Annotated in this window: 53 protein-coding genes (2 of these 53 only partly in view); 14 read left to right on the forward strand and 39 right to left on the reverse strand. The window is 67.7% G+C overall.

The window, feature by feature from the left end:
* On the forward strand, window positions 1-1,050 hold the 3' portion of the coding sequence (locus CDV49_RS13785) for an acyltransferase family protein (RefSeq protein ID WP_179209214.1). It extends 66 nt beyond the left edge of the window; the window shows 1,050 of its 1,116 coding nt (coding positions 67-1,116); its start codon lies beyond the left edge, outside the window; the stop codon is at window positions 1,048-1,050.
* 15 nt (window positions 1,051-1,065) lie between these two features.
* Window positions 1,066-2,028, forward strand: a complete 963-nt coding sequence (locus CDV49_RS13790) for an NAD-dependent epimerase/dehydratase family protein (RefSeq protein ID WP_088216008.1) — start codon at window positions 1,066-1,068, stop codon at window positions 2,026-2,028.
* Here CDV49_RS13790 and CDV49_RS13795 read toward each other — a convergent pair.
* Complete coding sequence (locus CDV49_RS13795) at window positions 1,994-2,797, reverse strand: prephenate dehydrogenase/arogenate dehydrogenase family protein (RefSeq protein WP_088216009.1); 804 nt, start codon at window positions 2,795-2,797, stop codon at window positions 1,994-1,996. The two genes, CDV49_RS13790 and CDV49_RS13795, sit on opposite strands and share 35 nt — an antisense overlap.
* Before the next feature lie 313 nt (window positions 2,798-3,110).
* On the opposite strand from CDV49_RS13795, the gene CDV49_RS13800 reads away from it, so the two are divergent.
* Window positions 3,111-4,049, forward strand: coding sequence for a 3-keto-5-aminohexanoate cleavage protein (locus CDV49_RS13800; protein WP_035743929.1), 939 nt, complete (start codon window positions 3,111-3,113; stop codon window positions 4,047-4,049).
* A 40-nt stretch (window positions 4,050-4,089) separates the two neighbouring features.
* On the opposite strand, the gene CDV49_RS13805 is transcribed toward CDV49_RS13800, so the two are convergent.
* The 10 genes from CDV49_RS13805 to mbhE all read right to left on the reverse strand — a co-directional run bounded on the left by CDV49_RS13805 (window position 4,090) and on the right by mbhE (window position 11,861).
* Entirely contained in the window at window positions 4,090-4,554 is a 465-nt protein-coding gene (locus CDV49_RS13805; protein ID WP_088216010.1) for a DoxX family protein, read from the reverse strand.
* A gap of 160 nt (window positions 4,555-4,714) precedes the next feature.
* A complete protein-coding gene (locus CDV49_RS13810) occupies window positions 4,715-5,032 on the reverse strand; it encodes a hypothetical protein (protein WP_143413178.1) in 318 nt (105 codons plus the stop codon).
* 745 nt (window positions 5,033-5,777) lie between these two features.
* Window positions 5,778-6,221: a hypothetical protein gene (locus CDV49_RS13815; protein WP_088216012.1), complete on the reverse strand. Its 444-nt coding sequence runs from the start codon at window positions 6,219-6,221 to the stop codon at window positions 5,778-5,780.
* 79 nt (window positions 6,222-6,300) lie between these two features.
* The gene (gene mnhG / locus CDV49_RS13820; RefSeq protein WP_179209215.1) at window positions 6,301-6,594 is read right to left on the reverse strand and encodes a monovalent cation/H(+) antiporter subunit G; all 294 of its coding nucleotides are present in this window, start codon (window positions 6,592-6,594) and stop codon (window positions 6,301-6,303) included.
* A complete protein-coding gene (locus CDV49_RS13825; RefSeq protein ID WP_256947346.1) occupies window positions 6,587-6,895 on the reverse strand; it encodes a monovalent cation/H+ antiporter complex subunit F in 309 nt (102 codons plus the stop codon). Before CDV49_RS13825 ends, mnhG begins: the two co-directional genes overlap by 8 nt.
* Window positions 6,892-7,374, reverse strand: a complete 483-nt coding sequence (locus CDV49_RS13830) for a Na+/H+ antiporter subunit E (RefSeq protein WP_088216013.1) — start codon at window positions 7,372-7,374, stop codon at window positions 6,892-6,894. Before CDV49_RS13830 ends, CDV49_RS13825 begins: the two co-directional genes overlap by 4 nt.
* Entirely contained in the window at window positions 7,371-8,873 is a 1,503-nt protein-coding gene (locus CDV49_RS13835; RefSeq protein ID WP_088216014.1) for a Na+/H+ antiporter subunit D, read from the reverse strand. Before CDV49_RS13835 ends, CDV49_RS13830 begins: the two co-directional genes overlap by 4 nt.
* Complete coding sequence (locus tag CDV49_RS13840; RefSeq protein WP_088216015.1) at window positions 8,870-9,223, reverse strand: NADH-quinone oxidoreductase subunit K; 354 nt, start codon at window positions 9,221-9,223, stop codon at window positions 8,870-8,872. Before CDV49_RS13840 ends, CDV49_RS13835 begins: the two co-directional genes overlap by 4 nt.
* Entirely contained in the window at window positions 9,223-9,624 is a 402-nt protein-coding gene (locus tag CDV49_RS13845; RefSeq protein WP_088216016.1) for an MnhB domain-containing protein, read from the reverse strand. The genes CDV49_RS13840 and CDV49_RS13845 overlap by 1 nt, the downstream gene beginning before the upstream one ends.
* A complete protein-coding gene (gene mbhE / locus CDV49_RS13850) occupies window positions 9,621-11,861 on the reverse strand; it encodes a hydrogen gas-evolving membrane-bound hydrogenase subunit E (RefSeq protein WP_088216017.1) in 2,241 nt (746 codons plus the stop codon). Before mbhE ends, CDV49_RS13845 begins: the two co-directional genes overlap by 4 nt.
* Before the next feature lie 109 nt (window positions 11,862-11,970).
* Here mbhE and CDV49_RS13855 point away from each other — a divergent pair, with 109 nt between their 5' ends.
* Entirely contained in the window at window positions 11,971-12,885 is a 915-nt protein-coding gene (locus tag CDV49_RS13855) for a hydrogen peroxide-inducible genes activator (protein ID WP_088216018.1), read from the forward strand.
* A gap of 2 nt (window positions 12,886-12,887) precedes the next feature.
* Here CDV49_RS13855 and CDV49_RS13860 read toward each other — a convergent pair whose 3' ends face one another.
* The 6 genes from CDV49_RS13860 to efeU form a co-directional block, all read right to left on the reverse strand.
* Complete coding sequence (locus CDV49_RS13860) at window positions 12,888-13,859, reverse strand: bile acid:sodium symporter family protein (RefSeq protein WP_088216019.1); 972 nt, start codon at window positions 13,857-13,859, stop codon at window positions 12,888-12,890.
* A gap of 23 nt (window positions 13,860-13,882) precedes the next feature.
* Window positions 13,883-15,469, reverse strand: coding sequence for a gamma-glutamyltransferase family protein (locus tag CDV49_RS13865; RefSeq protein ID WP_088216020.1), 1,587 nt, complete (start codon window positions 15,467-15,469; stop codon window positions 13,883-13,885).
* A 1,151-nt stretch (window positions 15,470-16,620) separates the two neighbouring features.
* Window positions 16,621-17,424, reverse strand: a complete 804-nt coding sequence (gene efeO, locus CDV49_RS13870) for an iron uptake system protein EfeO (protein ID WP_088216021.1) — start codon at window positions 17,422-17,424, stop codon at window positions 16,621-16,623.
* Between the two features lie 65 nt (window positions 17,425-17,489).
* On the reverse strand, window positions 17,490-18,743 hold the full coding sequence (gene efeB, locus CDV49_RS13875) for an iron uptake transporter deferrochelatase/peroxidase subunit (RefSeq protein ID WP_088216022.1): 1,254 nt from the start codon (window positions 18,741-18,743) through the stop codon (window positions 17,490-17,492).
* Between the two features lie 4 nt (window positions 18,744-18,747).
* A complete protein-coding gene (gene efeO, locus CDV49_RS13880) occupies window positions 18,748-19,959 on the reverse strand; it encodes an iron uptake system protein EfeO (protein WP_088216023.1) in 1,212 nt (403 codons plus the stop codon).
* A 1-nt stretch (window position 19,960) separates the two neighbouring features.
* Complete coding sequence (gene efeU / locus CDV49_RS13885; protein WP_088216024.1) at window positions 19,961-20,797, reverse strand: iron uptake transporter permease EfeU; 837 nt, start codon at window positions 20,795-20,797, stop codon at window positions 19,961-19,963.
* Between the two features lie 316 nt (window positions 20,798-21,113).
* On the opposite strand from efeU, the gene phoA reads away from it, so the two are divergent.
* Window positions 21,114-22,559 (forward strand): alkaline phosphatase, encoded by a 1,446-nt coding sequence (phoA, locus tag CDV49_RS13890; RefSeq protein WP_088216025.1) that lies wholly within the window; start codon window positions 21,114-21,116, stop codon window positions 22,557-22,559.
* Window positions 22,560-22,900: 341 nt separating this feature from the next.
* Here the strand turns inward: phoA and CDV49_RS13895 are convergent, their stop codons facing one another.
* From CDV49_RS13895 to CDV49_RS13910, 4 genes are read right to left on the reverse strand one after another with little or no spacing between them, the layout of a single operon-like run.
* On the reverse strand, window positions 22,901-23,638 hold the full coding sequence (locus tag CDV49_RS13895) for an ATP-binding cassette domain-containing protein (protein WP_088216026.1): 738 nt from the start codon (window positions 23,636-23,638) through the stop codon (window positions 22,901-22,903).
* A 4-nt stretch (window positions 23,639-23,642) separates the two neighbouring features.
* Window positions 23,643-24,464 carry an ABC transporter permease subunit gene (locus CDV49_RS13900; protein ID WP_218821978.1) on the reverse strand — a complete coding sequence of 274 codons (822 nt, stop codon included), beginning with the start codon at window positions 24,462-24,464 and terminating at the stop codon, window positions 23,643-23,645.
* A complete protein-coding gene (gene ssuD / locus CDV49_RS13905; RefSeq protein WP_088216027.1) occupies window positions 24,461-25,639 on the reverse strand; it encodes an FMNH2-dependent alkanesulfonate monooxygenase in 1,179 nt (392 codons plus the stop codon). Before ssuD ends, CDV49_RS13900 begins: the two co-directional genes overlap by 4 nt.
* Window positions 25,640-25,660: 21 nt before the next feature.
* Entirely contained in the window at window positions 25,661-26,602 is a 942-nt protein-coding gene (locus CDV49_RS13910; protein WP_088216028.1) for a sulfonate ABC transporter substrate-binding protein, read from the reverse strand.
* Window positions 26,603-27,019: 417 nt separating this feature from the next.
* Here CDV49_RS13910 and CDV49_RS13915 point away from each other — a divergent pair, with 417 nt between their 5' ends.
* Window positions 27,020-28,255 carry a flavin-containing monooxygenase gene (locus CDV49_RS13915; RefSeq protein WP_088216029.1) on the forward strand — a complete coding sequence of 412 codons (1,236 nt, stop codon included), beginning with the start codon at window positions 27,020-27,022 and terminating at the stop codon, window positions 28,253-28,255.
* A 46-nt stretch (window positions 28,256-28,301) separates the two neighbouring features.
* Window positions 28,302-29,231 (forward strand): LysR family transcriptional regulator, encoded by a 930-nt coding sequence (locus CDV49_RS13920; RefSeq protein WP_179209216.1) that lies wholly within the window; start codon window positions 28,302-28,304, stop codon window positions 29,229-29,231.
* 84 nt (window positions 29,232-29,315) lie between these two features.
* Here the strand turns inward: CDV49_RS13920 and CDV49_RS13925 are convergent, their stop codons facing one another.
* Genes CDV49_RS13925 through CDV49_RS13940 form a run of 4 tightly spaced genes read right to left on the reverse strand, consistent with a single transcriptional unit; the run spans window position 29,316 to window position 33,113 of the window.
* On the reverse strand, window positions 29,316-30,596 hold the full coding sequence (locus CDV49_RS13925) for an aspartate aminotransferase family protein (protein WP_088216031.1): 1,281 nt from the start codon (window positions 30,594-30,596) through the stop codon (window positions 29,316-29,318).
* Entirely contained in the window at window positions 30,593-31,645 is a 1,053-nt protein-coding gene (locus CDV49_RS13930; protein ID WP_179209217.1) for a phosphotransferase, read from the reverse strand. Before CDV49_RS13930 ends, CDV49_RS13925 begins: the two co-directional genes overlap by 4 nt.
* Window positions 31,638-32,357 carry an SDR family NAD(P)-dependent oxidoreductase gene (locus CDV49_RS13935; protein ID WP_088216101.1) on the reverse strand — a complete coding sequence of 240 codons (720 nt, stop codon included), beginning with the start codon at window positions 32,355-32,357 and terminating at the stop codon, window positions 31,638-31,640. Before CDV49_RS13935 ends, CDV49_RS13930 begins: the two co-directional genes overlap by 8 nt.
* A gap of 30 nt (window positions 32,358-32,387) precedes the next feature.
* Window positions 32,388-33,113 (reverse strand): GntR family transcriptional regulator, encoded by a 726-nt coding sequence (locus CDV49_RS13940; RefSeq protein WP_256947347.1) that lies wholly within the window; start codon window positions 33,111-33,113, stop codon window positions 32,388-32,390.
* An 84-nt stretch (window positions 33,114-33,197) separates the two neighbouring features.
* Here CDV49_RS13940 and parS point away from each other — a divergent pair, with 84 nt between their 5' ends.
* Window positions 33,198-33,668 (forward strand): type II RES/Xre toxin-antitoxin system antitoxin, encoded by a 471-nt coding sequence (gene parS / locus CDV49_RS13945; protein ID WP_088216033.1) that lies wholly within the window; start codon window positions 33,198-33,200, stop codon window positions 33,666-33,668.
* Window positions 33,665-34,162, forward strand: coding sequence for an RES family NAD+ phosphorylase (locus tag CDV49_RS13950; protein WP_088216034.1), 498 nt, complete (start codon window positions 33,665-33,667; stop codon window positions 34,160-34,162). Before parS ends, CDV49_RS13950 begins: the two co-directional genes overlap by 4 nt.
* Here CDV49_RS13950 and CDV49_RS13955 read toward each other — a convergent pair.
* Window positions 34,153-35,436 carry a solute carrier family 23 protein gene (locus CDV49_RS13955; RefSeq protein WP_088216035.1) on the reverse strand — a complete coding sequence of 428 codons (1,284 nt, stop codon included), beginning with the start codon at window positions 35,434-35,436 and terminating at the stop codon, window positions 34,153-34,155. The genes CDV49_RS13950 and CDV49_RS13955 overlap by 10 nt on opposite strands.
* A 117-nt stretch (window positions 35,437-35,553) precedes the next feature.
* On the opposite strand from CDV49_RS13955, the gene CDV49_RS13960 reads away from it, so the two are divergent.
* The 3 genes from CDV49_RS13960 to CDV49_RS13965 all read left to right on the forward strand — a co-directional run bounded on the left by CDV49_RS13960 (window position 35,554) and on the right by CDV49_RS13965 (window position 37,430).
* Complete coding sequence (locus tag CDV49_RS13960; RefSeq protein WP_088216036.1) at window positions 35,554-36,411, forward strand: metal-dependent hydrolase; 858 nt, start codon at window positions 35,554-35,556, stop codon at window positions 36,409-36,411.
* Between the two features lie 136 nt (window positions 36,412-36,547).
* Entirely contained in the window at window positions 36,548-36,676 is a 129-nt protein-coding gene (locus CDV49_RS20935) for a hypothetical protein (protein WP_256947348.1), read from the forward strand.
* A gap of 58 nt (window positions 36,677-36,734) precedes the next feature.
* Window positions 36,735-37,430, forward strand: a complete 696-nt coding sequence (locus CDV49_RS13965) for a nitroreductase (RefSeq protein ID WP_088216037.1) — start codon at window positions 36,735-36,737, stop codon at window positions 37,428-37,430.
* Between the two features lie 125 nt (window positions 37,431-37,555).
* Here the strand turns inward: CDV49_RS13965 and CDV49_RS13970 are convergent, their stop codons facing one another.
* The 10 genes from CDV49_RS13970 to CDV49_RS14015 form a co-directional block, all read right to left on the reverse strand.
* Complete coding sequence (locus CDV49_RS13970) at window positions 37,556-39,004, reverse strand: hypothetical protein (RefSeq protein WP_088216038.1); 1,449 nt, start codon at window positions 39,002-39,004, stop codon at window positions 37,556-37,558.
* Between the two features lie 25 nt (window positions 39,005-39,029).
* On the reverse strand, window positions 39,030-40,100 hold the full coding sequence (locus tag CDV49_RS13975) for an acyl-CoA dehydrogenase family protein (RefSeq protein ID WP_088216039.1): 1,071 nt from the start codon (window positions 40,098-40,100) through the stop codon (window positions 39,030-39,032).
* A gap of 3 nt (window positions 40,101-40,103) precedes the next feature.
* Window positions 40,104-41,291 carry an acyl-CoA dehydrogenase family protein gene (locus CDV49_RS13980; protein WP_088216040.1) on the reverse strand — a complete coding sequence of 396 codons (1,188 nt, stop codon included), beginning with the start codon at window positions 41,289-41,291 and terminating at the stop codon, window positions 40,104-40,106.
* 12 nt (window positions 41,292-41,303) lie between these two features.
* Complete coding sequence (locus CDV49_RS13985; protein ID WP_088216041.1) at window positions 41,304-42,506, reverse strand: acetyl-CoA C-acyltransferase; 1,203 nt, start codon at window positions 42,504-42,506, stop codon at window positions 41,304-41,306.
* A 29-nt stretch (window positions 42,507-42,535) separates the two neighbouring features.
* Window positions 42,536-43,315: an SDR family oxidoreductase gene (locus tag CDV49_RS13990; RefSeq protein WP_088216042.1), complete on the reverse strand. Its 780-nt coding sequence runs from the start codon at window positions 43,313-43,315 to the stop codon at window positions 42,536-42,538.
* Window positions 43,316-43,317: 2 nt separating this feature from the next.
* The gene (locus CDV49_RS13995; protein ID WP_088216103.1) at window positions 43,318-44,094 is read right to left on the reverse strand and encodes an SDR family NAD(P)-dependent oxidoreductase; all 777 of its coding nucleotides are present in this window, start codon (window positions 44,092-44,094) and stop codon (window positions 43,318-43,320) included.
* A gap of 16 nt (window positions 44,095-44,110) precedes the next feature.
* A complete protein-coding gene (locus CDV49_RS14000) occupies window positions 44,111-45,379 on the reverse strand; it encodes an acyl-CoA dehydrogenase family protein (RefSeq protein WP_179209228.1) in 1,269 nt (422 codons plus the stop codon).
* A 65-nt stretch (window positions 45,380-45,444) separates the two neighbouring features.
* A complete protein-coding gene (locus CDV49_RS14005) occupies window positions 45,445-46,221 on the reverse strand; it encodes an enoyl-CoA hydratase-related protein (protein WP_088216043.1) in 777 nt (258 codons plus the stop codon).
* Complete coding sequence (locus CDV49_RS14010; RefSeq protein ID WP_088216044.1) at window positions 46,221-47,525, reverse strand: 3-hydroxyacyl-CoA dehydrogenase; 1,305 nt, start codon at window positions 47,523-47,525, stop codon at window positions 46,221-46,223. The genes CDV49_RS14005 and CDV49_RS14010 overlap by 1 nt, the downstream gene beginning before the upstream one ends.
* A 13-nt stretch (window positions 47,526-47,538) precedes the next feature.
* Window positions 47,539-49,224, reverse strand: coding sequence for a class I adenylate-forming enzyme family protein (locus CDV49_RS14015; RefSeq protein WP_218821979.1), 1,686 nt, complete (start codon window positions 49,222-49,224; stop codon window positions 47,539-47,541).
* Between the two features lie 458 nt (window positions 49,225-49,682).
* Between CDV49_RS14015 and CDV49_RS14020 the strand changes: the two genes are divergently transcribed.
* Window positions 49,683-50,834, forward strand: a complete 1,152-nt coding sequence (locus tag CDV49_RS14020; protein ID WP_256947349.1) for a phosphotransferase family protein — start codon at window positions 49,683-49,685, stop codon at window positions 50,832-50,834.
* A 38-nt stretch (window positions 50,835-50,872) separates the two neighbouring features.
* Here the strand turns inward: CDV49_RS14020 and CDV49_RS14025 are convergent, their stop codons facing one another.
* A complete protein-coding gene (locus CDV49_RS14025; protein ID WP_088216046.1) occupies window positions 50,873-51,589 on the reverse strand; it encodes a TetR/AcrR family transcriptional regulator in 717 nt (238 codons plus the stop codon).
* A gap of 170 nt (window positions 51,590-51,759) precedes the next feature.
* On the opposite strand from CDV49_RS14025, the gene CDV49_RS14030 reads away from it, so the two are divergent.
* Window positions 51,760-52,554, forward strand: a complete 795-nt coding sequence (locus CDV49_RS14030; protein ID WP_088216047.1) for an enoyl-CoA hydratase — start codon at window positions 51,760-51,762, stop codon at window positions 52,552-52,554.
* 349 nt (window positions 52,555-52,903) lie between these two features.
* Here CDV49_RS14030 and CDV49_RS14035 read toward each other — a convergent pair whose 3' ends face one another.
* On the reverse strand, window positions 52,904-54,571 hold the full coding sequence (locus CDV49_RS14035) for a long-chain-fatty-acid--CoA ligase (RefSeq protein ID WP_088216048.1): 1,668 nt from the start codon (window positions 54,569-54,571) through the stop codon (window positions 52,904-52,906).
* A protein-coding gene (locus CDV49_RS14040; protein WP_088216106.1) for a class I adenylate-forming enzyme family protein crosses the window boundary here: on the reverse strand, window positions 54,564-55,675 show its 3' portion. It continues 487 nt past the right edge of the window; 1,112 of the gene's 1,599 nt are visible here — the last part of the coding sequence; its start codon lies off the right edge, out of view; its stop codon occupies window positions 54,564-54,566. The genes CDV49_RS14035 and CDV49_RS14040 overlap by 8 nt, the downstream gene beginning before the upstream one ends.

The following is a 55,675-nucleotide window of genomic DNA, read 5'->3' on the forward strand; positions in this document are numbered from 1 at the left end:
TATCGCCACTGCCTGGAGGCGCTTGGCTACGGCGCGTCGTTGCATGAGAACCCCGGCTTCATCGGACGGGGGGAGTTCCTGCTGGACTGTTTCTTCATCCTCTCCGGCTTTCTCATCGCCATGCTGCACCGGGAGGAGTTCTTCAGCGCCAGCCACCGGGGCATGGATGCCCGCACCGTAAGGCATTTCCTCGTCCTGCGGATCGCGCGGTTCTATCCGCTGCATCTGGTGACGCTGCTCGTCCTCGGCGCGGCGGTGCTGTTGGTGACGCCGAACACGCCGGGCACCTCCTTCTCGGGGGAGGCGTTCTTCTGGAACATCCTGCTGATGCAGGCATGGGGCACCGTGCCGACGCTCAGCTTCAACTACCCGGCCTGGTCGATCAGCACCGAGTGGTTCACCTACCTGCTGTTTCCCCTGCTGGCGCTGCCGTTGAACCGGCTGAACAGCACCCGGTCGCAGGTGGTGGCCATCGGTGCGCTGTTCGCCTTCATGGCGGCCTTTGTCGTACTGCATCCGGGGCGGACATGGGCGATCCAGCTCGGCTGGGGGGCGCTGCTGCGCAACACGGTGGACTTCGCCATCGGCTGCCTGCTCGCCCGCCTTGCGCCCGCGGCGCTGCACTGGCGGCTGCCACGGGGCGTGAGCTGGGACATCATCGCCATACTCGCCATGGCCACTGCGTTCCTGGGGGTGCGCTTCTATCTGCCGGATGTCGGCGTGGTCGCGGCCTTTACGCTGATGATCTTCGCGCTGGTGCTCTGCCGGGGCTGGCTGAAGCGGTTTCTGGGGCAGAAGTGGATCGTTTACTGGGGCGATCTCAGCTTCTCCATCTACCTGATCCATGCGCTGGTCATCATGGCGGTCAACAGGCTGGTTCCGTCGCTGAACCCCGGAACGGCGGATGGCTTCCTTGTCTATACCGTGATCGTCCTCGCGGTGAGCACGGCGCTGGCCGCGGTGAGCTTCCAGTTCCTCGAACAGCCGTCACGCAGGTGGATCCGCAACACATTCGCCGGCAACCCGCGCCTTGTCGCGCGGGCGGCATAAGCGGAGAGCGACAGCATGACCACGCTTGTCATCGGCGGGAACGGCTTCATCGGCTCCCACATCGTGGACGTCCTGCGTGCAGGGGGGGAGGAGGTCGCCGTTCTGGACAGGATGCCGGAACGCTACCGCCCACCCCTGCCGGATGTCCGCTATCATCTGGGCGACCTTCGCGACATGTCCGTGGTGGAGGAGGCGCTGCACGGGGTGGATCGCGTCATCCACGCCGCCAGTTCCTCCGTCCCGCAGACGGCGGTGCGGGATCCGGCGGGCGATATCAGCGACAACCTTCTGCCGCTGGTGCACCTGCTGGCGGCCATGCGGCGGTCGGGGGCGCGGCGCCTCGTCTATCTTTCCTCCGGCGGGACGGTCTATGGCCCGCCGCTCTCCGACACGATCACGGAGGATCATCCCCTGCGGCCGGTCACCCCCTATGGGATCGTGAAGGCGGCGGCGGAACGCTACATCGTGGCCGAACATCTGGCGAGCGGTCTGGGCTATGCCATTCTCCGGCCCGCCAATCCCTTTGGCCCGCGTCAGGGGCGGCTCGGGGTGCAGGGGGTCATCGGAACATTCCTGTGGCAGATCGCGCAGGGAGAGATGCCGGAGGTCTGGGGCGACGGCAGCGTGGTGCGGGACTTCGTCCATGTCGGCGACCTCGCCCGCCTGTGCCTGCTGGCGCTCAGGAGCGGCCTTGACGGCTGCTACAACGTGGGCAGCGGGCGCGGGTGCAGCATAGCCGAGCTGATCGCCCTCCTCTCGGACGCAACGGGGCGGCCCATCGTGCCCCTGCGCCGACCGGGCCGGGAGTTCGACCTGCCCCGCGTGGTGCTGGACTGCTCCCGCGCGCGGGAACTGCTGGGCTGGTCCGCCACCGCAACGCTGGAGGAGGGTCTCGCCGAGACGTGGGCCTGGCTCCGGGTGGAGGCGGGCCTTCCCCCGCCGGTCAGCGAGGTGGAGCAGCGGGCGCTGCCGGGCTGACCCCGGCAAGTTCCCCCCGCAGCGCTTCCGCCGCCGCGAAGAACCGCTGCTGGATCGCTGCGACAAAGGGATTGTCGCGCTGGATCGTTTCAAACACGCCCGGCGCGTCGCCTGCGACCATCCCCGTCGCGGTCAGCAAGTGCTCAAAGCTCGGGGTCGTCATCCCGTGGTTCCCGTCCGGCCCCGGCGAGAGCGCGGCTACGATCCTGCCCACCATATGCGTGACCCCCTGGGCCAGGGCCATGTCCCGGTCATGCGCCTCGGCGGTGCGGACAAGCACGGTCAGCCCCTCCCGCCGGAGCCAGCGGCGCAACGGGGCAAGCCCCCGCCCGCCCCGTGCCGGACACAGCACCACCCGCGCCCCCGGGCCAAAGCTTCTCGGCCCGAACAGGGGATGGCTCCCCACCAGCGCGACATGGGCGGGCAGCCGTTCCTCCAGCAGACGCAACGGGGCGAGCTTCACGGAGCACACGTCCACCACCAGAGCACCGGGGCGCAGATGCGGCGCGATCGCCTCTGCCGTCTCTGCCAGCGCGGCTAGCGGGACTGCCAGCACCACGATATCGGCGGAGGCGACCTCCTCCAGCGGCTGGCTGCCGTCGCGCGCGGGGTCGTGGACGGCAAGCGCGAAACGCCCTGCAAGACGCGGGGCGATCAGCCCGCCGAAGGCACCGCAGCCGATCAGGCCGAGCCGGGGCACGGCGGGCGCCGCAGGGGGCCGCAAGGGGAGCGGCGCGGGGATGAATTCCGGGTCTTCGGTCTGTTCCATCTGGCTTTCCGGGGCTTTGCGCCACCGGGAGCCCTGAAACACGAATGCCGCCCGGCGGCGGCATCGTCGAACATCACTGATCGCGGCCGCTCCTATGGGGAGGGCGCGTAATACACCGTTGCAAGGGGGCGCATCCTGATCATGGGAATGATCTAGCCGCGCCGACCCCTTCCGTCAACCTTCCCTTGACGGCTGTCAGGCGAGAGCAGATGAATTTCATCAGACAATCCGCCGCCGGGGGCCGCCGGGGGATGGTCCGCATAGGGGGTTCGCAGCGCCAAGGCGGCGGGCCCGGAGGAGAGAGGAGACAGACATGAGCACGCAAAAAGGCAAGGTCATCATCACCTGCGCCATTACGGGGGGCATTCACACGCCCTCCATGTCGGACGCGCTGCCGTTCAAGCCGGAGGACATCGCCGCGCAGTCCATCGCGGCGGCGGAGGCAGGGGCGGCGATCCTGCATCTGCACGCCCGCGATCCGCAGGACGGCCGGCCGACACCCGCAACGGATGTCTATATGCAGTTCCTGCCGCGCATCAAACAGGCCACGGATGCGGTCATCAACATCACCACGGGCGGCGGGCTCAACATGACGGTGGAGCAGCGGCTGGAAGCGCCGCTTCAGACCGCGCCGGAGATGTGCTCGCTCAACATGGGGTCGATGAACTTCGGCATCTTTCCGATGGCGGCAAAGGACCGCTCCTGGAAATATGACTGGGAGAAGCCCTATCTTCTCGGCACGGATGATTTCATCTTCCGCAATACGTTCAGGGACATAGAGCGCATCCTGAAGATGCTGGGCGAAGAGCACGGAACCCGGTTCGAGCATGAGTGCTACGATATCGGGCATCTCTACAACCTCGCGCATTTCGTGGATCGCGGGCTGGTGAAGCCGCCGTTCTTCGTCCAGATGATCTTCGGCATTCTGGGCGGCATCGGCTCCTCCGTCGAGAACATGGTGTTCATGAAGGAGACGGCGGACAAGCTCTTCGGCGACGACTACCGCTGGTCGGTCCTGTCGGCGGGCAAGACCCAGATGCAGTTCGCCACGCAGGCCGCGATGATGGGTGGCAACGTGCGCGTCGGGCTGGAGGACAGCCTCTATATCGGCAAGGGCAAGCTCGCCACCTCCAACGCCGAGCAGGTCGCGAAGATCCGCCGCATCATCGAGGAACTGGGGCTTGAGATCGCCACCCCGACGGAGGCGCGCGACATCCTTGCGCTCAAGGGCGGCGACAAGGTCAACTTCTGAAGCGGTCGGGGAGAGGCGCCCTGCCTCTCCCCCCTGTCACTCAGAATTCCCGGCCGAAGGCGCGGTCGAGCGAATAGCGCCCGCCCCCTCGCGCCACGAAGAAGAAAGTGACCCCCGCCCAGATCAGCGACAGTTCCGCCCCGCTGTAGCCTTCGCCGCGCAGCACCCAGTGGAACCAGACGGTCACCAGCAGCACCACCGTCGCTGCCGCCGCGGCAGGACGGGTAAACAGGCCGAGGAGCAAGAGGATACCGCCGACGAACTCGGTGAGTGCCAATGCAAAGGCCCAGAACCAGGAGGGGGCGAAGCCGATGCTTTCCACCATGCCCGTCAGCCCCATGGGGTTTTGGATCTTCGGCCAGCCGTGCACGGCCAGCGCGAACCCGGCGATCACGCGAAGCAGCGTTTCGGATACCGGCAGAAGCGCATCATAAACGGGCTGAAGCGCGGGGATGAAGAAGCGGTTGCCCTCGGCATCGCCGGGGCGGGACTGGATATGAGACATGTGAATTCTCCGATGGCGCGCCGCTTGGGCCTGCGCCGTGTCAATCATGCCGCACGATGGCGGCGGATGGGGGGTATTTTCTTGCCAGCGAGCCGGATGATGCGGAACGGCAGCCCTTGCTCGGGATGCGCGCGTCAGACGCCCGAACTTCTGGCCCGGCTCAGGTCCGCGGCGGGCGGTGGGGCACGTCGGGATGGAAGCGCGAAAGATCGGCGGAGGCTACGGGGAGCGGCAGCACGCCTGTAGCGGTGCGGGAAATCTCCGGCTGTTCCGCGAGATAGAGGTCGAAACACTTGCCGGACTTGAGCTTCGTCTGCGCGGAAGCTTCACCGAGCGGCGTACAGACCGGCATGTCGCGATAGGACAGGCACCCCCCATGGGGTGCAGCGTCCGCCCAGCCGGCGAACAGGGAGAGGCACAACGACACGGCCATGAAAAGGGCGATGAGGCGGGCCATGGGTTCCCGAAGGTTGGACACGGCTCTTACCCTAGCCGCTTGGCACGCGGGCGGCAAGGCTAACAGCCTCTTCGGCGGGGGAGGCTCGTTCCGGCCCGGCTTGGCGCCCGTGGGCGGCTTGCACCCTTTCCGAGGCGCATGACCCGATTGCCCGCGTGCAAGCCCCGTGTCGCTGCTGGATCGCTTGACATATTCCCGGCTGCAGACCCTGAACCGAAGCCCGGGCCGAGTTGAATACGGCATGCGGGGCGTTCACCCGCCACCCGGGCGATGCCGCTGAAGAATAGCTCCTAACAGTCCGCTGACGCAGCATCCCGGGGATTGCCTTGCGCCGGAGAGTTTCCCCGAATTGCTGAAGATCGCACTGGAGCCCACAAGTCCTGGCCGGTGAGCGGACCCGTTTGCCGGTTCAACACAGTTGCCGGTTCCCACGTGGGACGGGCCCCATGCCCGAGTTTTCACCAGCCGTTTAACAGGCTGCTGAACAACGCTTTTGGCCCGTGCTGGAGCGGAAATCGTTCGCCATCTGACGAATCCAGCCGGAAATCCATAGACTTCCGGGCGTTTCCGGGCCGATTTTCCGATTCCGGCACATAAGGTATGACAGGACTTTTCCGGCAGCCCGATAAGGGTGCCGGTTAGTGATGAGCAATATGCTGACCCCTTCGCAGGGAGTGCCGGAAAGACGCTCCCCCGTAAGTGACGACTGCACCCGGAGTTTTCCGGGTGTAAGCGGGGAGAGGTGCTGACCCCCTCCCCGGCCAGATCAACGGTTCTCGATCTTGCGCAGCTCGCCCGTGGGCAGGAACTCCGCCTCGAAGCGGCGTCCGTCATGATGGGTGCCTTCCAGTTCGATCTCCCGGTCGTCGAACTCCACCTTGCGGAAGGTGCCATCGCCCGGATAGCTCGGGTTGGCGCGCACGGCCTCGGGGATCAGGCTCTCCACCCCGCTGGCGGGAAAGCCCTGCCGATCCGCCGCCTCGATCTCCTCCACCCGGTCGTTGCGATCCAGTTCGATCTCTATCCGCGCGCCGCCGGGGAGCGTGCCGAGGATGTCCCGGCCCCGGTCACCATGCTTGGGCCGGATTTCCACATCGGTGAGGCCGAGCGGTTTGAGAATGGCGGGGAGATCCTGCGCCGCGGTCTGGGCCGCCGCGGGGGAGGAGAGAAGGACGGAACCAAGAAGTCCGGCGACGAGAAGGCGTTTCATAATGTCTTTCCGTGACAGATACATCGCCAGCAGAACCACGCCGGGGCGGCTCCGGTTCCCTTCAGGCCGGCCCGAGGGCTCAGCGCCGGGCATCCTGCCCGGAGCGCCAGGCCGCCGCCCGGCCCAGCAGATGCGCGCCGATCGGGGCGGTCAGGAACAGGAACAGGATGGCGATGACGGCCCGGGTCACCGCGCTGACGCTGCCGATATCGACCGCTGCGCAGATCAGCGCGAGCGAACCCGCAAAGGCGCCAACCTTGGACGAAGCATGCATCCGCGTCAGTGCATCGGGAAAGCGCACGACGCCGACTGCCGCCACCAGCGCAAAGCCGCCGGCCAGCAGCGCGAGGATGCCGGTGATGACCTCAATCATTGCGATCCTCCCGCCGCGCCTGACGTGCGGCATAACGGGCCAGCGCCACGACGGAGACGAAGCTCACCAGCGCCAGCGCCACGGCGATATCCAGATAGGCCTCGGCCCCCGCCTTCACCGCGAACAGCCCGCAGAAGGCGATGATCGCGGCGGTCATCATGTCCAGCGCCACCACACGGTCGGCCAGCGACGGGCCGCGCCGGAGGCGGATGAACCCCACCAGAACCGCCAGGATGACAAGGCCGAGGCCGATGGTCACGCAGGCGTTCATGAACCCCGTCGCGGTGAATGCTGCGGTCATTTGCGAAAGACCTCCCTGACGCGGTGTTCCATGCCCGACTTCAGCTCCGCGACCAGCGCATCCGGGTCTTCGGCATAGATTGAATGGATGACGAGGAAGCTCCGATCCTCCGCCACGTCGAGCGTCAGCGTGCCGGGGGTGAGCGAGATCAGGTTGGCGACAAGGAAGATCTCGATGTCGCTCGTCACGTCGAGCGGCATGCGCACGATGGCGGGATGCAGCCGCGGCTTGGGGGAGATGCAGTCCCGCGCCACGTTCACGCAGGATTTCACCAGTTCCTTCACGAAATACACGGCGAGGATCACGCTCTGCGGCAGCGCCCGGAAGTAGTGCTGCTCCCCCCGCCCGATCAGGTCGCGCGCGAACCACAACCCGGCATAGCCCAGCAGAAAACCGGCGAGGAGATTGATCGGCGACAGGCTGCCCCAGAGCGCGCCCCAGGCGATGGCGAGCAGGCCGTTCATGGCAAGGAGCGTCATGGCCGTCCCTCCCCGAGAACCGCCGCGACATAGGGCGTGGCGTCCAGAAGCTGCTCCGCGCTGATGGTGGCGAATTGCAGGAACGGCTCGGGAAACAGGCCGATGAAAACGGTCATCACCGCCAGCGCCGCGATCGGGGTGAGCATGATCCAGCGTTCGCGGGCCGGGATGGCGGAAAGGCGCGGCTCGCGGCCATCCGGGGCGGCTTTCCAGAACGCCTCCGCCCAGATCTTCGTCATGGAGAAGATGGTGAGCAGCCCGACCAGCAGCGCCACCCCCGCGACTATGGCGTCCTGCACCTCCAGCGCGGCGCGGACCAGCACGAATTTGGCCCAGAACCCGGAGAGCGGCGGAAAGCCCGCGAGCGAGAACGCCGGGATCAGGAACAGCACGGCGAGCAGCGGCGCGGCGCGGTAAAGCCCCCCGATGGCATAGAGATCCGACGAGCCGGTAAGCCTGCGGGAGACCCCGGCGACAAGGAACAGGTTCGCCTTCACGATGATATGGTGCACGAGGTAGAACACCGCCCCCATCAGCGCCAGCGGCGTCATCAGCGCCAGCCCCAGCACCATGTAGCCGATCTGGCTCACGATGTGGAACGACAGGATACGGCGGAAATCGCTCTGCGCCGCTGCGCCCAGAACGCCGGTCAGCATGGTCAGGCAGGCGATCCACAGCAGGATCCCATGGGTATAGGGCTGATCCCCGGTGAAGATCAGCGTGAACACCCGGATCAGCGCATAGACGCCCACCTTCGTCAGCAATCCCGCGAAGACGGCCGAAACGGCGTAATGCGGCGTGTGGTAGGAGGCGGGCAGCCAGTAGAACAGCGGAAAGACCGCCGCCTTCAGACCGAACGCCACCATGAACATCATCGCGATGACGGTCATCAGCCGCTGATCGGGATGGGCGGCCACGGCGGCATGCAGATCGGCCATGTTGAGCGTGCCCGTCGCCCCGTAGAGCAGACCCGCTGCGCCAAGGAACAGCACCGTGGAGATGAGGTTCAGCGTGACGTACTTGATCGCGCCATCGATCGCCTCCTTCCGCCCGCCGATGACGAGCAGCCCGAAGGAGGAGATCAGTAGCACCTCGAACCAGACATAAAGGTTGAACAGGTCCCCCGTCAGGAACGCGCCCGTCACACCGCCGATCAGCGTCTGAAACAGGCCGTGCCAGCCCAGACGCCGCGATGTCTGCCCGACCTCGGCCAGCGACCACAGCCCGACGGCGAGCGAGATGATCGCGGTGATGAGCACCATCGCGGCGGCAAGGTAATCGGCGGCCAGCGTAATGCCGAAGGGGGCCGCCCAGCCGCTCATCTGCCCGGCGATCACGCCGTGCTCCAGCACAAGCATCACCAGATGGATCGCCAGCGCCAGCGACACGACGGACCCGGCCACGGAAATCCAGCCGCTTCCCCGCCGGTTGCGGGCAAGGAAAGCCGCCGCCGCAGTGGCAAAGGGCACGAGGATGGGAAGAGTAAGGCTCCAGATCATTCTTCAGGCTCCGCCAGGCGCATCCGGTCCACCTCGAGATGGCCGAAGCTGCGGTAGGCGCGGATGGCAAGGGCAAGGGCAAAGGCGAATAGGCCGAAACCGATGACGATGGCAGTGAGCAGCAGCGCCTGCGGCAGAGCATTGGCCATGGCCTGCTCCGGCAGGCCGCCGCCATGGGCGAGCAGGGGTGCCGCGGCCTCCGTCAGCCGTCCGGCCGCAAAGATCGCGACGTTGACCCCGTTGGACAGCAGCAGCAGCCCGAACAGGAACCGCAGGAGGTTGCCCGACAACATGAGCCAGACAGCCGAAGACACCAGAACACCCGCAACGAGCGCGAGAACGGTTTCCATCAGTGTGTCTCCTCAAGCGCGAAGATCAGCGTGAGGATGCCGCCCACCACGGCGAGATAGACGCCGATGTCGAACAGGAGCACGCTCGAGATCGCGAAGCCGCCCACCTCCGCCCAGATGCCGGTGAAGGGCGCGAGACCGAAGGGCGCTGCCGTGACCCCCGCGATCAGCGCGGCGATCAGGCCCGCAAGCCCGATGGTCCGGGGATCAACACGGAGCGCGCGCCGCGCCTCCTCCACCCCCGCGGCAAAGGCCAGCAGCGCAAAGCCGGAAGCCGCGATCAGGCCGCCGATGAACCCGCCCCCCGGTGCGTTATGGCCGCGCAGCAGAATATAGAGCGAGAACACGAGGAACAGCGCCGTCAGCAGCCGCGCACCGGTTGTCAGGATCAGGGAGTTCACTTGGACATCCTCCGCTTCAGCAGCGCATAGGCGCCGATGGAGGCGAGCAGGATCACCGTCAACTCGCCGAAGGTATCGAAGGCGCGGAAATCGACGAGGATCACGTTGACGATGTTGAGGCCATGCGCCAGCGCGTAGGAGGAGGCCTCGAAATAACTGGTGATGTGGCGGTCGAGCGGATGGCTGGTGACAGCGAGAATGATGAGCGTCACCGACAGCCCCGCCGCAACCGCGATGACGCCGTGCACCACCTTGCGGGCGCGCGGGCGACGCTCCACCATGCCGGGCAGCCGCAGCATCGCAATGCCGAAGAGCACGGCGGAGAGGGTCTCCACCATGAGCTGCGTCGTCGCCACATCCGGTGCGCCGAAGCTGATGAAGATCAGCGCCACACCGATCCCCACCGTGCCCACCGCCGAGATCGCGGTGATGCGCGACATGGCGACGGCGGCAAGCGCCGCCCCCGCCACGACGATCCCGGCGACCAGCCACAGCAGCAGCGGCGCGGACAGGTCCAGCGCGATCACCGGCCCCTTGAGGATCATCGTCCCGCCAAGCGCCAGCACCACCACCGCAAAGGTCGCTGCAAGATAGCCCGTGAGCCGCCCCGGCTGGATGACCCGCGTCTGCCATGCCGCGAAGGCACGGAAGCCGTCGAGGAAAGCATCCCACCCGCGGTCGAACACCGGAAGCCGGGCCAGCAGCGCGGCGAATGCGCCGCGATACCGCTCCCGCCCCGCGTAGAGCAGGAAGCCGAGGGCGAAGGTCACAAGGCTCAGCAGGAAGGGCAGGTTCACCCCGGCCCAGAGATGCAACTCCGCGGTGCGGGGCAGCTGGAGGCTCCCCTCCACCGCCCGGTCGATCAGCGGTTGCAGCAGCCCCGAGCCGAGCCCCAGTGCCAGCCCCAGAGCGCCCAGCAGCAGCGGACCGGCCAGCATCTGCCAGCCTGCCTCATGCGGCGCATGGGGCGGGTTGCCGGGCGCGCCCCAGAAGGGACGCAGCGCGACCACGCCCGCTACCGCCACCATCAGCGCATTCGCGGCGAGCGCTCCCACCACCGCCAGTCCCCAGGGTGCGATGGACGGCGTGCCGGCATAGATCAGTTCCTTGCCGATCCAGCCGATGAGCGGCGGGAACCCGGCCATGGAGGCCGCCGCGAGCGCCGCCGCCGCCGCCGTCACCGGCATGGCGCGGGCAAGGCCTCCCAGAAGCCCCGCTTCCCGCGTGCCGGTGCCATGGTCTATCGCGCCGACGACCATGAACAGCGCGGCCTTGTAAAGCGAATGGACGACAAGGAAGGTCACCGCCGCCGTCAGCGCATAGGGCGAACCGCCCGCCAGCAGCACGGTGATCGTGCCGAGCGCCATCAGCGTCGTATAGGCCAGCGCCTGTTTCAGATCGGTCTGCCTGAGCGCGAGGAGCGAGGCCATGACCGCCGTGACAAGCCCCGCCGTGGTCAGCGCCACGACCCATGCCGTCGTGCCGCCCAGCGTCGGATGCAGGCGGGCCAGCAGGTAGATCCCCGCCTTCACCATCGTGGCGGAGTGCAGATAGGCGGAGACGGGCGTGGGCGCGGCCATGGCGTTCGGCAGCCAGAAATGGAAGGGGAACTGCGCCGATTTGGTAAAGGCGCCGAGCAGCACGAGGATCAGGATCGGCGTGTAAAGCGGATGGGACTGCAGCCCTTCCCCCGCAAGCAGCGCGCCAATGTCATAGCTGCCGGTCGCCATGCCGATCAGGATGAAGCCCGCCAGCAGCGCCAGCCCGCCCGCCCCCGTCACCAGCATTGCCTGAAGCGCATTGCGGCGGGCCACGCTGTCCTCATGATTGAAGCCGATGAGGAGGTAGGAGGTGACGCTGGTCAGCTCCCAGAACACGAAAAGCGTGATGAGGTCGGAGGCCAGTACCAGCCCCAGCATCGACAGCATGAAGGAGAACAGGTAAAGCACGAACCGCCCGAACTGCGGGTGATCGCCCATGTAGCCGGTCGCGTAGAGCAGGATCAGCGCCCCGATGCCGCTGATGAGCAGGGCGAAGATCAACGACAGCCCGTCCAGCATGAAGGCCAGCGATACCCCGAGGCTCGGCGCCCAGTTCCAGCCGACGCGCAGCGTCTCTCCCGCCAGAACGGCGGGCATGCAGGATGCGAAACCGATGGCGAAGACCAAAGCCGCCGCCGCGCCCAGATATCCCCAGAGCCTTCCGCCGGAGGCGGTGCCCCGCTGTAGTTCTGCCATCAAGTCGTTCCGTTCCGCCCTGTATCCGCCCTACGTAACCGCACAGGCGACATGAGGGAAATTGAAAATTCACTGGCTTCTTATAGAGGCTGTCTATAAGAAGCGCCGTATGCCCACCCTCCAGCAGCTTCGCTATCTCGTCGCCGTTGCCGACACCCTGAGTTTCAGCCGCGCGGCGGAGATGTGCCGGGTGACCCAGCCCACGCTCAGCATGCAGTTGCGGGAGCTGGAGGCGCGGCTTGGCGCGCGGCTGGTGGAGCGGACCCGCGCGCGCGTGCTCATGACCCCCGTGGGAGAGGCAGTGGCCCGCCGCGCCCGCGCCGTGATGGCCGAGATCGACGACATGCGGGAGATCGCGCGCCGCGACGACCCCGAGGCGCCGCAGGCCGCGCTGCGCCTTGGCGTCGTGCAGACGGTCGGGGCCTATGTGCTCTCCGTCGCGATGCCCGCGCTGCGCCGGACCTTTCCCAGATTGCGATTGCAGGTGCGGGAGGAGCGGTTCGACATGCTACTCCGCCAGCTTCTGGACGGGGCGCATGACGCGATCCTGCTTCCAGAGGCGGTGGAGCGCCCGGATCTCGAAAGCCGGTTGCTGGCGGTGGAGCCGTTGCAGGTGGTGCTGCCCGCAGATCACCGGCTGTCGGCGCGGCCCCTGCTCCGGCCCGCGGACCTTGCGGGGGAGACGGTGCTCACCATGGAAGGCAGCCCGGACCTCCAGGCGCAGGTGACGCGCTTCTGCACGCTGGCGGGCGCGGCGCAGGCGCGGGATTACGAGGGCACGACGCTCGACACGCTGCGGCAGATGGTGGCGGCGGGGATGGGCCTGTCGCTTCTCCCCACGCTCTACATCCGGTCGGAGGTGATGCGGGAGCAGCTCGTCGTGGCGCGCCCCCTCGCCACCGACGCGCCCACGCGGGCGCTCACCATGGCCTGGCGGCGCGATACGCCCCGCGCCCGGACCCATGCCGCCCTGGCCGCGCTGCTCAGCGAAAACCTCGGCCCGATCCCGGGCATCGGCGGCTGAGGTCAGGCGGTGGCCGCCTGCTCCCTGGCGAGCCTCTGGGAGACGATGGCGCAGACAAGAAGCTGCGAGATGTGGAACAGCATCACGGGGAGCACGATGGCGCCGACGCTGGCGGGGGGGAAGATCGCGGTGGCGATGGGCAGGCCGCTCGCGAGGCTCTTGGTGGAGCCGCAGAAGAAGAGCGCCGTCCGGTCCGGCCCGTCGAGCGCGAAGACGCGCCCCGCAAAGACCATCGCCGCCATGACAAGGGCAAGGAACACCCCGATGGTCAGGAAAAGCGCGGCGAAGGTCGGCAGCGGGATGGCCGACCAGATGCCCGCCACCGTCCCCGCGCTGAACGCCGAATAGACGATGAGCAGGATGGAGCCGCGATCGACCACCATGCTCAGCAGCTTCTGCCGACGGATGAAGGCGCCGATCCATGGCCGCAGGCACTGACCCAGCACGAAGGGGATCAGGATCTGCACCGCGATCTTGATCACCGCATCGCCGCTGATCCCGCCGCTCTGGTGCAGGATCACCGCCATCAGCCCCGGCGTCAGCACCACGGCCACGAGGTTGGAGAGGGAGGCCGAGCAGATCGCGCCCGCCACATTGCCCCCCGCCATCGCCGTGAAGGCGACGGAGGACTGCACCGTGGAGGGCAGAACGGACAGGAACAGCAGCCCCAGCGTGAGTTCGGGCCCGAGCACGCCCCCCGCCGTCCAGGCCAGCGTGACGCCGATGAGCGGGAACAGCACATAGGTTGCCGCGAAGGACAGCCCCTGCAGCTTGATGTTCAGCAGCCCCGCCCGCACGGAAGCCATGTCGAGCTTCGCGCCGTAGAGGAAGAACAGGAGCGCCACGGCCCAGAAGGTCACCTGCCCCAGCAGAAACGCCGCCTCGCCCCGCGCGGGCAGGATCGCGCCCGCCGCCACCATGACAACCAGCAGCAGCATGTAGGTGTCGATGCCGATACGTCTCAGGAACTGCATGTCTTGTCCTCTCTCCGGCGCTCTCAGTAGCCGAGCGCCATTCCGTCCTTGCGGCTGTCCGAACCGCCTTCGAGCAACCCTCCGGCGATGCGGATGGCCTGGGCGCCGCCGATCGGGCTGGTCACCACCTTGAGCACATGCCCGCGCGCCGCCAGCGCATCGCGCGTCGCGGCGGGGATCGTCGGCTCCACTTCGAGCACACCGTTGAAGGCAAAGCTCCGCGGCGCATCTATGGCCGCCTGCACCGTCAGCCCGCGGTCGATCACACCGGACAGGAAGGCCGCATGGCCGGCCGCCTGATAATGCCCGCCCATCACGCCGAAGGGCATGACCACCCGGCCCGCCTGCGTGACCATGCCGGGGATGATCGTGTGCATCGGTCGCTTCCGCGGACCGATGGCGTTCGGATGGCCCGCCGCCAGCCGGAAGGAGGCGCCGCGGCTGTGGAACAGCACCCCCGTCGCCGGATCGAGGCGCCCGGACCCGAAGCCGTGGAAGATCGAGTTGATGAAGGAGATGGCGTTGCCCGCCTCATCCACCACGCAGAGATAGATCGTGTCCTTGTGCTCCGGCTCGTCCCAGAGCACGGGCGGCCGGGCGCGGCTCATGTCGATCCGCGCGCGCAAGGCCGCCACCACGTCCTCCGACAGCAGCCGCTCCGCCACATCCGGGCAAGCGGCCGGATCGGCGATCAGCGCATCCCGGTGGTGATAGGCGAGCTTCGTCGCCTCCGCCTGCAGATGGATGCGGTCCACCTCGTCCAGCGCGGCCATGTCGAAGCCTTCGAGGATCCTGAGGATCAGAAGCGCTGCCAGACCCTGCCCGTTGGGCGGGCACTCATGCACCTCATAGCCGCGATAGGTGGCGCTGACCGGCGTCACCCACTCCGCCCCGTCCATGCCTTCGGCGAAATCCTCCAGCGTATGCAGCCCGCCGAGCGACCGCAGGTAACCCACCATGCTCTCCGCCGTGGCCCCCCGGTAGAAGGCCTGCGCTCCGGTCTCCGCGATCTCCCGATAGCGGGCGGCCAGCAGCGGTTGCGCACGCTGCTCGCCCGCCACGGGCGCCCTGCCCTCTGGCAGAAACAGCGCCGCCGCGCCCGCATCGCCTGCGACCGTGGCCTGAGCCGCCGCCCAGTCCATCGCAACGCGCGGCGTCACGCGGAAACCCTCCTCCGCATAGCGGATGGCGCGGGCGAACAGCCGGGAAAGCGGGAGTGTGCCGTAATCGGCATGGAGCCTGCACCAAGCCGAAATCGCGCCCGGCACCGTCACCGCATGAGGCGAGGTCTGGGGGATTTCGGTCACGCCTGCGGAAATGCCCGCGGCACCCGCAGCAGCATTGCCCCCCTCCGACGGCGCACCCGCAAGCGCCGCCTTCACCGCCTCCACCGTCGCCGCCGCAGGCGCCCGGCCCGAACCGTTCAGCGCCCTGACCGCGCCGCCCGCCGGCGCATAAAGTGCAAAGCAATCGCCCCCGATCCCCGTCATCAGCGGATCGACCACCGCCTGAACCGCGACCGCGGCAATCGCCGCATCCACCGCGGTGCCGCCTGCCGACAGAACCTCAAGCCCGGCCGCCGTCGCCAGCGGATGCGATGTCGCCACCATGGCGCCGCCCGTCAATGTCGATGGACGGCACCCGGAAAAGAAATCAAACGTCAAGACTGCAGGCTCCGCGTTCGGTTTTCGGGAAGCGCCTGTTCGCAAGGGCGGCGCATGCGCCGATGCCCTAGCACCGCTGCCGCGCGGCGGCAATCCGCCGCATGCCCGGGCCGGGAATCGCGACCTCGCGCGCGATCCGGCTGGGCAGGCGGGCACTCCGGGTGGCGGCAGGCTTGCGCGGGTGGAAGGCGCGGCGTTCGCTCACCGCACTGATCTCCTGCGCCTCACGGCAGCGCCCACAGGATGCTGCAGAGCTCCAACAGGCTGCTGAAAGAGCATTCCGGGTTTACATTGAGGCGGAGACTTGCCCCCATTGTTGAAGATCGCCCCGGAAACCGTACGTTTTGGCTCGGGACCGGACCGATTTCCCGGCTTTCAACGCGAGCCCGGGTAGGTGCGCGACTTTTTCAGCAGCCTGCCAAGGTATCCTGCCTATGCGCTGGCACGCTGGCAGTCAGCCTCGGAGTCACTCGAAATGGCTGGATTTCCCGCCGGATTTTTGGGGGAGTGCGAACAATCTCCCCCCACGCAGGCCGGAAAGCCGTTTCAGCCGCCATGGGAGAAGGCGCGGCTTTTACACCGCGCCGTGAGGTGACCACTCCCGCCCTCACCCGCAGAAGTGGGATCTGCATGGGATTTGGCCGGCAAAACCATGCGGCAGCACCTGGCATCCGGGCGGATTGGTTTGGTCGATGGGCAGGAACCGGGGAACCCCTGCCGTCAGGGGGCATGCTCCGGCACCGCCGCCGGACCGGCAGGGAACGCGGCCTGCCTGATCGGAGGCCGGGGAAAGGGCGCGCGAAAGGACGGGCGGCCGAAAATCCCCCCGGCGGAGCACGACCGGTCGATCGGCAGCCTCGGGCGCCGGGGGTGCTCAACAGGCTGCTGGAAAAAGGCTCTTTGGCCTGCATTGAAGCGGCAATGGTTCGCAATCTGACGAAAGCCAGCCGGGAATCTATATACGTCCGGGCATTTCCGGGCCGATTTTCCGATTTCCGGACATAAGCATGACACTTCAGGACTTTTCAGCAGCCTGTTACCAGGGCCGCTTATTCGAAGCGGCCTGACCCGCAGACCCGCCAGCACCTTTTGCGGTCTCAGTCCAGCCCGAGTTTCGCGCGCAGGGTGGAAAGATCTTCCGCGAGCACGTTCACGGCGGCCGCCATCGTCACGCGGTCGGCTTCGGTGAGCTTGTCATAGCTGACATAGCCTTCGCCCTCCCGGTATTTCTCCAGCGTCGTGTCGATGGTGGCGAAGTTGGCGTCCACCTTCGCCATGAACTCCTTGTCGGTGACCAGCGGACGCACCAGATCGACGATCTTCTCCGCCCCGTCGAAGTTGCCGCGGAAATCCCACAGGTCGGTGTGGGAATAACGGTCCTCCTCGCCGGAGATCTTGGTGGCGGCGACCTCCTCCATCAGCGCGGCGGCGCCTCCGACGACCACTTCAGGCGGAAAGGTCAGCCCGTCGATCCGGGTGCGCAATTCCTTCACATCCGCGAGCAGCTTGTCGGCCACGGGCGCCAGCCCCTCGGTGGAGTTCTTCTCCCACAGGCCGTATTCGATGCGGTGGAAGCCCGGAAAGGCAGGATCGGCCTCTCCCTTTTCATAGTCGTCCGCGCGGCTGTCGATGGAAACGTCGAGGTCCGAGAACAGCTCCGCGATCGGTTCGATCGCCTCGTAATTCACGCGTGTCGGCGCATAGAGGGCCTTGGCCTTCTCCACATCACCCGCCTTCACGGCATCCACGAAGGTCTGTGTGTTCTTGACGAGGATATCCGTCTGCTCGGAGACGTAGATCTTGTAGTCGCTGATCGGGCCGACAAGGTCGAGCGGCGCCGCGGCATGGGCCACCTGACCGGCCATGAGCGCGCCAACGAAGGCGAGGGTGACAAGACGCATGGAACTTCCTTTCTTGATGCCCCTTCAGGGCAGGACAGTCCGACTGGCTGCTGGCGTGTCGGGTTTCAAATGGCGTCGATCAGCGAACGGCCGAGATAATCGCCCTCGCCGAAGCCCGGAAGCGCAAAGAAATAGCCGCCCCCCACGGGTTTGATGTATTCTTCGAGTGGCTCCCCATCGAGCCGGTGCTGCACGGCAACGAAGGCCCGTTCGAGATCCGCCTGCCATGCGATGAACAGAAGCCCCTGATCGAGCTGCCCGTTCTTCAGCACGCCGTTGACGTAGTTGAACGGACGGCGGAGCATGAGCTGATCCGCCGAGGCCGCGTCGCGCGGATTGGCAAGGCGGATATGGCTGTTCAGCGCGGTTCGGGTTCCTTCCGCATCCGCCGCGTAATCGGGCAGGTCGGTTTCCGCCCCGTCCGGGCGGTCGAGCGGCGCGCCGGTCATCTTGGCACGGCCGATGATCCGCTCCTGCTCGCCAAGCGGGGTCCGGTCCCAGCGTTCCACGAGGTTCCGCACGATGCGGACGGCTTGGTAGCTGCCGCCGCGCGCCCAGTCGGGCTCCCCCTCATCCGCCCAGACGACCCGCCGCATCAGCCCGCTGTCGCCACTGTCGGGATTGGCGGATCCGTCGCGAAAACCAAGCAGGTTCCGCGCGCTTTCGGCCGCGCCCCCCGGCTTGGGCGGGATGACGGGCACGCTGCCCGCCTGCGCCCATTTCAGCACCAGCTGATCGGGGATGGACTTCACGATGTCGCGGAGGGCGTGGATCACCGTGTCCTGCGCATTGGCGCAGATCTGGAGCGTGATATCGCCATGGCAGAGGTCCGGCTGCAGCGCGTCATTGCGGAACTGCACCATCCTGCTCAACACGCGGGGCTTATGGGGCGCGAGCCACTCCCTGTCGTCGAAAAGCGACGCGCCCAGCGATACCGTGATCGTCGTGGCATCCGGGCGGATCACCGGGCCGAGCAGGCCGCTGTCGGCGGGGGGAAGCTTCGGATCCAGCTCCGGCACCGGCCCCCCATGAGTGAGGAAGACGATCCGCTCCGTGAGCCGCCGGAACAGCCGCTCCAGATCGTCCGGCGTCGCGGCGATCGCGTGGAAGGCGGCCACCATGCCATTCGCGGGCCGGGGCGTTACGATGCCCGCCTGATGCGCGCCATAGGGGGAGACGCGATCCGCCTCCGCGGCCACACCCGCGACCGGCGCGGTCGCCACGTTCGAGGTTTCCGCGCGAAGGGCAAGCGGCAGCCCCGCCGCGAGCGCCGCCGCGCCGGTCAGTAGCCCCCGCCTGCTGGCACAGAACTCCGCCATCCCGCTACTCCAGCCCGATCGCCGGGTTGAGCGCCCCGGCCGCATCCGCGACACGGCGGAAGGCCGCCGCCACCCGCTCCCGGCCTGCGGCATCCGGGGTATAGCTGCCGATGGCCGCCTCTGCGCCGTCCAGCGCGGCGTGAAGGGTGGCGGAAGCCTCCGGCTGCGCGGCAGCGACCAGCGGATCGACGAGCAGCGCGGATTTGCGGATTCCGTCCAGCGCCGCCGCGAACTCCGCCCGGTCGTCGCCCGCATAGGGGGTCTGCGCCCCCGCCTGATCCGCAAGGCGGCCTGCAAAGGCCGCCGCATTCGCGGCCAGATCGGCCGGGGCCACGTCAAGGTTGCGGAGCCGGTCCTTCAGGATCAGAGCATCGGCGGCAAGCCGGTCCGCCACGGGGGCAAGCCCCTCTGTCGTGTTCTGCGACCACAGGCCGTATTCGATGCGGTGGAAGCCGGTGAACGCCGCGTCCTGCTCCCGCTCCGCCAGGTATTCGGCCAGCGGATCCATGCTGTTGGCCAGATCGGCGATCCGGGCGGAGACGGGGGCCATCTGCCGCCACGGCTCCCGCGCGGCGCGCCATGCGCTCCGCGCACCCTCCAGATCACCCGCCGCGATCCTGTCCTTGAGCGCCGCGGTCGCCTCCACCAGCAGAGAGGCCCGGCGGCTCAGATAGACGCGGTATTCGGAAAGCGGGCCGATGAAGGCACGTGTCTCCGGCTGCACCCGCGCGGCCTCGGACGCTTCCGTCCGCACGACGGTCAGCGTTCCCCGCGGATTGGAGAGCAGCCCGCAGGTGATGGCATAGGTGCCGGGGACGAGCCGTTCGGTCAACGTTGCATTGAGGCCGGGCGCGATGTTCTCCCGCTCCGCCACGACCATCACGCCGTCGAGGATTTCCCACTCCAGCGCCCGATCGGAGGCGTTGTGGATACGGAAGGTCCGCCGCCCCGCCGGAACGGTAAGGTCGGCGGGATCGCAGGTGCCATCCGTCACCGTCACGGTGATTTCGTCGGCAGCGGCATCGGGCACCGCGCTCCGCGCCGCGAGCCAGAAGGCGCCGACGCCCAGCAGGACGAGCATCCCCGCCCCCGCCAGCGCGAATGTCAGCCCCCGGCCGGATGGCGGGGTGGCGCCGGATTGTCCGGCGGCGGACTTTGCCCCCACCGGCTGCCGATGATCCGGCGTCCCGCCCGTCCGCTGTATCTTCCGCGCCATCTCAGGCCCCCCGCCGCACGGTCTGGCCCGGCGTTTCCGCGTGGGGCCGCAGGAAGAGCCACAGCCCGCCTGCAAGGACCAGCGCCCAGACGATGACTTCCCCCAGCACCGGCGCATCGTGATAGCCGAAAAGCCCGCTCAGCACCGTGCCCAGCACCGACTGCACCGGCAGGGTGCGCGTCATGTCCCAGATCGGCTGCTGCAAGTGGTTCCAGAGGCCCGCCTCGTGCAGATTGCGCAGCACCGAAGCCGCCAGCCCGGCCGCGACGAGGATGATGAACACCCCCGTCCAGCGGAAAAATCGCCCGAGGTTGATCCTCACCCCGCCGCGATAGATGCCGTAGCCGATCATCACCGCCACCGCGACGCCCAGAAGCGCGCCAAGCGGCGCGGCAGGGCCGGGGCTTTGCTGAAACAGCGCCAGCAGGAAGAACACCGACTCCAGCCCCTCCCGCGCCACGGCGAAGAAGGTCATGCCGATCAGCGCCCATGTCGCGCCGCGCCCATGCGAAAGCGCGATGTCGATGTCATGCTCCATGGTACGGCTGAGGGACTTCGCGGCCTTGCGCATCCACAACACCATGGACAGCAGCACGACGACGGCGAGCAGCCCGACCAGCGCCTCGAACAGCTCCTGTGTCTTCTGCGGAAACTGCGCGCCGAGCGCGAGCACCCCTGCGCCCACGAAAAGCGACAGCGCCACCGCCAGCAGCACCCCCACCCAGACGGCAGGCAGCCACTCCGCCCGGCCGGTCCGGCCCAGATAGCCCGCGATGATGCCGACGATGAGCGCGGCTTCCAGCCCCTCCCGCAGCATGATCAGAAATGTTGGCAGCATGGCGCACTCCTGCCGGAGCAAAATGGCTTCCGACGAATCCTGTCGGAATTAGCGCTACACCCGCCGACCGCCTTTAGACAAGCGGTAAGGTGGCCGTGGCGCCTTGCTGAATGGCCAATGAAACAACGGTATTCGGTGTCTGCACCGCTCACATCTTCGGGAAGTGCTGTCGGGTGGAATGCGGCATATCGTCTCCGGGGGCAAAAGTCGCAGACACGGCCCGCCTGTCATGCTGCCGTCACGTCCCCGCCCTAGAAGCAGCCGCACCCGCCGCACCACACGGTGGGCAAGGACGCCATAGCCACGGGAAGACCCCATGACCCATCACCACCCGCTCCTGCTTTCCACCGCGCTCGTGCTTGCCACCGGGCTGATGGCGGGGCCGCTTGCCGCCCAGCAGACGCCTCCGGCCACCGGGGAAGCTCTCTTTGATCGCGGCCACCGGGGGGATGTCAGCCAGCACGGCGGCGCACGGCGGCTGAACGGCGATATGACCGAACCGCTGGCCTCCGTCATGAAGCCGGGTCCGGCGCGGAATGTGATCCTGCTGATCGGCGACGGCATGGGGGATTCCGAGATCACCATCGCGCGGAACGTGGCGCGGGGCGCGGGCGGCTTCTTTGCCGGGATCGACGCGCTGCCCGTCACCGGCCAGTACACGCACTATTCGCTGGGCAAGGACGGCAAGCCGACCTACGTGACGGATTCCGCCGCCTCCGGCTCCGCCTGGGCGACGGGAACCAAGACCTACAACGGCGCGATCTCCGTCGATATTCACGGCAAACCGCAGGCCACGCTCCTTGAGATGGCGAAGGCCGCGGGGCTGGCCACCGGCAACGTCTCCACCGCCGAGCTGCAGGACGCGACCCCCGCCGTGCAGATCGCGCATGTGACGGGCCGGAAGTGCTACACACCCGATTCCACCGCCGAGAAATGTGCCTCCGACGCGCTGGAGAATGGCGGCCCCGGCTCCATCACCGAACAGCTCATCAACGCGCGGGCCGATGTGACGCTGGGCGGCGGGCGCAAATACTTCGACGAGACCGCCCATGCCGGCGGGTGGAAGGACAAGACCCTTCTGGAGCAGGCCAGGACCCGCGGCTACCGGATCGTAGAGACGCTGGCCGACATGAACGGCGTCAACACGGCCGATGACAGCGCGCCGCTGCTGGGCCTGTTCGCTCCGGGCAACATGCCGGTCCGCTGGCAAGGGCCGAAGGCCACGCGTCACGGCAATACCGAGCAGCCGCCCGTGACCTGCGAGACCAACGCGGCGCGCGGGGCGGAGGTGCCGACCCTCGCCCAGATGACGGAGAAGGCCATCCAGCTGCTCGACGCGCGGAACACGGGCTTCTTCCTTCAGGTGGAGGGGGCCTCCATCGACAAGCAGGATCACGCCGCCAATCCCTGCGGCCAGATCGGCGAGACGGTGGATCTGGACGAGGCGGTTCAGGTCGCGCTCGACTTCGCGCGCAAGCAGGGCGACACGCTCGTCATCGTGACCGCCGACCACGCCCATGCGAGCCAGATCATCGGCAATGACGTGACCGCCCCCGGCCTGTCGCAGGCGGTGACGACGGCGGACGGCGCGGTGATGTCCGTCACCTACGGCAACTCCGAGGACGAGAACGATCAGGAACATACCGGCGCGCAGGTCAGGATCGCGGCCTTCGGTCCGGGGTCGGCGAATGTCTCGGGCCTGACCGACCAGACAGACCTGTTCTTCACCATCGGCAGCGCGCTCGGCCTGCTCACGCACTGAGGCCGGGCGGCGCAGGTCAGACGGCAGATGCCGCAATGGGCCGGACAGCGGGTGCGAGGGATCAGGCGACACACGCCGCGCGATGAACCAGACGGCGGCTGCCGCGCAATCGGCCATACGGCGCATGCCGCAATCGGCCATACGGCACATGCTGCAACGGGCCGGACGGCAGATGCCGCGCGATGGGGTCGGGGCAGAAACCGTGCGATGAACCAGAGGGCAGATGCCCCTACTATGACATACGGCCCCGCCCGGTTGGCGGGGCCGTTCCAGCTGCATAGCCTGCGACTATACTTGTTCTGAATGAATGAATTACGCGGCGATGCTGACACACAACATCATTACGCGGCTTCCACCGAGCCAAGCAGGCGGGACAGGACACGCCGCTCCACCTCTGCCACCTCAGCCGCGCCGTGGCGCCGGGGGCGCGGCAGCGTGACGGGAAGGTCGAGCGTGATCCGCCCCTCCTCCAGCACCACGATCCGGTCGGCGAGCAGCACGGCCTCCGCCACGTCATGGGTGACGAGGACGGCGGTGAACCCCTGCCGCCGCCATATCCGCTCCAGCAGCCGCTGCATGTCGATCCGGGTCAGCGCATCCAGCGCGCCCAGCGGTTCGTCCAGCGCGAGGATCCGCGGCTGTCCGATCAGCGCGCGGGCCAGAGCCACCCGCTGCCGCTGCCCGCCGGAAAGAACGGAGGGCCAGTCCCCGCCCCGGTCGGCAAGGCCCACCTCCTCCAGCAGTTGCGCGCTTCTGACACGGGTGGTCAGCCCGCCGGCGATGCCGGTCAGGCCGACGGCCACGTTCTCCTCCACCCGCGCCCAGGGAAGCAGGCGCGGCTCCTGAAACATGATGCGGGTGTCGGTCTGCCCCGCGCCCACGGCGCCATGCTCGATCCGGCCCGCGTCGGGCGTCTCCAGCCCTGCCAGCAGCCGCAGCAGGGTGGACTTCCCGCAGCCGGACTTGCCGACGATGGCCACGAACTGCCCCTCGGGCACGTCGAGGTCCAGCCCGTCCAGCACGCGCTTTGCCCCGAACCGCTTGCTCACGCCGCGAAAGCGGACTGCCATTCCGGTCATCGGATCACCCTTTCGTCTGGAAGGCGGGGTGCCATTGCAGCGTCAGCCGCTCCAGCCCGCGGGCCAGCGTATCGGCCAGCTTGCCCAGCACCGCGTAGATCAGGATGGACAGCACCACCACGTCGATCTGCAGGAACTCCCGCGCCTGCATCGCCATGTAGCCGATGCCGGAAGACGCGGCGATCGTCTCCGCCACGATCAGCGTCAGCCACATGATGCCGAGCGCATAGCGCAGCCCGGCAAAGATGGAGGGCAGCGCCCCGGGCAGGATGACCTTGCGGAACAGCTCGCCCCTGTCCATCCCGTAGGTGCGTCCCATTTCCACCAGTTGCGGATCCACCCCCTGAATACCCAGCAGGGTATTGACATAGATCGGGAAGAACACGCCAAGCGCCACAAGGAACAGCTTCGCCTCCTCCCCGATGCCGAACCACAGGATCACAAGGGGGATGAGCGCGAGATGCGGGATGTTGCGCACCATCTGGAGCGTCGTATCCGTCACGTCCCGCGACAGGCGCGACAGCCCGTTCGCCAGCCCGAAGGCAAAGCCGATGGAGCCGCCGATGACGAAGCCCGCCAGCGCGCGATAGGTGCTGGCCCAGATGTTCTGCAAAAGCTCCCCGGAAAGCAGCAGCTTCCAGAAGGCCGCGATCACGTCGGAGGGCGCGGGCAGCACCGTTCCGTCGATCAGGCCAAGACGCGCAGAGCCCTCCCACAGCAGCAGGATCGCGAGCGGCAGCAGCCATCCCACCCAGGCGCGGAGCATCCGCAGCGGCGGCGCGGGGCGGCGCGCCGCCTCCGCCGGAAGATCGGCGACCGCGCTCATGACACGGCCCCGGCAAGGCGGCGGCCATGGTCGCCCACGGAGAATTCGTTGGCGATGGCGCGGGACACGCGGGAGCCGTCGCGGCCGATGCCCAGTTCCGGGAACAGCAGTTCGGCCACGCGGTAGGCTTCCTCCAGATGCGGATAGCCCGAGCCGATCACCGTATCGACGCCGACCGCCTGATATTCCCGCAGCCGTTCGGCCACCTGCGCGGGCGTGCCGACCAGCGCGGTGCCGGCACCGCCCCGGACGAGACCCACCCCCGCCCAGAGGTTCGGCGCAACGACAAGCCTGTCCCGCCGCCCGCCATGCAGCTCCGACATGCGGCGCTGGCCCACGCTGTCCATCTCCTTCAGAAAGCGGGCCTGCGCCTTTTCGATCTGCTCGTCCGTCACGCGGCTGATGAGCTTGTCGGCGGCGGCCCAGGCCTCCTCCTCCGTCTCCCGCACGATGAAGTGCAGACGGATCCCGAAGCGGAGCCTGCGGCCATGACGGGCAGCCTTGGCACGGGCGGCGGCGACTTTCTCGGCCACCTGCGCGGGCGGCTCGCCCCAGGTGAGATAGGTCTCCACCAGTTCCCCGGCGAGGTCCTGCCCCGCCTCCGACGATCCGCCGAACCACAGCGGCGGGGCCTTGCCCTCCACCGTCGGCAGGTCCAGACGCCCCGCCTCCATCCGGTAGTATTTGCCGTCGAAATCGACCGTTCGCCCGTCCAGCAGGTCGCGCCAGATGGTCAGGAATTCCCGCGCCTGATCGTAGCGTTCGTCATGGGCAAGGAACACGCCATCGCCCGCCAGCTCCACCGGGTTGCCGCCCACCACGACGTTGAGCAGCAGCCGCCCGCCCGAAAGCCGGTCCAGCGCCGCCGTCTGCCGCGCGGCAAAGCTCGGCAGCGTGACGCCCGGGCGCAGCGCCACGAGGAACTTCAACCGCTCCGTCGCCGTCGCAAGCCCCGCGGCGGTGATCCAGCTGTCCTCGCAGTTCTGCCCGGTGGGCAGCAGCACACCCTGATAGCCCAGCCGGTCGGCGGCCTGCGCCACCTGCCGGAAATAGCCGGGGTCCTGCGGCCTCTGCTGACTTTCGGAGCCGAGATAGCTGCCGTCGCCATGGGTCGGGATGAACCAGAAGAAGTTCAGTGGGTCCGCGCTGTCGCGGAGGGGGGCGATGAGGGTCATGGCTGCCGTCCTTGGTGGGGTTCAGCTTCTCGGGGCGGTCCAGACCGCCTCGGAAACCGTGATCTTGTTGGGGATGAGGCCGAGCGCGTAGAAGCGGTCCGCCGTTTCCTGCTGATGGGCAATGATCTCGGGCGTGATCGGGAACACCCCGAAGACGGCCCGATTGGCGGCGAGCGTCTGCGCCTCCATCGGCACGCCCGTCACTTCGTGCAGCGCCTCCGCCACCTTGTCGCGGTTCTGATCCGCCCATGCGGCCGCCTTTTCCAGCGCGCCGATCACCCCGGAGATCTCCGACCCATGCGCGGCCGCGAAATCCCGGTTGGCGAGTAAGTAGGTGTTGACGTTCAGCACATCGCTTGATTTCGCCAGCACCACCGGCTTCTGCCGCGTCTCTGCAATGGCAAGGAAGGGATCCCAGATCGACCACGCGTCGACCTTGCCGGACGCGAACGCGGCGGCGGCATCCGCCGGGCTGAGATAGACCGGCTCGATATCGGTGAAGGCGAGGCCCGCATTCTCCAGCGCGGCGACGAGCAGGTTGTGTGCGCTGGTTCCCTTGCCCACCGCCACGCGTTTGCCCTTCAGGTCGGCGAGCGTCGCGATACCGGAATCGGCCCGCGCGATGATCGCCTCGCCCTTGCCGTTGGAGGGAAGCGCCGCGACATAGACGATGGCCGCGCCCGCGGACTGCCCGAAGATCGGCGGCGCGTCGCCCGTCCAGCCCACCTGAATCGCGCCGGTATTGAGCGCCTCCACCAGCGGCGGCCCGGCGGAGAACTCCACCCATTGCACATCGACGCCCGCGGGTTTCAACGCGTCCTCGATCAGGTGCTGCTGCCGGGCGATGACGGGAAGCCCCGCCTTCTGATAGCCGATCTTCAGCACGTCCGCCTGCGCCCCCATGGCCAGCGTGGCACCGAGCAGCGCCGTGCCGAGGCCGAGGGTCCGTTTCATGATCTTCATTTCCTGCTCCTGCCCGGTCTGCGGGTTTGGGATGTGGGGAGCAGAAACGACAGTAAAAATCCTCTACGTCAATAGACGGAACGGGCGCGCTTCGCGAGCGGTCGCCAGATGGAAATTCACATCAACTTATTATTATAATCCATTGTTTATTTTGTAATATTGTTCTTGAAATCTGACCGTGACGCCCGGTGACAGCGAGAATTCCTTCGCTCCTCATCCTCACTGCAGGAGAAGGATTCTCTCCCGGCGGGGGAAAGAAAGCGACGCGCATTTCTGCCTGTTTTTACCGCGAAGCCGCCCGAAGCGCCGCTGGTTAGCCCCGCCCTAAGCAGAGGTGAGCGAAACGATCATGTGCGGCCCCGAAGGGCTGCGGTAGATCTGCGTTCACAGTCATTCGCCCGTGAAAGGAATGCCGCTATGGCCGTCGAGAAAGTCGATACGCTCGTGATCGGGGCCGGACAGGCCGGGGTTGCGATGAGCGAACACCTTGGGCGGCAGGGCATCCCGCATCTCGTGCTCGAAAGAAGCCGCATCGCGGAAAGCTGGCGCACGGCACGCTGGGATTCGCTCGTCGCCAACGGTCCCGCCTGGCATGACCGGTTTCCGGGGCTGGACTTCGCAGGCAGCCCCGATGCCTTCCCGCCAAAGGAGACGGTCGCCGATTACTTCGTGAGCTACGCCGACCGGATCAACGCGCCGATCCGCACCGGGGTGACGGTGACGGGGCTCACAGCCGCGCCGGGCGGTGGTTTCCGCGCGACGACCTCCGACGGCATGGTTGAGGCGCGCAACGTGGTCGTGGCGACGGGCGCTTTCCAGCGGCCGGTGATCCCGGCCCTTGTTCCCGAAAGCGCGGGCCTGCACCAGCTCCACTCCCACAGCTACCGCAACCCGGCGCAACTGCCGGAGGGGGCGGTGCTGGTCGTCGGCGCGGGATCCTCGGGCACGCAGATCGCCGAGGAGCTTCTGGCCTCCGGGCGGCGGGTCTATTTGTCCGTCGGGCCGCATGACCGGCCGTTCCGCAGCTATCGCGGGAAGGATTTCGTGTGGTGGCTCGGCGTGCTCGGCATCTGGGACAAGAAGGTGCCCGCCCCCGGCACGGAACATGTGACCATTGCCGTCAGCGGTGCAAACGGCGGGCGCACGGTGGATTTCCGCCGCCTTGCCGCCGAAGGGATGACGCTGGTTGGCCGCGCGGAGGCGTTCGAGGGCGGCGTGGTGCGTTTTGCCCCCGATCTGGCGGGCAACATCGCGCTTGGCGATGCCAACCACTTCTCGCTCATGGATCAGGCGGATGCGCATGTGGCAAGGGAAGGGCTCGACCTTCCCGAAGAGCCGGAGGCCCGCCGCCTGCTGCCGGACCCGGAGTGCGTAACCCATCCGCTCACCCAGCTTGATCTTGCCCAAGCGGGTGTGACCACAATCCTGTGGGCCACCGGCTATGTGCCCGATTACGGGTGGGTCGGGTTCGACATCTTCGATGACAAGGGCCGCCCCCGGCATGACCGGGGCGTGTCGGAAGTGCCGGGGCTCTACTTCCTCGGCCTGCCGTGGCTCTCCCGCCGCGCATCCTCCTTCATCTGGGGGGTGTGGCACGACGCGTCCTATCTGGCCGATCATATCGCGGAGGAACGGGCGGAAAGCGCGGCCTGACCCGCTTTTCCCCTTCCGCCCCCTGCAGCGGGCAGAGAGGATACCGGTGCTCAGGTTCACGCTCCGCCAGCTCGAATACCTCGTCGCCGTCGGCGAGCTCGGCTCCGTCACGGAGGCGGCGGAGCGGGTGAATGTCTCTGCTCCCTCCGTCTCCACCGCGATTTCCCAGCTCGAGCGGGAGTTCGGGCTGACGCTTTTTGTGCGCCGTCATGCACAGGGGCTGGCGATGACGGAGGCCGGGCGGCGCTTTGTCGAGCAGGCGCGGCACATTCTGGCAGAGGCGGGCAAGCTCAACGCCTTGTCCAACGCGCTCACCGGGCAGGTCAGGGGGCCGCTCAATGTCGGCTGTCTCGTCACTTTCGCGCAGATCGTGATCCCGGCCCTCCGCCGCGCCTTCTGCGACGCCAACCCGGAGGTGGAGTTCGCCCAGTTCGAGCGGGACCACGCAGAACTTCTGGAAGGGCTGCGCTCCGGCCGGTTCGACGTGGCGCTCAGCTATGACATGGACATCCCGCCTGACGTGGCCTTTCAACCGCTCGCCACGCTCCCGCCGCACGTCGTCCTGCCGGAAGCGCACCCGCTCGCATCCCGTGCGGGGATCAGCGTGGCGGAGCTTGCGGGCGAGCCGATGATCCTGCTCGACCTGCCGCACAGCACGGGCTACTTCCTGTCGCTCTTCCGGGAGCGCGGCCTTGCCCCCCGGATCGCGGAGCGGACGCGGGACATGTCTGTCATGCGGGCGATGGTGGCCAATGGCTTTGGCTACTCCATCGCGAATATCCGGCCCGATTCCAACCTGGCGCTGGATGGCGGACGGCTGGCCTTCGTGCCCATCACCGATGAGAGCCGCCCCATCCGGATCGGCATCCTGACGATGCGGGGCCTGAACCCGCCGCTGGTGATCGAGCGGTTTGCCGCATTCTGCATCGACCTCACCCATCGGGGCGGGGTGGCGGGGCTGCGGCCACCCGGCTGAGCGTCAGATGCGCAGGCGGTCAGGGTGGCAGGCGGGCCAGATGCCCAAAGGGTCAGGTGCGCAGGGGGTCAGGTGCGCAGGCGGTCAGACGGGCTCCGCGACCTGCGTCAGGCAGCGGTCAAGCGCCGCGACCAGCTCCGCCACATCATCCTCCGAGAAGCAGAGCGGCGGGCGGATCTTCAGGCAGTTCGCCGCCGCCCCGCAGGAGCCGACGAGCACGCCCGCCTCCCGCAGCGCACCGACCATCCGCAGCGCCCGCGCACCGTCCGGCGTTTTCGCGGCGCGGTCGGACACGAGTTCCACCGCCGCGTAAAGACCGGCCCCCCGGACGTCTCCCACCGCCTCATGCCGCGCGGCGAGACCCTGGAGCGCCGTGCGCAGAGTGGCGCCGACACGGTGGGCATTCTCCTGCAACCCCTCCTCCGCGATGACATCCAGCACCGCGCGGCCCACGGCAGCGGAGACAGGATTGCCGCCGAACGTATTGAAATAGCGGGTCTTCCTGCCGAACTCCTCCAGATAGTGCGGCTGGGCCACAAGGGCCGCGATCGGATGCCCGTCGCCCAGGGGCTTGCCCAGCGTCACAAGGTCGGGGATCAGCCGGTGCCGTTCGAACGCCCACATGGCCGCGCCGGGGCGGGCGAGGCCGGACTGCACCTCATCGGCGATGAACAGCCCGCCCGCCGCCCGGACGGCCGCCACCGCCCCGGCAGGCAGGCCGACGGGATCGGTAAACACCCCGTCGCTGGCAAACACCGTGTCGCAGAGAAAGGCCGCCACGCCATGCCCGGCGGCCTGAAGGCTCCGCACCGCCTCCTCCACGCCCAGTGTCAGCGCGCGCTCCGCACCCTCCGCCCCCAGCCGGTAGCTGTCGGGCGCGGGCACCACGCGGACATGCGCACCGAGGGGATTGGCCGCGCCAAGGGAGGGCGAGATCTCCGCAAGCGCCGCCGTCACCCCGTGATAGGCATTGGCCGTGACGATGATCCCCCGCGCGCCCGTGACCGACCGGGCAATGCGGAGGGCGAGGTCATTCGCCTCGCTCCCCGTGCAGGTGAACATCACCTGCGACAGCGGCGCGGGAAAGGTCGCGACCAGCCGTTCGGCATAGTCCACCACGCCGTCGTGCAGGTAGCGCGTATGGGTGTTCAGCACCGCCGCCTGCTCCGCCAGCGCGGCCACCACCTTCGGGTGGCAGTGACCGACGGAGGGCACGTTGTTGTAGGCATCCAGATAGGCGCGCCCCTCCGCATCCCAGACGCGCGCGCCCCGCCCGCGGACAAGATGCAGGGGCCGGTCGTAGAACAGCCGGTAGGCGGGGCCGAGCACCCTTTCCCGGCGTGCGATCAGGGTCTCGTCCCTCATGCCGTCTCCCCCGCCAGCGTGGCGATGCGATGGGCCATGTCATCCTCCCCCTCCAGCCGGGCCCATAGCGCCCAGGCGGCAGTGTTGCTCCGCAGGATATAGGCGGCGTTCTCCGGGAACAGCCGCGCGCGCCAGGCGGAGAGCAGGATGCGCGTAGCAAGGCGCGCCCGGATCAGGTCGGGCAGCAGCAGGAGTTCCGCCTGCGTGAGCCGCACGAAGGGGGCGGCCTGCGCCAGCATCTCCGCCACCGCGGCGACGGGATCGTCCTCAGGGGTGATGAAATAGCTCGCGGCGATGGCCAGTTCGTTCACGCGCGGGGCAAGGACCAGATCGCCGAAGTCGATCACGCCCGTGACGGTTCCGCCCGGCCCCACCAGCAGGTTCGACAGGCTCAGATCGTTGTGGATCGCCTGATGCGGCAGGCGGGCTGCGGCGGGACAGACCTCGGCTCCGAACCGCTCGAACCACGCAAGCAGGCGGGGTTCCGTCTCCGCCAGCGGCCGCAGGAGGGGCAGACGCATCATGTCCCACAGGATCACCCGTTCCGCCGCCGGATGGCTGTAGCCCGCCAGCGCCGCCATCAGGCGCCCCGCGACCGCGCCCACGTTGCGGCGGAGCGCGGGTGTCACCGTTGCAGGCATCCGGCCCGGAAGGCAGGTCAGCATGACCGCCGCCACGGCCTGTCCGCCGATCTCCGCTACCGCCTCCTCTGCCCCGGCAAGTGTCGGAATCAGGCGGGGCGTGGGCAGCCCCTCGGCCGCAAGATGGCGGAGCGCGCCATGCTGAAGCGCGCGGGTGCTCGCCTCCTCCGCCGGGTTGTAGAATTTCAGCACCGCGCCGCCCAGACGGAAGTTCCGGTCCCGCTCACCATTGAGCGCCTGCGCCCCCGCGCCTCGGCCATCCCGTGCCCCTTGACCATCCGATGCACTCTGGCCATCCCATGCGGCCGGGCCATAATGCCGGCGCGCGAAAGCTTCCGCCTCCGCTTCCGATACGCTCGGAGGCGGGACCAGCAGCAGCCGGGCAGCCTCCTCCAGCCGGTCAGACATGCTGGCCGCCGTTGATGTGGATTTCCGCGCCATTGATGTAGGAGGAGGCATCCGAGCACAGGAAGTAGATGGTGGAGGCGACCTCCGCCGGGTTGCCCAGCCGCCCCATCGGCACCTCTGCCGCGACGAGGGCATCGGTGCCGGGCGAGAGGATGGAGGTCTCGATCTCTCCCGGCGCGATGGCGTTCGCGCGCACGCCCCGCCCGCCGAATTCATGCGCCATCTCGCGCGTCAGCGCCGCCAGCCCCGCCTTGGACGCCGCATAGGCCACCCCGGCAAAGGGATGCACCCGTGAGCCCGCGATGGAGGTGACGTTGACGATGGAGCCTTTCGCCCGTTCCATCTCCGGCAGAAGCGCGCGCGCCAGAAGCGCGGTGGAGACGAGGTTGACGTTGAGCACCTGCGTCCAGGCATGGGCATCGGTGCCGATCACGCCAAGCCGCGTCCGCTCCGGCCCCTTGGGCGAGATACCGGCGTTGTTGACCAGCGCATGGAGCTTGCCATCCGGCAGACGCGTGCGGACATCCTCCGCCAGCCGTTCGATACTGTCCAGATCGGCGAGGTCGGCCTGAATATGGCTCTCCCGCGCCTCCGGCCAGGCGCATTCCGCCGAAAAAGCCTGCCGCGAGACCGTGAGGATGCGCCATCCCCGCTGCTGGAAAAGTTTTACGGTGGCATGGCCGATCCCCCGGCTTGCACCGGTCAGCAGCATGATGGGGCGTTCAGCGGTCACGGTGGCACCTCAGGAATTTTGATGCATCATATTGGCAGCGCCGGGCGGGGGCAATGATTCCGTCGCCTGCCCCACACGCGCAGCGATGGCCGCGCCGCCGAGGGTGATATCGCTCATGATCGCCACCGCCGCCCCAGCCGGATCCCGCCGTCGGATCGCCTCGACGACGGGATAATGGTAGTCGATCATCGCCCGCCCGCCCGCGTCATAGCTATCGGCGATCAGCGGCCCCATCTGGAGCCAGAGCCGGCGCAGCACGCCGTGCAGAACCGGCATCCCCGCGATCTCCGGCAACAGGAAATGGAAGGACTGGTTGAGCGCGGTGGCCGCCCTCCTGTCATGGGAAAGGAGCGCGTTCTCATTGTCTTGCAAGGTTTTCTCAAGACGGCGGATATCGTCCGGCGTCGCCGCCAGCGCCGCGGCTTCCGCCGCCAGCGCCTCCAGCCGCAGCCGCATGTCACGGATTTCCCGGTAGCGGGCCGCGGTGATGGCCGGGATGCGGATATCACGGGGCGAGCGGAACACCACCGCATCGTCATGCGCAAGCCGAAGGATCGCATCCCGCACCGGGGTGACGGAGGTGCCAAGCTGCTCCGCCAGTTCCCGGATGCGAAGGCGGTCACCCGGCTGGAACCGGCCCTTCATCAGTCCGTCGCAGAGCATCGCGTATACCGCGCCGCCAAGGCTGTCGTGATCGGGAGTGGGAAGCAACGTCATCCGGTTATGATGCATCATATTTCCATCCCCGTCGAGAGGCTTGAAACGAGGAGCGTCAACTGTCATATCATGAGCGACACCTGTCACCATGGGGAGACGCGCATGAACGAACTGGCCCCCATCGAACACGACATCGAGCGGACCTATGCCCTGCTCGGCGGGCAGCGCACCATACGCCGGCCCGTCCGCACGAGCCTTGAGGCCCATGATCTGCTGATGCGGGGACTGCCCTCCTCCGCCCTCGTCCACCTGACGCGGGAGGTCAGCTTTCTCGGCTCCGACGCGGCGCTGGAAAAGGCCATCGGCATCAGCACGCGCACCCTCCAGCGCCGCAAGCGGGAGGAAGGGGAGCGCGTCCTGAACACGGAGCAAAGCAGCCGGACGTGGAAATTCGCCGAAATCCTCGGCCGTGCGGCGGAGATCTTCGGCTCCCGCGCGGCGGCGGAGGAATGGATGAGCGCCCCCGCCCTCGGACTGGACAACCGCCGCCCCATCGACCTGCTGGCCACCGCCGTGGGCGTGGAGGCGGTCGAGGACTACCTGACCCGCATCGACTACGGGGTCTATACGTGACGCCACTCCCCCCGCCGCTCGGGACGGGGGAAATACGGCTCTGGCGGCTGGACCGTGCGATCCACGCGCCCGGCTGGGCGACCGGCGAGGGCAGTTTTCGCGTGGGCGGGCGATGGAACTCCCCCGGCGTAAGGGCGGTCTATGCCTCGCTCGACCCTGCCACGGCGGTGCTGGAAGTGGCGGTGCACAAGGGGTTCCGCGTGCTGGACACGGAGCCGCATGTGCTCACCTCCGCCCGGATCGACCCGGCCGTGCTCCACGTGGTCCGGCCACAGGATGTGCCGAACCCCAACTGGCTCTCCCCCGTCACGCCGAACCGCAATCAGCAGACCTTCGGCGACGCCCTGCTGGCCGCGCATGGCCTCGTCCTGATCCCGAGCGCGGTCTCCCGCCACAGCTGGAACGTGATCTTCACCGCCGGAGCGGTGACGGGGGAGATACTGACGGACATCACGCAGGAACGCTTTGCGCTGGATCCGCGGCTTCAGCCCTGATCGCGCCGGCCGATGCCCAGAAGCTGATACATGATGAGCGCCGCCAGGGTCGCGGTGCCGATCCCGCCCACCGTGAAGGAGCCGATGGAGAAGGAGAAATCCCCCGCTCCGAAGATCAGCGTGATCCCCACCGTGAACAGGTTGCGCGGGTCCGAGAAATCGACACGGTTGTCCACCCAGAGCCGGATCATCGCGGCCGCGATCAGCCCGAACACCGCGACGCCCAGCCCCGCCAGCACCGGCGCGGGAATGGTCCGCAGAAGCGCCCCGAATTTCGGTGAGAAGCCGAGCGCGATGGCCACCACCGCCGCCACGACGAAGATCAGGGTGGAGAACACCTTGGTCACCGCCATGACGCCCATGTTCTCCACATAGGTGGTCACGCCCGTTCCCCCGCCGGAGCCGGACACCATCGTGGCGATTCCGTCGCCCAGAAAGCCGCGCCCGATGTAGCGGTCCATGTTCTGCCCCGTCATCGCCGCGATCGCCTTGATATGGCCAAGGTTCTCCGCGACGAGGATCAGCGCGACCGGCGCGATGAGGCTCATGGCGGAGAGGCTGAACGTCGGGCTGTGGAAGGTCGGCACGCCCACCCAGGGCGCGGCCGCCAGCTCGGAAAAATCGACCGGCGGCAGCCAGCCGAGGCCGTTCCCCATGATGAGCACCGCGAGATAGCCCACCGTGATTCCGAGCAGGATGGAGACCCGGCGCGTCACTATGGAGCCATAGGTCGAAAACAGCGCCACGGAGACCAGCGTCAGCAGCGCGGCCACCATATGCGGCCCGCTGCCCTGAAGGCTGCTCACCCCCACGGGTGCGAGGTTCAGGCCGATGGCGGCGCCGATGGCCCCGGTCACCGCGGGCGGCATCAGCCGCTCGATCCAGCCGGTGCCCACCGCCATGACGATCAGCCCGATCAGCGCATAGAGCGCCCCCGCCGCGATGATCCCGCCAAGGGCCGGGCCGACATTCGGGTTCGGCCCCGTCCCGGCATAGCCCGTCACCGCGATCACCACCGCGATGAAGGCGAAGGAGGAGCCGAGATAGCTCGGCAGCCGCCCCGCCGTCAGCACGAAGAAGATCAGCGTGCCGATGCCAGAGAACAGCACCGCGAGGTTCGGGTCAAACCCCATCAGCAGCGGCGCGAGGATGGTGGAGCCGGACATCGCCAGCAGGTGCTGCACCCCCATCGGCACCGTCGCGCCCCAGGACAGGCGCTCATCCGGCAGCACAACGGTATTGCGGGTCAGGGGCCATTTCGGAAAGTAGCTCATCGCGGACTCCGTTCGGGCGAGGGTCGCGCGGCGGCCCCGGCGATTCTGATCACATCGGCGCGATGCAGATAAAGAGCCTGATGTCAGGTGCAAAGGGGGATGGGGGGCTGACGCCTCATGACGCTGCGCTATATCGGCGGCATGGACACACATGTCACCTTTCCCGCAGGCCGGCTGGAGGAGACCGCGACCATCCTCCGCATCCTGCCGCTCCCCGAGGGGCGGAGCGCGGTCGTCACCGACCGCTCGCCCTTCCACCCTGTCGATCCCTGGTGGCCCGACCAACCGTCGGACCGCGGCGTGATGCTTGCAGGCGGCGTGACGCTCGAGGTGCCCGAGGCAATCGTGCTGGCCGACGGTGCTGTCGTCGATCCCGCCTCCACACCGCGCGGGGCAGAGGGGGTGGCGCTTCAGGTGGGCCATGTCGTCGGCGACACGTCGGCGCTGGTGGAAGGGATGGAGGTCACTCTCCGTGTCGATCCGGCAAGCCGCGACGCGCTGGCCACCGGCCATACCGCCGCCCACATCGCCGCGCTGGCCCTCAACCGGGTGCTTGCGCCCTATTGGAAAAAGACGATTGCGGAGGATGGGCAGGGTCACCCCAACACCGACCAGAAGCTCATCGCCGCGTCGCGCATCGGGCCCTATGGCAGCCGGGAGACCTACCGGATCGGCAAGAGCGCCCGGAAGGCGGGGTTTGACGCCGAGCGTTTCCGGGAGGAGAGCGCCGGTCTCGCCAATGCCATCGCGACGGAGGCTAATGCCATGCTGGGCAGGATCCGGCGGCTCGAGGTGCTTCCGGGGGAGGACGCGCTCTCCGGCCGGCGGACATGGCGGGCGACGCTGGATGACGGGACGGTCGATATCCCCTGCGGCGGCGTCCACACGCTTGATCCGCGGGCGATCGGGCCGATCTCCATCGACCTGACCCCTTCTGACGACGGTTTCATCATGGAAGTGAAGGTCGGCCCGTAAGCGGAGGCTCCTCTGGCGGCAGGGCTTCAGGTTCGGCCGCCTGCCCAGCCCACAGGCATCCGTTACCGCTAGCATTAAATGTTTGCGCTAACAGACAAACGGTCGTAAGATCGTGGTGAGGAATGGAGGAATCGCCATGACCGTTGTCCTGAAGAAGTCCCTCAAGGGTAAGCCCGTCGCCCCGAAACCTGTAAAATCCCGCCGCAAGGTTGTTCCGGATGAGCCGGAAATGGCCTGCATCGGCGATTTGGATTATGAAATCTGAAGCGATTGCCTGACCGCTTCTGAATGGGTTAGCCTTCCCCCGATTGGGTGGGGAAGTGATGCACGAAGTGAATGAAGCCGTTCTTGAGGCAATCGAAGGCAGGCGCTCGATTCGCGCCTTCTGCCCGACCGAAGTTAACGATGAGACGATCGCGCGCATCCTGACCGCTGCCGCCCGCGCGCCATCAGGGTCGAATATACAGCCCTGGCAGGTGATCGTCCTGAAGGGCGAGGCGCTCCAGACCTTCGGCGCGACGCTTGAGGCGCATGAGCTCTCTGGAGGCGCCGCTGATCCCGAATATCACTATTACCCCCGCGAATGGCGTGAGCCCTATCTGGCGCGGCGGCGCGAGGTGGGTTGGGCGCTCTACGCCTCGCTGGGCATAGAGCGGGGGCAGAAGCAGGCAATGGCCTGCCAGAACGCCCGCAACCTGCGGTTCTTCGGCGCTCCCGTCGGGCTTATCTTTACGCTTGATCGCGACATGGAGATCGGGAGCTGGCTCGATCTGGGCATGTTCCTGCAAAACATCATGATCGCAGCCAGGGCCTTCGGGCTGGACACCTGCCCTCAGGCAGCATTCGCGCGCTATCCGGGCCTCATCGCAGACCTGCTGTCGATCCCGGCGGAGCGGCAGGTGATCTGCGGCATGGCGCTCGGCGTCGCCGATACCGCCGCACCGGAAAACCGCTTTCCGGTGCCCCGTGTGGCTGTCCCGTCCTTCACCCGCTTCGTCACCACCCTGGCTGACCGCTGAGAAGTATCATGTCTTCGGAAAATGGGCGCGGAATGACCGGGAATGCAGATTTCCGGTCGAATTTCGTGAGGTTGCGAGAGATTTCCGCTCAAACGACCTGAAAGCCTTCTCCAGCAGTCCCCAGATCAGCCGAGCCAGACCGTCAGCCCCGCCAGCCAGACCGCGATCAGCAGCAGCGCCCGCCCCACGTAGCGCCCGTTCCAGTCCCGCGTCACTTCCCGCGCGGTGCGGTCCACCATATCCGCGATGATCATGGCGGAGGCGGTCAGCGGAGAGGCATTCACCCCGAGCGCCCAGCCCGCCATCAGCGCGAGCGCCAGCACGGCGGCGGGAATCCCCGCATCCGGCACGCCCTGAAAGGCGGAGGCAAAGATCGTCACGCTCACGATCGGGTTCACGCCGATCAGCGAAAGCCCCACGACCAGCACGGTGAGCAGTCCCGGTAGGAACATCAGCGGCACCGGCAGGTGCAGAAGAAGCATCGCCAGCCGCCCCTGCGGGATGAGGAGGGAGAACAGCGTCCCGATGAACCCGGCAGAGGAGAGCACTGCGATTTCCGTCCTGTAGCGTGGAAAAAGCCGCGCCCCTTCGCGCACCAGCCGGCGGGAAACAAGCCGCGCCCCCCTCACCGGGCCGAAGCGGCGATGCTGCCAGCCAAGCCAGATCAGCCCCGCGAGCGGCACGGCAACCAGCACGGCGCGGGCCAGCGGGATGTCGGCGGCGAATTCGATACCCACCGCCAGCACGAAGACGCCGAGCACGATGCCGACGATGCCCAGCAGCGCCATCGGATCCCGCACGCCGCTGGTGACGACGACCGGCACGGTCTGGCGCGGCGCCTCCAGCCGGTCCTGCACGCAACCGAGCGTGAGGAGCAGCGCCGCCGTCATCAGCCCGAGGGGAAAGACCGTGGTCCACGACAGCCCCGGCATGACGGAAAGCACCACGGCCATCACCATGGAGATGGGCGAGCCGAGCGGCGCCACGGCAAAGCCGCGCAGCACGGCCAGCACCATCCGCCGCTCCCTCACCGCGCGGATCGCAGCACTTCCGCCTGCCGCGGAAAGCCAGCGGCGGATCATCAGCCCCAGCAGGCTCAGCACCCCGATGTTCAGGATGATGCCGAACAGGAACCCGCCCAGCGTCAGAAGGCCGTAGCGCCGCGCGGGCGGCTGGTCGATGAAGAAGGAGGCGGAGCGGCGGACGAGCGGCGAGGTGCGCGCCGGCTCCCGCAAGAAGAACTGGTTGGCAAAGAAGGTCGCGAAGAAGGCCGCCTGATCCAGCGCCCGCCCGATGGCCGCTCCGGGATCGGCGGTGAGCACGCCCCCCGCAACGGTAAGCGCCCCGGCGACGGCGATCATCGCCCGTCCGGTGCGCTGAATGCCCCGCCATTCGAGCGCGAGATAGGAAATCAGCAGCACCCGCGCGGCCTGCCGCAGCAGGTCCGATCGGAACACCGCCTCTCCCAGCACGGCAAAGATCAGCGCGATGAGGACAATCGCGCTGATCCTGCCGGGGTCGAGCGATATCGGCCTGCTGGCCGGGCCCGCAAAGAGCCTGCTTGCGACCGCCATCTCTCTCCCCCGGCAGGAACCGCGCTCAGGCGGCGTAGGATTGCATCACGATCTCAAGGCAGTAATCGGTATCGCCAAGCTGATGGTCCAGCATGACGAGCCGCTTGGCGTAGTGGGAGGCGGCATATTCCCATGTCATGGCGATGCCGCCGTGCATCTGCACGGTTTCCTCCGCCACCAGCCTTGCCGCGCGCCCGATCAGGTTCTTGGCCATGGCGGATTTGAGCCGCGCCTCCGGCCCGTCCAGCGCCGCCGCTGCGGCGATGGTGATGGAGCGCGCCTGCTCGATCTCCGCCAGCAGGTCCACGGTGCGGTGTTGAAGCACCTGGAAGCTGCCGATGGTGGTGCCGAACTGACGGCGGGTCTTGAGATAGTCGAGCAGCAGCTCATAGGCGGCGGTCATCGCGCCCACCGCCTCGGCGCAGAGCGCGACCTGCCCCGCGGCCACCGCCGATGTCAGCGCGGCCCCGGCATCCGCCAGCAGGAGCGTGGCCGGGGTATCGTCGAGCAGCAGTTCCGCCGCACCGCCGCCATCCATCATCCCGTAAGAGATGACGTTCACATCCGCCGCCGCGGCGCTGAACACCGCAGGCTTCCCGTCAAGCAGCGCAACGATCAGCAGCACGTCCGCCACCTGTCCGCCATAGACGGCGGACTTGCGCCCCGACAGGCGATACCCCTCCCCCTGCTTCCGCGCCGTGGTGGCGGTTCCGGCAAGGCCATAGGGCGCGTCGATCTCCGACAGGCCGACGGCGTAGCGGAGGGAACCGTCCACCAGCCCGGACTGATCCGCTCCGGCAACCGAGAGCAGGCGGCTCGCCAGCAGGGTGCCGAGGAGCGGCTCGGGGCAGAGGTGGCGGCCGAGCGCCTCGAACACCACGGTGATGTCGAAGCCCGTGCCGCCGAAGCCGCCATCCTTCTCCGTCGCGAGCGCGCCGGGAATGCCGAGCTCCGCCATCTCCCCCCAGCGTTTGGGGTCGCTGAACGGCGCCTCATAGGCGATGCGGTTGCGGTCCTTCAGGCTGTAGCGGTCGGCCAGATAGCGGTTCAGGCTTTCCGACAGCATCTGCCTGTCTTCGGTCAGATCGAAATTCATCGCTCACAGCCCCAGCATGGTCTTGGTCAGGATGTTCCGCTGGATCTCGTTCGATCCACCGAAGATGGAGGTCTTGCGGTTGTTGAAGTAGATGGCCGCATTGTGTTCCGTGTCCGCCGGGCCGAAGAGGAGGTTCGTCTCCGTCATCTGGCCCGGGAAGGGCGCGGCCACCGGACCGAGCGCACGGCGTGCGAGGTCGCGCAGTTCCTGGTTCACCTGCGTCCCCTTGATCTTGAGGATGGAGGTCTCCGGCCCCGGATGGCCCTGCTTCTGGGCCTGGAAGAGCATGCGGAGGTTGGTGATCTTCATCGCTTCCAGATCGACCTCCACCCGCGCGATGCGGGCGGCGAACAGCGGATCCTCGATCAGGGGGCGCCCGTTGCGCTTCATCTGCCGGGCAAGATCCTTCACCTCCACCAGCGCCTGCATGGAGGTGCCGACGCCGGCGATGTTGGTCCGCTCATGGGTCAGCAGGAACTTGGCGATGGTCCAGCCCTTGTTCTCCTCTCCCACGAGGTTCGCCACCGGCACGCGGACGTTGTCGAAGAACACCTCGTTGACCTCATGGCCGCCTTCGATCAGCCGGATCGGGCGCACCTCGATGCCGGGGGTGTCGATGTCCATGAGCAGGAAGCTGATCCCCTGCTGGGGCTTGCCCTCCGTCGAGGTGCGCACGAGGCAGAAGATCCTGTCGGCATGCTGGCCGAGGGTGGTCCACGTCTTCTGGCCGTTGACGACGTAGTGATCGCCCTCCCTGACCGCGCGGGTCTTGAGGCTGGCAAGGTCCGACCCGGCGCCGGGTTCGGAATAGCCCTGCGCCCACCAGACCTCGCCCGAGGCGATGGAGGGCAGGATCTCCGCCTTCTGGCGGTCGTTGCCGAACTCCTGGATCACCGGGCCGAGCATGTGCGGGCCGAAGGCGACGATCCGCGGCGTATGGGCGCGGCTGCATTCCACGTCGAACAGGTAGCGCTCAACAGGCGTCCAGCCGGGGCCGCCGTATTCCTTGGGCCAGCTCGTGCAGAGCCAGCCCTTGCGGCCGAGGATCTCGTGCCACTCCTGATAGATCTCGCGCGGCAGTTCCACGCCCGAGCGGACGGCGGCAGAGATATGCTCCGGCAGATGGGAGGCAAGGAAATCGCGCACTTCCTGCTGGAAGGCGAGCTCCTCGGGGCTGAAAGACAGGTCCATGCGATCGCTCCTCTACAGCACTTCAAAGAGGCCGGCCGCGCCCATGCCGCCCCCGACGCACATGGTGCAGACGACGTATTTCGCGCCGCGCCGCTTGCCCTCGATCAGCGCATGGCCAACCATCCGCGCCCCCGACATGCCGTAGGGATGGCCGACGGAGATCGCGCCGCCGTTGACGTTGAGCAGATCCTCCGGGATGCCGAGCTTCCGGGCGGAGTAGAGCACTTGGCAGGCGAAGGCCTCGTTCAGCTCCCACAGGCCGATATCGTCCATGGTCAGGCCATGCGCTTCCAGCAGGCGCGGCACCGCATAGACGGGGCCGATGCCCATCTCGTCGGGGTTCAGCCCGGCGGCCATCACGCCGACATAGCGGCCCAGCGGTTGCGCGCCGCGCTTCTCCGCCTCCTTGCCCTCCATGATGACGACGGCGGATGCCCCGTCCGAGAGCTGCGAGGCATTGCCCGCGGTGATGTGGTGGCCTTCCTTGACCTTCAGCCCGTCCTTGAACACCGGCTTCAGCGAGGTGAGGTCATCCAACGTGGTGGAGGGGCGGTTGCCCTCGTCCCGCTCCAGCGTCATCTCACGGTAGGAAACCTCCTTCGTCTCCTTGTCCACCACGGCCATGGTGGAGGTCAGGGGCACGATCTCCTCGTCGAACAGGCCCGCCTGCTGCGCCGCCGCCGTCCGCTGCTGGGAGCGGAGCGCATAGGCGTCCTGATCGTCGCGGCTGATGCCGTAGCGGTCGGCGACGATCTCCGCCGTCTCCAGCATGGACATGTAGAGTTCCGGCACATGTTCCACGATCCACGGATCGGTGCGCCGGTCCTGCCGCATGTTCTGATTCTGCACGAGGCTGATGGATTCCACGCCCCCGCCGATGACGATCTCCATCCCGTCATGGACGACCTGCTTGGCGGCGGTGGCAATGGCCATCATGCCGCTCGCGCATTGCCGGTCCATCGACATCCCCGCGATGGAGGTCGGAAGCCCTGCGCGGATCACCGCCTGACGGCCGATGTTGCCGCCGGTGGAGCCCTGCTGGATGGCGCAGCCGATCACGCTGTCCTGAATCTCGCCGCCTTCCAGCCCTGCGCGGGAAACCGCGTTCTTCACCGCATGGCCGATCAGCTCCTGCGCCTGGGTGTTGTTGAACGCGCCCCGGAAGGCCTTGCCGATCGGCGTGCGTGCCGTGGAAACGATGAGCGCCTCGCGCATTGTCTTCTCCCCTGTATCCTGTGATGCCGTCAGGCGCTTTTCGCGCGCGGACTGAACTGACGGTTGAGTTTGCGCATACCGCCGATCCAGCGGTCGTAATCTTCGGTCTTGCGGCGCATGTAGCCCAGCACCTCCGGGTGCGGCAGGGCGAGGAAATGCCCCTCCGCCACGGCCTTGAGCGCGACTGCGGCAGCCTCCGCGGGCTCCAGCATGCCGTCGATGCTGGCCACGCCCATTTCCCGCCCCGCCGTCATCGCCGTGCGAACGGCCTGCGGGCACAGGATGGTGACGCCGATCCCGTCGTCGCCATAGGTGAGCGCCAGCCACTCGGCGAGGCCGACCGCCGCGTGTTTCGTCACCCCGTAGGGCATCGAGCCCACCTGGTTGAGCAGCCCCGCGGCGGAAGCGGTGATGAGGAAATGTCCCGCCCCCCGCGCCCGCATCAGCGGCAGGAGAACGCGGGCCGTGCGAACATGAGCCATGACGTTCACGTCCCACATGCGCTGCCAGACCTCGTCGGGCAGCTCCTCGCCGCCGCGCGCCATGATGCCTGCATTGCCGCAGAACAGCGCGATGGGGCCGATGTCGCGCTCCGTCTCCGTGACGAGGCGGCGGATATCGGCATCGCTGGCCATGTCCACCGTCATCGCGGTTCCGCCGATGGCCTGCGCCGTCTGGCGCGCGCCCTCCGCATCGATATCGGCGCAGACGACATGGGCCGCCCCGGCCTCGGCCAGCGCGAGGGCCAGCGCCCGGCCGATCCCCCCCGCCGCGCCGGTGACGACGACGACCTTACCCTGAACGTCCATGCTCAACTCCACATGTTGGTGCCGCCGCAGAGCGTCAGCGCCTGCCCGGTCATGTAGCTGCTGGCGTCGGAGGCGAGGAACACCGCCACCCCCGCGAAATCTTCCGGCTGGCCGAAGCGGCGGAGCGGCACCTGCGTGCGTGCGCGCTCCTCCCCCGCCTCGCTGTCCCAGAGGGCGCGGGCGAACTCCGTCTTGACCACGCCGGGGCAGATCGCGTTCGCGCGGATGCCCTGCGGCCCGTATTCGAGCGCGAGGTTCCGCACCAGCCCGATCAGCGCCAGCTTGGACATCCCGTAGGTGCCAAGGGTCGGCGACGGCTTCAACGCCCCCACGCTGGCCGTGAAGATCATGGAGCCGGACCCCTTGGCGGCCATATCGGGCGCCACGAGCCGCGCCAGCCACAGGTTCGACTGGACGTTGGTCTGCATGATCTTGTTGTAGGCCTCATCGGGGATTTCCCCGATCGGGCCGTAATGCGGGTTCACCCCGGCATTGCCGATCACGATGTCGATCGGTCCGGCGAGCCGGTGGGTTTCCTCCACCAGCCGCTCCAGATCCTCCTTGCGCCCGGCATTGGCGGCGACGGCGTAAACCCGCGTCTCGCCGATGGCGGCGTTGATCTCCGCCGCCGCCTCATCCAGTTGCTCCTGCTTGCGGGCGGAGATGACGACCGTCGCCCCCTGCCGCGCCAGCGCCTCCGCCATCTGCCGCCCCATCCCGCGGGAGGCGCCGGTCAGCAGCGCCACCTTGCCGGTCAGGTCGAACAGGGCCCGTTCCATCTGCTGGTCCTTCATCTCACGGCCCTTCGAACATGCCACCGGCGCGGCGGCTGGCAGCGGCGGCGCGGCGCGCATTGGACTCCTCGAACGCCTTGCGCTCGGCGCGGGCGACGACGGCGTGGTGTACCTCGTCCGGCCCGTCCGCGAGGCGGAGCGTGCGCTGCTTCATGTACATCTCCGGCAGGTCGGTCCACTGGCTCACGCCGGTCGCGCCATGAACCTGCATCGCATCGTCGATGATCTTGCAGCAGCGCTCCGGCACCATCGCCTTGGCCATGGAGACCCAGATGCGCGCCTCCTTGTTGCCCAGCACATCCATCGCGCGGGCCGCCTTCAGCACCATGAGCCGCATGGCCTCGATCTCGATACGGGAGCGGCTGATCGTCTCCATGTTCTTGCCGAGGTCGATGATCCGCTTGCCGAACGCCTCCCGCGAGAGGCCGCGCGCGATCATCAGGTCGAGCGCCTTCTCCGCGGCACCGATGGAGCGCATGCAGTGGTGGATACGGCCCGGCCCGAGGCGAAGCTGGCTGATCTCGAAGCCGCGCCCCTCACCCCAGAGGATGTTCTCCTCCGGCACCCGCACATCGGTGAAGCGCAGGTGCATGTGGCCATGCGGCGCGTCATCGTGACCAAAGACATTCATCGGCCCGAGGATTTCCACGCCGGGCGTGTCCATGGGAACGAGGATCTGGCTCTGCTGGCGGAAGGTTTCGGCATCGGGAGAGGTCTTGACCATGACGATCATGATCTTGCACCGCGGATCGCCGGCGCCGGAGATATAGTATTTCTCGCCGTTCATCACCCATTCGCCGTTTTCCAGCACGGCGCGCATGGACACGTTGCGGGCGTCCGACGAGGCGACATCCGGCTCGGTCATGGCAAAGGCGGAGCGGATCTCGCCGGCCAGAAGCGGCTTCAGCCAGCGTTCCTTCTGCGCGGGCGTGCCTACACGCTCCAGCACTTCCATGTTGCCGGTATCGGGCGCCGAGCAGTTCAGCGACTGGGAGGCGAGCGGGTTCTTGCCCAGTTCGAAGGCGATATAGGCGTAGTCGAGGTTCGACAGGCCCTCGCCCGTCTCGGCATCCGGCAGGAAGAAGTTCCACAGGCCCGCCGTCTTCGCCTTCGCCTTCAGATCGGCGAGGATCTCGAGCTGCCCCGGCGCGTAGGAGAACCGCTCCGCGCGGGTCCGGCCCAGACGCTCGTATTCCTCATAGGCCGGATCGCAGTTGGTGCGGATATGCTCCACCACGCGGGCCAGCAGGGGGCGCGCGCCTTCCGACATGCCGAGGTTGTTCAGCATGTCTTCCGATGCAGCGCCGGCAGCCTTTTTCTTCGTGTCGATCGCGTTCATCTGTTCACCCAATTCGGTTTGCGTTTCTCGACGAAGGCGGTGACGCCTTCACGGAAGTCTTCGGTTTCGCGCAGGTCGGACATCACCTGACGGCTGTAACGGAGGCTGGTCTGAAGGTTGTCCATGTCGTCCATCGCCCGGAGCACGCGGAGCGAGGCCCGGATGGACGAGGGGGAAACGGCGGCGATCTCTCCCGCCACTTCCATCGCCCGATCCATCAGGCGTTCGGGGGCCACGACCTCGTTGACGAAGCCCATGCGCGCGCCTTCTTCGGCACCGACCTGACGGCCGGTCAGGAACATCTCCACCGCCTGCTTGCGCGGGATCTCGCGGCTCAGCCGTTGGATGCCGCCCGCCGCGGCGAAGAAGCCCACCTTCACCTCCGGCAGCGCGAAACGGGCCTTCTCGGACGCGATGATCACATCGCAAGCCAGCGCCGTTTCGAACCCGCCGCCCATGGCAAAGCCGTTTACCGCCGCGACGATGGGTTTCAGCCGGTCGATGCGGGAGGAGAGACCCGAGAAACCGGTCTCCGGCCCCTTCATGTTGCCGCCCTGCGCGGTGTATTTCAGGTCATTGCCCGCGCAGAAGGCCTTGTCGCCCGCCCCGGTCAGCACGGCGACCCAGAGCTCCGGGTCCGCCTCGAACGCGTCCCAGATGCGCGACATCTCATGGTGCATCGGCGCATGGACGGCGTTGTACACGTCCGGCCGGTTCATCGTGACGACGAGAATATTCCCTTCCCGCCGCGTTGTCGTGAATTCGAGGTCCATCAGCCCCTCCCCCCCGTTTTGAGACCGCCGAGGTCGAGGTCCAGGAAACGCCCGCCCTCCGCCGCCAGCCGCCGCAGCGATTCCGCCGGGGCAAAGGCCGGATCGTCGGCGCCCAGTGCCTCCATCCGGGCGAGGATCCGTGTCGCGCCCACCTGATCGGCCCAGTACATCGGCCCGCCCTTCGACGCCGGGAAGCCGTAGCCGTTCAGCCAGACCACATCGACGTCGGACGGACGTTGCGCCTTGTTTTCCTCAAGGATCTTCACCGCCTCGTTGACCATCGGAGCCATCAGCATCTCCACGATCTCCTCCGGCGGAAGCGTGGCCGGCGCGGCGCCGGTGATCTCGTGGATGATGGCCGCGGCTTCCGCCGACGGGCTCCCGTTGCGCGCGGCGTCATAATCGTAGAAGCCGCCGCCCGTCTTCTGCCCGCGCCGCCCCTTTTCGCACAGCGCGTCGCGGATGGGGTTCGCGGTCTTGGCGCCCTTGGACCAGCCGATGTCCAGCCCGGCAAGGTCCGACATCTGGTAGGGCCCCATCTTGAAGCCGAAGCCGGTGATGGCCGCGTCGATGTCCCAAGGCATCAGGCCCCGGTAGAGCAGCTTGTTGGCCTGCTCCCGCCGCGCCGCCAGCATCCGGTTCCCCACGAAGCCGTAGCACACGCCGACAAGCACCGGCACCTTGCCGATACGGCCCGCCAGATCCATGGAGGTCGCGACAACATCGTCCGCCGTCTGATCCGCCCTGACGATCTCCAGCAGTTTCATGACGTTGGCGGGGGAGAAGAAGTGCAGCCCGATCACATCCCGGGGCCGGGACGTGGCGGAGGCGATCTCATCGACATCCAGCGCGGAGGTATTGGTGGCGAGAATCGCGCCCGGCCTGGCAATGGCATCCAGACGGGCGAAGATCTGCTTCTTCAGGTCCATGTTCTCGAACACGGCCTCGATGATGAGGTCGCAGTCGGCCAGCGCCTCAAGGTCCAGCGCCGGGGTGATGCGCGCCATCCGCGCCTCGACTTCCGCTTGCGGGAAGCGGCCCTTGTCGGCGCTGTTCTGGTAGTTCTTGCGGACCAGCGCGATGCCCCGGTCCAGCGCCTCCTGCGCCGTTTCCACGATGGTGACGGGGATGCCGGCGGTGGCGAAGTTCATCGCGATGCCGCCGCCCATCGTGCCCGCCCCGATGATACCCACGCGGCGGATCGGCCGGAGGGGGGTTGCCGGGTCCAGCCCTTCGACCACCGCTGCCTCGCGGGTGGCGCGGGCCACGTAGCTTTCGACATCCGTCAGGGTGGGTCTGTCCATTGTCCTGCCTTTCTCAGCGAGCGCCGTCGGCCTGCAACGACAGGCAGTGGCGCTGGATTACCTTGCGATCGATCTTTTCCGTGGCGCCGCGCGGCAGGGGCGCATCCAGCACCCAGAGCCGTTCGGGCTGTTTGAACCGTGCGACGAGCGGGCCGAGAAACCCGGCCAGCTCCTCCACCGTCAGCGTGGTGCCGGGCAGCAGATGCACCGCTGCGCCCACCGTCTCTCCCAGCCTGGGATGGGGGACGGCAAAGACGCAGGCATCCTCCACCGCGGGGTGTTCGTAGATCGCGTTTTCCACCTCGGCGCAGGCGATATTCTCGCCGCCCCGCACGATCATGTTCTTCTTGCGGCCACAGAACTGGATGAACCCCTCCGGCCCCACGCGCGCGAGATCTCCGGTGAGCAGCCAGCCGTCGCGGAGCGCGGCCGCCGTGGCAGCGGCATCGTTCAGATAGCCGGGGGTCACGGCGGGGCTGCGGATCAGCAGCTCTCCCATCTCGCCCGGCGCCACGTCCTGTCCGGCGTCATCGACGATCCGCATCTCCTGAACGGGGGGGGCCAGCCTCCCCGCCGCATCCGGGTATTCGAGATATTCCGGACCGGAAAGGTTGATCCCCAGCGCGCATGTTTCCGTCATGCCCCAGCCGATGGCGATGGTCGTCGCCGGAAAGACGCGGTGCAGATCCTCCACCTGCGCGGCAGGCCGCTTGTCCCCCCCGCCGGTGATGTTCTCGAGCGACGGCAGCGTCAGCCCGCGCCGCTCCACGGTCTCGGCCAGATCGGCGGATTGCGTGGGCACGCCGCTGATGCGGGTGATGCCCTCGGCCCGGATCAGCTCCACGGCCTCATCGGCATTCCAGCGGGGCATGAGCACGATCTTCGCCCCCATCTGCAACCCCTGGAAAAAGTTCGCGTAAAGCGCGGTGACATGGAACAGCGGCGAGATGATGAGCCAGGCGGGCATCGCCGGGGCACGGGCGGGAACGGCAAGCTCCGGCGCCATGACCCGAAGCAGATACCAGCTCCAGATGGCCGAGATGACGTTGCGATGCGTCTGGATCACGCCCTTCGGCACACCCGAGGAGCCGGAGGAATACATCACCGCGAACTCCGCCTCCGGCGCGATCTCCACCTCCGGCCAGACCGGATCGCAGGCGCGCATCTGTTCATAGCGGGAGGTGTCGGGCGCATCGTGGATACCGATGAGCGTCAGCCCCTCGGGAAGCACCGGGGCAAGCCGCGCGAAGCGGTCGGCATCCGCAAAGACAAGCCGCGCTCCGCAGTCGTTGAGGGCGCGGAGCAGTTCCGCCCCGCTTCCCCACGCATTCAGCGGCACGACGCTGGCCCCCGTCGCGGTAATCGCAAGAACCAGCAGAATCATCTCCGCATGGTTGCGCGAACCGATGGCAACCCGGTCGCCCGGCCCTATCCCGTGGTGGCTGATGAGAGCATGGGCGAGAGCTGCGACATCGCGGCGGACTTCTCCATAGGTCCAGCGGCGGTTGCCCGCGACCAGCATCTCGCGCCCCGCATAGGCCTCCTCCGCCTGTTCGAACAGCGCGCGGACATTCGGGGGAGCATTGGCAAAGACCGTGTAATCCGTGCCATTGATCTGTTTCCGCTCCACCGCGAAACGGCTGTCCTCGCGGATCAGACGGGCGGCGACAGAGGCATGGCTCGGCAAGGCTTCGGTCATCTCATCCTCCCAGGGCAGTGGCTCAGGGACCTGATCCGGCATCCGCTCCCTCCCCGGAGCGCATGGATGCGGGACACGTTCCTGACACATGTCAGGGTTACGACAGCCACCCCGTACCGGACAAGAGAAAACTTTGCCTCACCGTGATTTCGGCAAAATTGACCTGTTGCGAGAAGCGGATTGACGGCTGTCAACTGCTCCCCTAAAGTACTTCCTGACATTTGTCAGTCACGCAGCAGGAGCCGCCGGAACAGGCGCGAAGCCGCCGCATACAATGCGCGGCGAAGGGGAGGAAGCAACATGTCACCGACAGCGCGCAAAGCTGCGGCGCGGGCTTTCGACCCCGGCCACATCAAGGCATAGGCATGACGACCGGACCTTTCACGCATACCGCCCGCAAGGCGATCTGACTCCCACTCACAGGCCCGACGGCGGGCCTGCCATCAGAGGCACAGGACATGACGGCGCAGGACAGCACAGCACGCGCGACGCCATTGCGCGGCACCACGGATCGGCTCGCGGCCCAGACGCCACAGCCCTCGGACATCATGCTCATCGAGCCGCTCGCGAAGCATCGTTTTGACGAAGCGGCACTTTCCGCATGGATCGCGCAGGCGCTGAATGAACCGGAGAGACCCATCCGGCTGCTGCAGTTCCAGGGCGGCATGTCCAACCCGACCTTCCTCGTCCGGCTGGCGGACGGGCGGCGATTCGTCCTGCGCAAGAAGCCGCCGGGAGACCTGCTGCCGAAGGCGCACGCGGTGGACCGGGAATACCGGATCATGCACGCGCTCGGCCCGACAGCCGTCCCCACGCCCCAGATGATCGCCTATTGCGACGACGCTTCGGTGATCGGGGTGGAATTCTTCCTGATGGAATTCGTGGAGGGGCGCATCATCTCCGATCCGGCCATGGCGCCGGTCGCTCGGGAGGACAGGCGGCGGGTGGCATTTTCGCTGGTCGATACCCTGGCGGAACTGCACAAGCTCGACTGGCAGGCCTGCGGGCTTCAGGGCTACGGCCGCCCGGAGGGCTATCTCGCGCGGCAGACGGCGCGGTGGTCGGGGCAATATGAGGCGTCCAAATCGGCGCTGCCCGCGGATTTCGACTATAAGGGCATGGACTGGCTGCGGGACTGGCTGCTCGCCCATTCCTCCGTGCAGGAGGAAAGCGCGATCACGCATGGCGACTTCCGCGTGGGCAACACGATCCTGCACCCGGAGAAACCGCAGGTGGTGGCTGTTCTGGACTGGGAGCTTTCCACCATCGGCCATCCGCTTTCCGATCTGGCCTATCTCTGCCTGCCCTACCGGTTGACGGGCGCGCTGGCGGGTGCGCCCGATCTGCCCGCAGCGGGCTTGCCGCAGGAGGCGGAGATGCTCGCCCGCTATGTCGAGCGGACGGGGCGGAAGGACATTCCCGACTGGCCGGTGTTCCTTGCCTTCAACTGCTTCCGCTATGCGGCCATCGTGCAGGGTGTGGCGGCGCGGGCGGCGCAGGGCACCGCCAGCAGCGCCAGTGCCGATCCGGTCAGGGATGGCGAGCGTGCCCGCCTGGTGGCCGAGCGCGGCGCGGAAATCGCGCGGGCTTATGAGGCAGGCAAAGCCTGACCGTAGCGCGGGCGCCGGCTGTCGCCCGCGCCCCCAGCTCAACCGGCGGGATCCTCGGTGACCTCCGGCTCATCCAGGATCATCTCCGGCCCTTCCAGAATGGCCGTCACCATCACCGCCGAGCCTCGCGCCACCGCGGCCACCAGAGGGTCGCCCCGGGTGGCGCGTGGTTGCAGCCAGTCCCGCATCGGCGCGAAAGCGGACAGGAACACCAGCAGGTTCGCCGCCGTGATCCCACGCGGATCATCGGGCGACAGCCCGGCCCGGCGCGACAGCAGCGCCCCCCCTTCGGCCATCAGCTTCTCCTCCCGCTCCCGCATGGCGGCCCGGTCCTCGGGCAGCATATGCGGGATGGAGCGGTAGATGAGCAGCGTGCCCTTGCGCTTCTTGTCCCATGTCTCCCGCAGATATTCCGCCAGAGCATCCTCCAGCGACCGGCCCTCCTGCGACAGAAGGTCCGTCAGCAGCGGCACGTCGGTGCGGAACCAGAGCTGGTTCAGCAGCCGCCGGAGCGCGTCGTTCTTGTTGGCCACATAGTCATAGATGCTGGCGTGATTGACACCGGAGCGCGCGCAGATGTCGCGGATCGTGGTGGAGGCGAACCCCTTCTCAAGAAACAGGTCGAGCGCGGCGTCACAGATCTGCTCCCGCCGCCGCCGGACGAGATCCTCGTTGCGCACGACATCCACATCGGCTTCGTCAAGGAAGCCGGTCTTGGGCTTTTGCGGTTTTCCAGTCGGGGGGGTCGATGTCACGCTACGGCTCCGTCACTCAGGGTGGTGCCAATCTATGCGGTGGCGTGCGGCGCCTCAACCGTCCGCGCGGAAACCGCACCTCCGTCGAAGGCCCGTGTTGCCTCGGGCATGCGGCACCGCTAACCTGAATAGACTGACGATTGTCAGGATTCCATATAGGGGGAGAAGCCATGACCGATCAAGTTCTTCTGAACCGGCAGGACGGACTGCTGACGATCACCTTGAACCGGCCCGAGCGGCGCAACGCCATGACGCCCGCGATGACCGCGGCACTGACCGAGGCGCTCGCCGCCGCGGCGGAGGATGACGCGGTCCGTGCGGTCCTGCTGACAGGGGCGGGCGGGCATTTCTGCGTGGGCGGCGACGTGAAGGCGATGAACGAAGGCGCGGGCGCGGACAGGCCGGTGGGCCAGCGTCTCCACACGCTCCGCGACCGGATGAGCGCGGCCTTCTACCTCCACACCATGCCGAAGCCGACCATTGCCGCCATCGAAGGCTCCGCTGCCGGAGCGGGCCTGTCGCTTGCGATGGCCTGCGACCTGCGGATCTGCGCGGAAGACGCGAAACTCACCACTGCCTTCGCCAAGGTGGCGCTGTCGGGGGATTTCGGCGGCAGCTACTTCCTCACCCATATCCTTGGCGGGGCGAAGGCGCGGGAGCTTTACCTGCTGTCACCGCTGCTGTCGGGGGCGGAGGCTGCGGAGATCGGCCTTGTCACCCGCGCGCTCCCGGCGGGGGCCGTCATGGAAACGGCGCGCGGCCTTGCCGCCGATCTTGCCGCCGGGCCGACGCTCACCTATGGGCGGATGAAGCAGAACCTGACACTCGCGGCCACGGGGGGCAGCCTTGCGGACTGTCTGGATCAGGAGGCGCGGAACCACACGCTTTCCATGCTGACCGCAGATCACCGGGAGGCGGCGGCGGCCTTTGTGGAGAAACGCAAGGCAGCCTTCGCGGGCGCCTAGGCGGTCACTCCCGGCATCCGTCGGACCGGGTTCGGAAGGAAGCGACCATCGCGCCTTCCGCCCCGGTCGGAACCGTCGAGCGGGGCTGCTTCGGCCCCGCCTTCACCGACCGTCAGTCGGTGCCGCCACTTCGCGACCGCCTTGGGGGTGATGCCCGGCCCCGGCTGCACGAGCGATCGGGCCAACCCTCGGATCAACGCCGGGCGGGCCCTCCTCATTGCTGATCGGTCGGCCTGCGCGGTCCTGACGCTTTCGCAGCCTGTCGCATGGGGCAAAGGATCGCGCCGTCAAACCGCGGGAGCGAACAAGCAGGGCGGGGAAACGGGGGCGCTGCGGGAGCGCCGCCCCCTCATTCGGCGGCAGACATCTGCCCGAAGTCGCGCGCCGCGCGCTCCTGCAACTCCAGCCACTGGACCTTGCCGCTGCCGGAGCGGGGCAGCGCCTCCACATAGACCACGCGGCGCGGCACCTTGTAGGCGGCCATCTGTTCCCGGCACCAGGCGATCAGCTCGGCCTCCGGCAGTTCGCCCCTGGGCACGACATAGGCCAGCACCGACTCGCCCCGGCGCGGATCGGGATAGCCGACGATACAGGCCTCCACGATGCCGGGATGGGCATGCATCAACGCCTCCACCTCCGTCGGCCACACCTTGAAGCCGGAGGCGTTGACCATCCGCTTCACCCGGTCGACGATGTGGAAATATCCATCCCGGTCATACCGCGCGATGTCACCCGTGCGCAGGAACCGCTTGCCGTCCCGTTCCAGAAAGGCGGCGCGGGTCGCCTCCTCGTTGTTCCAGTAGCCCTGGAACACCTGCGGCGCGCTGATGATGATCTCCCCCGGCTCCTCGGGGCCGAGTTCCCGGCCCGTATCCGGGTCGATGATCCGCGCGTCCACGTCGAACACCGGGATGCCGAGACATTGCGGGCGGGGCGCGTCATGCGGGTTGATGAGGACGCCCGCAATCGTCTCCGTCATGCCGTAGCCTTCGAGATAGTCGAGCCCGGTCAGCGCCTTAAGCCGTGCGGCGATGGCCGCGGGCATGGCCGCACCGCCGCCGCCCAGCGTCTGGAGGCTCGCCAGATCCTCGGCCCGGATATCGGGGTCGCTCACCAGATCGACGATCATGGTGGAGATGCTGCGCCATCGGGCGATGCGGTAGCGGCGGATCAGTTCCACCGCCACGCGCCGGTCCCAGCGGGACATGAGCACGATGGTCTCCCCCGCATAGATCGGCCCGTTCATGGAGTTCTGCATCCCCGTGACATGGAACAGCGGCAGGACGGAAAGCGTGGCGCCCCCCTCCCCCAGCGGATTCCACACCACGCTGCCGACAAGCGTCGTCTGAAGCGTCGCGTGGCTGTGCATGCAGCCCTTCTGCCGGCCCGTCGTCCCGGAGGTATAGGGGATCGCCGCGAGATCATCGCCGCCCGTGGTGACGGGGCCGGGGGTCAGACCCGCGGCCTCCATCGCGCGCCAGCCGGTGACGCCCGCCGGATAGTCATCCCGCTCCCGGGCTTCGAGCCCCGGCGGAAGGGGGATGTCGCACGCCAGATCGGCCATGTCGGCATAGGCCGCAGCCAGCACATGCGCCACCGACGTGCCGATCAGCGGCGCGATGTAGCCCAGAAGCTCCTGCCCCACGATGGCCACGCGCGCGCCGCTGTCGGTGACGACATGTTCCACCTCGCGCAGCCGGTTCATCGGGTTCACCGGTACGACGACCGCATTCGCCCGCAGGATGGCATGGAAAGCGATGACGAATTGCGGGCTGTTCTGCATGTAGAGAACGACCCTGTCGCCCCGGCGCACGCCCGCGTGCTCCTGAAGCCAGCCCGCGAGCCGCATCACCCGCGCCTGAAGCCCGGCATAGGTGATCTCCGTCCCGTGATAGATGAGCGCGACCGCCTCCGGCACCCGCTCCGCCGACAGGCGCAGGTTCTCGGCCACGTTGTGCCGGGGGGCGTCGAGCCGTTCGGGAACCCCCGCAGGCCAGGGGCGAACAGGATCAGACATCGGCACCCTCCTTCCGGGACGGATCGGCCCGCGCCGGATCGGGGAAGGACGGATCGGCCCGGGAAGGATCAGGCCGGGCGGAAAGTTCGGGCCAGCGGTCCCGCAGCTCCCGCTTCAGCACCTTGCCGATCACGCTGCGGGGTAGTTCGGGCAGAACGGCGACCCCGGCGAGCCGCTGGAACCGGCCGACCCGGGCGTTGGTCCACTCCCGCACCGCCTCCGCCTCCCCACCGGGGGCGAGCACGACGCAGGCCACCGGCGTCTCCCCCCACTCGGGGCTGGGCACACCGATCACGGCGCAGTCCGTCACATCGGGATGGGTGGAGAGGACCGCCTCGATATCCGCGGCGAAAATGTTGAAGCCGCCGGAGATGATCATGTCCTTCCGCCGGTCGAGCAACGTCAGGAAGCCATCCTCGTCCAGCCGCCCCATGTCGCCCGACCGGATATAGGGCACGCCCTCCGGGCTGATCCATGTCAGGTCGCGCGTGGCTTCGGGCGCATTGCGATAGCCGCGCATCATCGTGGTGGAGCGGCCCACCACCTCCCCCGTCTCACCTTGCGGCAGGGGACGGCCGGCTTCGTCGAGGATCAGGACTTCCGCCCCCGCTCCCGGCCTGCCGACGGTGTGGAGCTTGCCGGGCCAGGCGGAACAGTCGAGCACCGCGCTCACCCCGCCCTCCGTCATGCCGTAGATGTTGATCATCCGCCCCGGCCAGCGGGCCAGCACCTGCTCCACCACCGCGGGGTTCAACGGCGCGCTGGTGGAGAGTTTCGCCTGATAGGAGGACAGGTCGAACCGGTCGAACTCGGGGTGCTCGATGACCCGCCGGATCTGGACCGGCACCATCATGCTGTGGGTGACGCGATGCGCCTCCGCAAGCGCGAGGAAGCCCCGCGCGTCGAACTTGCGCATCAGGATCACCCGCCCGCCCATCGCCAGCACCGGGATCAGTGTCGCGAGCGTGGTGTTGGAATAGAGGGGTGTCGAGAACAGGACCGTCGAATCCTCGCTCAACCCGAAGCGGCGGAACCGGTCCACCTGATTGTCCCGGAACCGGACGTCGTGCTCGATCCCCTTGGGCGCGCCGGTGGTGCCGGAAC

It is taken from the genome of Haematobacter genomosp. 1, assembly GCF_002196855.1.
In the GTDB taxonomy this organism is placed as follows: Bacteria; Pseudomonadota; Alphaproteobacteria; order Rhodobacterales; family Rhodobacteraceae; genus Haematobacter.

Coding starts and splice junctions, on each gene's coding strand:
- CDV49_RS13790 (WP_088216008.1), top strand. CDS start 1,066: ATGACCACGCTTGTCATCGGCGGGAACGGCTTCATCGGCTCCCACATC.
- CDV49_RS13795 (WP_088216009.1), bottom strand. CDS start 2,797: ATGGAACAGACCGAAGACCCGGAATTCATCCCCGCGCCGCTCCCCTTG.
- CDV49_RS13800 (WP_035743929.1), top strand. CDS start 3,111: ATGAGCACGCAAAAAGGCAAGGTCATCATCACCTGCGCCATTACGGGG.
- CDV49_RS13805 (WP_088216010.1), bottom strand. CDS start 4,554: ATGTCTCATATCCAGTCCCGCCCCGGCGATGCCGAGGGCAACCGCTTC.
- CDV49_RS13815 (WP_088216012.1), bottom strand. CDS start 6,221: ATGAAACGCCTTCTCGTCGCCGGACTTCTTGGTTCCGTCCTTCTCTCC.
- mnhG (WP_179209215.1), bottom strand. CDS start 6,594: ATGATTGAGGTCATCACCGGCATCCTCGCGCTGCTGGCCGGCGGCTTT.
- CDV49_RS13825 (WP_256947346.1), bottom strand. CDS start 6,895: ATGACCGCAGCATTCACCGCGACGGGGTTCATGAACGCCTGCGTGACC.
- CDV49_RS13830 (WP_088216013.1), bottom strand. CDS start 7,374: ATGACGCTCCTTGCCATGAACGGCCTGCTCGCCATCGCCTGGGGCGCG.
- CDV49_RS13835 (WP_088216014.1), bottom strand. CDS start 8,873: ATGATCTGGAGCCTTACTCTTCCCATCCTCGTGCCCTTTGCCACTGCG.
- CDV49_RS13840 (WP_088216015.1), bottom strand. CDS start 9,223: ATGGAAACCGTTCTCGCGCTCGTTGCGGGTGTTCTGGTGTCTTCGGCT.
- mbhE (WP_088216017.1), bottom strand. CDS start 11,861: ATGGCAGAACTACAGCGGGGCACCGCCTCCGGCGGAAGGCTCTGGGGA.
- CDV49_RS13855 (WP_088216018.1), top strand. CDS start 11,971: ATGCCCACCCTCCAGCAGCTTCGCTATCTCGTCGCCGTTGCCGACACC.
- CDV49_RS13860 (WP_088216019.1), bottom strand. CDS start 13,859: ATGCAGTTCCTGAGACGTATCGGCATCGACACCTACATGCTGCTGCTG.
- CDV49_RS13865 (WP_088216020.1), bottom strand. CDS start 15,469: ATGGTGGCGACATCGCATCCGCTGGCGACGGCGGCCGGGCTTGAGGTT.
- efeO (WP_088216021.1), bottom strand. CDS start 17,424: ATGCGTCTTGTCACCCTCGCCTTCGTTGGCGCGCTCATGGCCGGTCAG.
- efeB (WP_088216022.1), bottom strand. CDS start 18,743: ATGGCGGAGTTCTGTGCCAGCAGGCGGGGGCTACTGACCGGCGCGGCG.
- efeO (WP_088216023.1), bottom strand. CDS start 19,959: ATGGCGCGGAAGATACAGCGGACGGGCGGGACGCCGGATCATCGGCAG.
- efeU (WP_088216024.1), bottom strand. CDS start 20,797: ATGCTGCCAACATTTCTGATCATGCTGCGGGAGGGGCTGGAAGCCGCG.
- phoA (WP_088216025.1), top strand. CDS start 21,114: ATGACCCATCACCACCCGCTCCTGCTTTCCACCGCGCTCGTGCTTGCC.
- CDV49_RS13895 (WP_088216026.1), bottom strand. CDS start 23,638: ATGACCGGAATGGCAGTCCGCTTTCGCGGCGTGAGCAAGCGGTTCGGG.
- CDV49_RS13900 (WP_218821978.1), bottom strand. CDS start 24,464: ATGAGCGCGGTCGCCGATCTTCCGGCGGAGGCGGCGCGCCGCCCCGCG.
- ssuD (WP_088216027.1), bottom strand. CDS start 25,639: ATGACCCTCATCGCCCCCCTCCGCGACAGCGCGGACCCACTGAACTTC.
- CDV49_RS13910 (WP_088216028.1), bottom strand. CDS start 26,602: ATGAAGATCATGAAACGGACCCTCGGCCTCGGCACGGCGCTGCTCGGT.
- CDV49_RS13915 (WP_088216029.1), top strand. CDS start 27,020: ATGGCCGTCGAGAAAGTCGATACGCTCGTGATCGGGGCCGGACAGGCC.
- CDV49_RS13925 (WP_088216031.1), bottom strand. CDS start 30,596: ATGAGGGACGAGACCCTGATCGCACGCCGGGAAAGGGTGCTCGGCCCC.
- CDV49_RS13930 (WP_179209217.1), bottom strand. CDS start 31,645: ATGTCTGACCGGCTGGAGGAGGCTGCCCGGCTGCTGCTGGTCCCGCCT.
- CDV49_RS13935 (WP_088216101.1), bottom strand. CDS start 32,357: ATGCTGCTGACCGGTGCAAGCCGGGGGATCGGCCATGCCACCGTAAAA.
- CDV49_RS13940 (WP_256947347.1), bottom strand. CDS start 33,113: ATGATGCATCATAACCGGATGACGTTGCTTCCCACTCCCGATCACGAC.
- parS (WP_088216033.1), top strand. CDS start 33,198: ATGAACGAACTGGCCCCCATCGAACACGACATCGAGCGGACCTATGCC.
- CDV49_RS13955 (WP_088216035.1), bottom strand. CDS start 35,436: ATGAGCTACTTTCCGAAATGGCCCCTGACCCGCAATACCGTTGTGCTG.
- CDV49_RS13960 (WP_088216036.1), top strand. CDS start 35,554: ATGACGCTGCGCTATATCGGCGGCATGGACACACATGTCACCTTTCCC.
- CDV49_RS20935 (WP_256947348.1), top strand. CDS start 36,548: ATGACCGTTGTCCTGAAGAAGTCCCTCAAGGGTAAGCCCGTCGCCCCG.
- CDV49_RS13965 (WP_088216037.1), top strand. CDS start 36,735: ATGCACGAAGTGAATGAAGCCGTTCTTGAGGCAATCGAAGGCAGGCGC.
- CDV49_RS13970 (WP_088216038.1), bottom strand. CDS start 39,004: ATGGCGGTCGCAAGCAGGCTCTTTGCGGGCCCGGCCAGCAGGCCGATA.
- CDV49_RS13975 (WP_088216039.1), bottom strand. CDS start 40,100: ATGAATTTCGATCTGACCGAAGACAGGCAGATGCTGTCGGAAAGCCTG.
- CDV49_RS13980 (WP_088216040.1), bottom strand. CDS start 41,291: ATGGACCTGTCTTTCAGCCCCGAGGAGCTCGCCTTCCAGCAGGAAGTG.
- CDV49_RS13985 (WP_088216041.1), bottom strand. CDS start 42,506: ATGCGCGAGGCGCTCATCGTTTCCACGGCACGCACGCCGATCGGCAAG.
- CDV49_RS13990 (WP_088216042.1), bottom strand. CDS start 43,315: ATGGACGTTCAGGGTAAGGTCGTCGTCGTCACCGGCGCGGCGGGGGGG.
- CDV49_RS13995 (WP_088216103.1), bottom strand. CDS start 44,094: ATGGAACGGGCCCTGTTCGACCTGACCGGCAAGGTGGCGCTGCTGACC.
- CDV49_RS14000 (WP_179209228.1), bottom strand. CDS start 45,379: ATGTCGGAAGGCGCGCGCCCCCTGCTGGCCCGCGTGGTGGAGCATATC.
- CDV49_RS14005 (WP_088216043.1), bottom strand. CDS start 46,221: ATGGACCTCGAATTCACGACAACGCGGCGGGAAGGGAATATTCTCGTC.
- CDV49_RS14010 (WP_088216044.1), bottom strand. CDS start 47,525: ATGGACAGACCCACCCTGACGGATGTCGAAAGCTACGTGGCCCGCGCC.
- CDV49_RS14015 (WP_218821979.1), bottom strand. CDS start 49,224: ATGACCGAAGCCTTGCCGAGCCATGCCTCTGTCGCCGCCCGTCTGATC.
- CDV49_RS14020 (WP_256947349.1), top strand. CDS start 49,683: ATGACGGCGCAGGACAGCACAGCACGCGCGACGCCATTGCGCGGCACC.
- CDV49_RS14030 (WP_088216047.1), top strand. CDS start 51,760: ATGACCGATCAAGTTCTTCTGAACCGGCAGGACGGACTGCTGACGATC.
- CDV49_RS14035 (WP_088216048.1), bottom strand. CDS start 54,571: ATGTCTGATCCTGTTCGCCCCTGGCCTGCGGGGGTTCCCGAACGGCTC.